The organism is Paraburkholderia sp. CI2, from assembly GCF_014201055.1.
Taxonomy (GTDB): Bacteria; Pseudomonadota; Gammaproteobacteria; order Burkholderiales; family Burkholderiaceae; genus Paraburkholderia; species Paraburkholderia tuberum.
Window position 1 is genome coordinate 1 of the sequence record NZ_JACHDL010000022.1, and the last position, 54,463, is coordinate 54,463.

General features: G+C 61.3%; 65 protein-coding genes and 2 pseudogenes (1 of these 67 cut by a window edge). 20 read left to right on the forward strand and 47 right to left on the reverse strand.

All coding sequences use genetic code 11. From position 1 onward, the window contains the following. Window positions 1-551: 551 nt before the first annotated feature. Together HDG32_RS25750 and HDG32_RS25755 are read left to right on the forward strand one after the other, a co-directional pair. Window positions 552-1,034 (forward strand): IS21 family transposase, encoded by a 483-nt coding sequence (locus HDG32_RS25750; protein ID WP_184071756.1) that lies wholly within the window; start codon window positions 552-554, stop codon window positions 1,032-1,034. A 131-nt stretch (window positions 1,035-1,165) separates the two neighbouring features. Beyond that, window positions 1,166-1,822, forward strand: a complete 657-nt coding sequence (locus HDG32_RS25755) for a hypothetical protein (RefSeq protein WP_184071758.1) — start codon at window positions 1,166-1,168, stop codon at window positions 1,820-1,822. 18 nt (window positions 1,823-1,840) lie between these two features. Here the strand turns inward: HDG32_RS25755 and HDG32_RS25760 are convergent, their stop codons facing one another. The 9 genes from HDG32_RS25760 to HDG32_RS25800 all read right to left on the reverse strand — a co-directional run bounded on the left by HDG32_RS25760 (window position 1,841) and on the right by HDG32_RS25800 (window position 11,782). After that, the gene (locus tag HDG32_RS25760) at window positions 1,841-2,920 is read right to left on the reverse strand and encodes a phage late control D family protein (RefSeq protein WP_311540358.1); all 1,080 of its coding nucleotides are present in this window, start codon (window positions 2,918-2,920) and stop codon (window positions 1,841-1,843) included. Window positions 2,921-2,922: 2 nt separating this feature from the next. Beyond that, window positions 2,923-3,426, reverse strand: a complete 504-nt coding sequence (locus tag HDG32_RS25765) for a phage tail protein (protein ID WP_184071760.1) — start codon at window positions 3,424-3,426, stop codon at window positions 2,923-2,925. Between the two features lie 6 nt (window positions 3,427-3,432). Beyond that, complete coding sequence (locus tag HDG32_RS25770) at window positions 3,433-6,333, reverse strand: hypothetical protein (protein WP_184071762.1); 2,901 nt, start codon at window positions 6,331-6,333, stop codon at window positions 3,433-3,435. Next, window positions 6,330-6,476, reverse strand: coding sequence for a GpE family phage tail protein (locus tag HDG32_RS25775; protein WP_184010705.1), 147 nt, complete (start codon window positions 6,474-6,476; stop codon window positions 6,330-6,332). Before HDG32_RS25775 ends, HDG32_RS25770 begins: the two co-directional genes overlap by 4 nt. Window positions 6,477-6,487: 11 nt before the next feature. Further along, a complete protein-coding gene (locus HDG32_RS25780) occupies window positions 6,488-7,000 on the reverse strand; it encodes a phage tail assembly protein (RefSeq protein ID WP_311540359.1) in 513 nt (170 codons plus the stop codon). Between the two features lie 63 nt (window positions 7,001-7,063). Beyond that, the gene (locus tag HDG32_RS25785) at window positions 7,064-7,573 is read right to left on the reverse strand and encodes a phage major tail tube protein (protein WP_184071764.1); all 510 of its coding nucleotides are present in this window, start codon (window positions 7,571-7,573) and stop codon (window positions 7,064-7,066) included. Window positions 7,574-7,627: 54 nt separating this feature from the next. Then, window positions 7,628-8,818, reverse strand: coding sequence for a phage tail sheath subtilisin-like domain-containing protein (locus HDG32_RS25790; protein ID WP_184071766.1), 1,191 nt, complete (start codon window positions 8,816-8,818; stop codon window positions 7,628-7,630). A gap of 63 nt (window positions 8,819-8,881) precedes the next feature. After that, on the reverse strand, window positions 8,882-9,595 hold the full coding sequence (locus HDG32_RS25795) for a tail fiber assembly protein (protein ID WP_184071768.1): 714 nt from the start codon (window positions 9,593-9,595) through the stop codon (window positions 8,882-8,884). A gap of 15 nt (window positions 9,596-9,610) precedes the next feature. Continuing rightward, complete coding sequence (locus tag HDG32_RS25800; protein WP_184071770.1) at window positions 9,611-11,782, reverse strand: phage tail protein; 2,172 nt, start codon at window positions 11,780-11,782, stop codon at window positions 9,611-9,613. 234 nt (window positions 11,783-12,016) lie between these two features. Between HDG32_RS25800 and HDG32_RS25805 the strand changes: the two genes are divergently transcribed. Next, the gene (locus HDG32_RS25805) at window positions 12,017-12,253 is read left to right on the forward strand and encodes a hypothetical protein (protein WP_184071772.1); all 237 of its coding nucleotides are present in this window, start codon (window positions 12,017-12,019) and stop codon (window positions 12,251-12,253) included. On the opposite strand, the gene HDG32_RS25810 is transcribed toward HDG32_RS25805, so the two are convergent. From HDG32_RS25810 to lysC, 7 genes are all read right to left on the reverse strand, one after another. Next, complete coding sequence (locus tag HDG32_RS25810) at window positions 12,239-12,781, reverse strand: phage tail protein I (protein ID WP_184071774.1); 543 nt, start codon at window positions 12,779-12,781, stop codon at window positions 12,239-12,241. The genes HDG32_RS25805 and HDG32_RS25810 overlap by 15 nt on opposite strands. Continuing rightward, a complete protein-coding gene (locus HDG32_RS25815) occupies window positions 12,771-13,688 on the reverse strand; it encodes a baseplate J/gp47 family protein (protein ID WP_184071776.1) in 918 nt (305 codons plus the stop codon). Before HDG32_RS25815 ends, HDG32_RS25810 begins: the two co-directional genes overlap by 11 nt. Next, window positions 13,685-14,056, reverse strand: coding sequence for a GPW/gp25 family protein (locus tag HDG32_RS25820; RefSeq protein WP_184071778.1), 372 nt, complete (start codon window positions 14,054-14,056; stop codon window positions 13,685-13,687). The genes HDG32_RS25815 and HDG32_RS25820 overlap by 4 nt, the downstream gene beginning before the upstream one ends. Next, window positions 14,053-14,787: a phage baseplate assembly protein V gene (locus HDG32_RS25825; RefSeq protein ID WP_311540365.1), complete on the reverse strand. Its 735-nt coding sequence runs from the start codon at window positions 14,785-14,787 to the stop codon at window positions 14,053-14,055. Before HDG32_RS25825 ends, HDG32_RS25820 begins: the two co-directional genes overlap by 4 nt. 132 nt (window positions 14,788-14,919) lie before the next feature. Continuing rightward, entirely contained in the window at window positions 14,920-15,396 is a 477-nt protein-coding gene (locus HDG32_RS25830; protein WP_184071973.1) for a phage virion morphogenesis protein, read from the reverse strand. Then, window positions 15,393-15,881, reverse strand: a complete 489-nt coding sequence (locus HDG32_RS25835; protein WP_184071780.1) for a phage tail protein — start codon at window positions 15,879-15,881, stop codon at window positions 15,393-15,395. Before HDG32_RS25835 ends, HDG32_RS25830 begins: the two co-directional genes overlap by 4 nt. Continuing rightward, complete coding sequence (gene lysC / locus HDG32_RS36015) at window positions 15,878-16,168, reverse strand: Rz1-like lysis system protein LysC (RefSeq protein ID WP_221305891.1); 291 nt, start codon at window positions 16,166-16,168, stop codon at window positions 15,878-15,880. Before lysC ends, HDG32_RS25835 begins: the two co-directional genes overlap by 4 nt. A 22-nt stretch (window positions 16,169-16,190) precedes the next feature. Between lysC and HDG32_RS36020 the strand changes: the two genes are divergently transcribed. After that, a complete protein-coding gene (locus HDG32_RS36020) occupies window positions 16,191-16,451 on the forward strand; it encodes a hypothetical protein (protein ID WP_221307864.1) in 261 nt (86 codons plus the stop codon). A gap of 2 nt (window positions 16,452-16,453) precedes the next feature. Here HDG32_RS36020 and HDG32_RS25845 read toward each other — a convergent pair whose 3' ends face one another. The 8 genes from HDG32_RS25845 to HDG32_RS25880 all read right to left on the reverse strand — a co-directional run bounded on the left by HDG32_RS25845 (window position 16,454) and on the right by HDG32_RS25880 (window position 21,313). After that, window positions 16,454-17,008 carry a glycoside hydrolase family 108 protein gene (locus tag HDG32_RS25845; RefSeq protein ID WP_184071785.1) on the reverse strand — a complete coding sequence of 185 codons (555 nt, stop codon included), beginning with the start codon at window positions 17,006-17,008 and terminating at the stop codon, window positions 16,454-16,456. Window positions 17,009-17,050: 42 nt separating this feature from the next. Further along, window positions 17,051-17,461, reverse strand: a complete 411-nt coding sequence (locus tag HDG32_RS25850) for a phage holin family protein (RefSeq protein WP_184071787.1) — start codon at window positions 17,459-17,461, stop codon at window positions 17,051-17,053. Next, window positions 17,449-17,889 carry a hypothetical protein gene (locus HDG32_RS25855; RefSeq protein WP_184071789.1) on the reverse strand — a complete coding sequence of 147 codons (441 nt, stop codon included), beginning with the start codon at window positions 17,887-17,889 and terminating at the stop codon, window positions 17,449-17,451. Before HDG32_RS25855 ends, HDG32_RS25850 begins: the two co-directional genes overlap by 13 nt. 7 nt (window positions 17,890-17,896) lie before the next feature. Continuing rightward, window positions 17,897-18,103 carry a tail protein X gene (locus HDG32_RS25860; protein WP_184071791.1) on the reverse strand — a complete coding sequence of 69 codons (207 nt, stop codon included), beginning with the start codon at window positions 18,101-18,103 and terminating at the stop codon, window positions 17,897-17,899. Between the two features lies 1 nt (window position 18,104). Further along, complete coding sequence (locus HDG32_RS25865) at window positions 18,105-18,602, reverse strand: head completion/stabilization protein (RefSeq protein WP_184071793.1); 498 nt, start codon at window positions 18,600-18,602, stop codon at window positions 18,105-18,107. A gap of 102 nt (window positions 18,603-18,704) precedes the next feature. After that, complete coding sequence (gene gpM / locus HDG32_RS25870) at window positions 18,705-19,370, reverse strand: phage terminase small subunit (RefSeq protein WP_184071795.1); 666 nt, start codon at window positions 19,368-19,370, stop codon at window positions 18,705-18,707. A gap of 8 nt (window positions 19,371-19,378) precedes the next feature. Beyond that, on the reverse strand, window positions 19,379-20,407 hold the full coding sequence (locus HDG32_RS25875; RefSeq protein WP_184071797.1) for a phage major capsid protein, P2 family: 1,029 nt from the start codon (window positions 20,405-20,407) through the stop codon (window positions 19,379-19,381). A 60-nt stretch (window positions 20,408-20,467) separates the two neighbouring features. Then, entirely contained in the window at window positions 20,468-21,313 is an 846-nt protein-coding gene (locus tag HDG32_RS25880) for a GPO family capsid scaffolding protein (RefSeq protein ID WP_184071799.1), read from the reverse strand. 187 nt (window positions 21,314-21,500) lie between these two features. On the opposite strand from HDG32_RS25880, the gene HDG32_RS25885 reads away from it, so the two are divergent. From HDG32_RS25885 to HDG32_RS25905, 5 genes are all read left to right on the forward strand, one after another. Next, on the forward strand, window positions 21,501-23,309 hold the full coding sequence (locus tag HDG32_RS25885) for a terminase large subunit domain-containing protein (protein WP_184071803.1): 1,809 nt from the start codon (window positions 21,501-21,503) through the stop codon (window positions 23,307-23,309). Next, entirely contained in the window at window positions 23,309-24,370 is a 1,062-nt protein-coding gene (locus HDG32_RS25890) for a phage portal protein (protein ID WP_184071805.1), read from the forward strand. Before HDG32_RS25885 ends, HDG32_RS25890 begins: the two co-directional genes overlap by 1 nt. 412 nt (window positions 24,371-24,782) lie before the next feature. Beyond that, window positions 24,783-25,043, forward strand: a complete 261-nt coding sequence (locus tag HDG32_RS25895; protein ID WP_184071807.1) for a type II toxin-antitoxin system HicA family toxin — start codon at window positions 24,783-24,785, stop codon at window positions 25,041-25,043. Next, complete coding sequence (locus HDG32_RS25900; protein WP_184071810.1) at window positions 25,036-25,395, forward strand: type II toxin-antitoxin system HicB family antitoxin; 360 nt, start codon at window positions 25,036-25,038, stop codon at window positions 25,393-25,395. The genes HDG32_RS25895 and HDG32_RS25900 overlap by 8 nt, the downstream gene beginning before the upstream one ends. 139 nt (window positions 25,396-25,534) lie before the next feature. After that, window positions 25,535-26,323 carry a hypothetical protein gene (locus HDG32_RS25905; RefSeq protein ID WP_184071812.1) on the forward strand — a complete coding sequence of 263 codons (789 nt, stop codon included), beginning with the start codon at window positions 25,535-25,537 and terminating at the stop codon, window positions 26,321-26,323. A gap of 151 nt (window positions 26,324-26,474) precedes the next feature. On the opposite strand, the gene HDG32_RS25910 is transcribed toward HDG32_RS25905, so the two are convergent. The 13 genes from HDG32_RS25910 to HDG32_RS25970 form a co-directional block, all read right to left on the reverse strand. Continuing rightward, entirely contained in the window at window positions 26,475-27,467 is a 993-nt protein-coding gene (locus HDG32_RS25910) for a hypothetical protein (protein WP_184071814.1), read from the reverse strand. Next, window positions 27,457-27,759: an ogr/Delta-like zinc finger family protein gene (locus HDG32_RS25915; RefSeq protein WP_311540367.1), complete on the reverse strand. Its 303-nt coding sequence runs from the start codon at window positions 27,757-27,759 to the stop codon at window positions 27,457-27,459. The genes HDG32_RS25910 and HDG32_RS25915 overlap by 11 nt, the downstream gene beginning before the upstream one ends. After that, window positions 27,728-27,985: an ogr/Delta-like zinc finger family protein gene (locus HDG32_RS25920; RefSeq protein WP_260336593.1), complete on the reverse strand. Its 258-nt coding sequence runs from the start codon at window positions 27,983-27,985 to the stop codon at window positions 27,728-27,730. Before HDG32_RS25920 ends, HDG32_RS25915 begins: the two co-directional genes overlap by 32 nt. Next, window positions 27,966-29,975: a replication endonuclease gene (locus HDG32_RS25925; RefSeq protein ID WP_311540368.1), complete on the reverse strand. Its 2,010-nt coding sequence runs from the start codon at window positions 29,973-29,975 to the stop codon at window positions 27,966-27,968. Before HDG32_RS25925 ends, HDG32_RS25920 begins: the two co-directional genes overlap by 20 nt. A 7-nt stretch (window positions 29,976-29,982) precedes the next feature. After that, window positions 29,983-30,699, reverse strand: a complete 717-nt coding sequence (locus HDG32_RS25930) for a hypothetical protein (RefSeq protein ID WP_184071818.1) — start codon at window positions 30,697-30,699, stop codon at window positions 29,983-29,985. Between the two features lie 26 nt (window positions 30,700-30,725). After that, window positions 30,726-31,586 (reverse strand): hypothetical protein, encoded by an 861-nt coding sequence (locus HDG32_RS25935; protein WP_184071820.1) that lies wholly within the window; start codon window positions 31,584-31,586, stop codon window positions 30,726-30,728. Next, window positions 31,576-32,349, reverse strand: coding sequence for a DNA methyltransferase (locus HDG32_RS25940; RefSeq protein ID WP_221307865.1), 774 nt, complete (start codon window positions 32,347-32,349; stop codon window positions 31,576-31,578). The genes HDG32_RS25935 and HDG32_RS25940 overlap by 11 nt, the downstream gene beginning before the upstream one ends. A 43-nt stretch (window positions 32,350-32,392) precedes the next feature. After that, on the reverse strand, window positions 32,393-32,536 hold the full coding sequence (locus tag HDG32_RS25945) for a hypothetical protein (protein WP_184071822.1): 144 nt from the start codon (window positions 32,534-32,536) through the stop codon (window positions 32,393-32,395). A 19-nt stretch (window positions 32,537-32,555) separates the two neighbouring features. Next, the gene (locus tag HDG32_RS25950) at window positions 32,556-32,765 is read right to left on the reverse strand and encodes a hypothetical protein (RefSeq protein ID WP_184071824.1); all 210 of its coding nucleotides are present in this window, start codon (window positions 32,763-32,765) and stop codon (window positions 32,556-32,558) included. A gap of 1 nt (window position 32,766) precedes the next feature. Continuing rightward, entirely contained in the window at window positions 32,767-33,690 is a 924-nt protein-coding gene (locus tag HDG32_RS25955) for a DNA adenine methylase (RefSeq protein WP_184071826.1), read from the reverse strand. A gap of 208 nt (window positions 33,691-33,898) precedes the next feature. Further along, window positions 33,899-34,042, reverse strand: coding sequence for a hypothetical protein (locus tag HDG32_RS25960; protein ID WP_184071996.1), 144 nt, complete (start codon window positions 34,040-34,042; stop codon window positions 33,899-33,901). A 138-nt stretch (window positions 34,043-34,180) separates the two neighbouring features. Beyond that, window positions 34,181-34,537, reverse strand: a complete 357-nt coding sequence (locus tag HDG32_RS25965; RefSeq protein ID WP_184071828.1) for a hypothetical protein — start codon at window positions 34,535-34,537, stop codon at window positions 34,181-34,183. Between the two features lie 2 nt (window positions 34,538-34,539). After that, the gene (locus HDG32_RS25970; RefSeq protein ID WP_184071830.1) at window positions 34,540-34,680 is read right to left on the reverse strand and encodes a hypothetical protein; all 141 of its coding nucleotides are present in this window, start codon (window positions 34,678-34,680) and stop codon (window positions 34,540-34,542) included. Between the two features lie 430 nt (window positions 34,681-35,110). Between HDG32_RS25970 and HDG32_RS25975 the strand changes: the two genes are divergently transcribed. The 5 genes from HDG32_RS25975 (at window position 35,111) to HDG32_RS25995 (ending at window position 37,702) form a co-directional block, all read left to right on the forward strand. Further along, window positions 35,111-35,425, forward strand: a complete 315-nt coding sequence (locus HDG32_RS25975; protein ID WP_184071832.1) for a helix-turn-helix domain-containing protein — start codon at window positions 35,111-35,113, stop codon at window positions 35,423-35,425. A 62-nt stretch (window positions 35,426-35,487) separates the two neighbouring features. After that, a complete protein-coding gene (locus HDG32_RS25980) occupies window positions 35,488-35,823 on the forward strand; it encodes a helix-turn-helix domain-containing protein (RefSeq protein ID WP_311540369.1) in 336 nt (111 codons plus the stop codon). A gap of 128 nt (window positions 35,824-35,951) precedes the next feature. After that, window positions 35,952-36,236 carry a type II toxin-antitoxin system Phd/YefM family antitoxin gene (locus HDG32_RS25985; RefSeq protein ID WP_184071834.1) on the forward strand — a complete coding sequence of 95 codons (285 nt, stop codon included), beginning with the start codon at window positions 35,952-35,954 and terminating at the stop codon, window positions 36,234-36,236. After that, a complete protein-coding gene (locus HDG32_RS25990; RefSeq protein ID WP_184071836.1) occupies window positions 36,236-36,574 on the forward strand; it encodes a type II toxin-antitoxin system RelE/ParE family toxin in 339 nt (112 codons plus the stop codon). The genes HDG32_RS25985 and HDG32_RS25990 overlap by 1 nt, the downstream gene beginning before the upstream one ends. A 177-nt stretch (window positions 36,575-36,751) precedes the next feature. After that, window positions 36,752-37,702, forward strand: a complete 951-nt coding sequence (locus HDG32_RS25995) for an oxidoreductase (protein ID WP_184071838.1) — start codon at window positions 36,752-36,754, stop codon at window positions 37,700-37,702. A 227-nt stretch (window positions 37,703-37,929) separates the two neighbouring features. Here HDG32_RS25995 and hydA read toward each other — a convergent pair whose 3' ends face one another. The 5 genes from hydA to HDG32_RS26020 all read right to left on the reverse strand — a co-directional run bounded on the left by hydA (window position 37,930) and on the right by HDG32_RS26020 (window position 45,093). Continuing rightward, on the reverse strand, window positions 37,930-39,387 hold the full coding sequence (hydA, locus tag HDG32_RS26000) for a dihydropyrimidinase (protein ID WP_184071840.1): 1,458 nt from the start codon (window positions 39,385-39,387) through the stop codon (window positions 37,930-37,932). A 42-nt stretch (window positions 39,388-39,429) separates the two neighbouring features. Continuing rightward, window positions 39,430-40,932 carry an NCS1 family nucleobase:cation symporter-1 gene (locus tag HDG32_RS26005; RefSeq protein ID WP_184071842.1) on the reverse strand — a complete coding sequence of 501 codons (1,503 nt, stop codon included), beginning with the start codon at window positions 40,930-40,932 and terminating at the stop codon, window positions 39,430-39,432. Window positions 40,933-40,985: 53 nt separating this feature from the next. Further along, on the reverse strand, window positions 40,986-42,266 hold the full coding sequence (preA, locus tag HDG32_RS26010) for an NAD-dependent dihydropyrimidine dehydrogenase subunit PreA (RefSeq protein ID WP_184071844.1): 1,281 nt from the start codon (window positions 42,264-42,266) through the stop codon (window positions 40,986-40,988). 48 nt (window positions 42,267-42,314) lie between these two features. After that, on the reverse strand, window positions 42,315-43,700 hold the full coding sequence (locus tag HDG32_RS26015; protein WP_184071846.1) for an NAD(P)-dependent oxidoreductase: 1,386 nt from the start codon (window positions 43,698-43,700) through the stop codon (window positions 42,315-42,317). A 127-nt stretch (window positions 43,701-43,827) separates the two neighbouring features. After that, window positions 43,828-45,093, reverse strand: coding sequence for a Zn-dependent hydrolase (locus HDG32_RS26020; RefSeq protein ID WP_184054146.1), 1,266 nt, complete (start codon window positions 45,091-45,093; stop codon window positions 43,828-43,830). Between the two features lie 344 nt (window positions 45,094-45,437). On the opposite strand from HDG32_RS26020, the gene HDG32_RS26025 reads away from it, so the two are divergent. The 4 genes and pseudogenes from HDG32_RS26025 to HDG32_RS26040 all read left to right on the forward strand — a co-directional run bounded on the left by HDG32_RS26025 (window position 45,438) and on the right by HDG32_RS26040 (window position 48,831). After that, a complete protein-coding gene (locus HDG32_RS26025) occupies window positions 45,438-46,157 on the forward strand; it encodes a TetR/AcrR family transcriptional regulator (protein ID WP_184071848.1) in 720 nt (239 codons plus the stop codon). A gap of 221 nt (window positions 46,158-46,378) precedes the next feature. After that, window positions 46,379-46,543 (forward strand): annotated as a pseudogene (locus HDG32_RS26030) (PfkB family carbohydrate kinase); the annotation flags it as partial. Between the two features lie 147 nt (window positions 46,544-46,690). Further along, a complete protein-coding gene (locus HDG32_RS26035) occupies window positions 46,691-47,650 on the forward strand; it encodes a dihydrodipicolinate synthase family protein (RefSeq protein WP_184071850.1) in 960 nt (319 codons plus the stop codon). A 65-nt stretch (window positions 47,651-47,715) separates the two neighbouring features. Beyond that, entirely contained in the window at window positions 47,716-48,831 is a 1,116-nt protein-coding gene (locus HDG32_RS26040; protein ID WP_184071852.1) for a LacI family DNA-binding transcriptional regulator, read from the forward strand. Between the two features lie 579 nt (window positions 48,832-49,410). Here the strand turns inward: HDG32_RS26040 and HDG32_RS26045 are convergent. Further along, window positions 49,411-49,605, reverse strand: a complete 195-nt coding sequence (locus tag HDG32_RS26045) for a hypothetical protein (RefSeq protein WP_184071984.1) — start codon at window positions 49,603-49,605, stop codon at window positions 49,411-49,413. Between the two features lie 538 nt (window positions 49,606-50,143). On the opposite strand from HDG32_RS26045, the gene HDG32_RS26050 reads away from it, so the two are divergent. Next, window positions 50,144-50,614: a YbhB/YbcL family Raf kinase inhibitor-like protein gene (locus tag HDG32_RS26050; RefSeq protein WP_184071854.1), complete on the forward strand. Its 471-nt coding sequence runs from the start codon at window positions 50,144-50,146 to the stop codon at window positions 50,612-50,614. Window positions 50,615-50,836: 222 nt separating this feature from the next. After that, window positions 50,837-51,226: pseudogene (locus tag HDG32_RS36685) on the forward strand (hypothetical protein); the annotation flags it as partial. Between the two features lie 30 nt (window positions 51,227-51,256). Here the strand turns inward: HDG32_RS36685 and HDG32_RS36690 are convergent. The 4 genes from HDG32_RS36690 to HDG32_RS26065 form a co-directional block, all read right to left on the reverse strand. Next, a complete protein-coding gene (locus HDG32_RS36690) occupies window positions 51,257-52,114 on the reverse strand; it encodes a helix-turn-helix transcriptional regulator (protein WP_260336595.1) in 858 nt (285 codons plus the stop codon). Between the two features lie 35 nt (window positions 52,115-52,149). Then, the gene (locus HDG32_RS36695) at window positions 52,150-52,899 is read right to left on the reverse strand and encodes a hypothetical protein (RefSeq protein ID WP_260336596.1); all 750 of its coding nucleotides are present in this window, start codon (window positions 52,897-52,899) and stop codon (window positions 52,150-52,152) included. Continuing rightward, window positions 52,859-54,043: an AAA family ATPase gene (locus HDG32_RS36700; RefSeq protein WP_260336597.1), complete on the reverse strand. Its 1,185-nt coding sequence runs from the start codon at window positions 54,041-54,043 to the stop codon at window positions 52,859-52,861. Before HDG32_RS36700 ends, HDG32_RS36695 begins: the two co-directional genes overlap by 41 nt. Before the next feature lie 55 nt (window positions 54,044-54,098). Beyond that, the gene (locus HDG32_RS26065; RefSeq protein WP_184071858.1) for an IS6 family transposase occupies window positions 54,099-54,463 on the reverse strand; it runs 354 nt beyond the window's last position. Within the gene, window positions 54,099-54,463 belong to an annotated coding region that runs on past the window's edge; the region does not span the whole gene.

Consider the following 54,463-nt stretch of genomic DNA (forward strand, 5'->3'; position numbering starts at 1 on the left):
CCGGCGCTCCTTAAGGAATGCTGGCCACCAGCCTGAACCCGCAAACACGACATTTCAATTTAGCGGAAACGCGACATCTGAACTTTGGACTAACACCACTCATGTTGATAAATTACATTATGTCAAGTCCGGGCTAGCAGCTAACCGAAGTCTCAAGCCTTAGAACCATCGATCGCACTAAGGCAAGCAAGATGCCGCAAATTCTTCAACCAGCCGATCGAGATGCGCCAGCGAGCGCGCTTTCAATATGAATTCAATATTAATACTGTTTAACAAATCGATAAATCTGCAATCAGCGGAATAAGATTGAGCGTCAATGCGTTTTAGATAAAAAAGGTGAATAAATTCAGAATTGAAATGCGCTACGCCAAGCCGTGGCGGCGTCGTCGCGCGCCTATCGATCACAAAAAAAAAGCTATTAGCGAACGAAGCGAAAAGCCAAAATAAATTTTATTTAGGCATCGCATATTTCTATAACTTCTCCTACAACAACGGCGAGCAGCAAGCAATATGCCGTGCATCGCCGAATGGACCCCGCTGGAGACGCCATAATGAGCTCTGATGCGGACAATGACAGGCGCGAACAATTCGTTAAGCTCACCGAAGGGTTGACGATTGACCGGGTTGCAGAAGTGCTGCACTGCTGCACGCGCAGTGTGCGGAACTGGCTGGCTGGTCGATCCCCCGTCCCGTGGTGGCGAATCGAATTCCTGCGGATCTGGCGCGCAAACGTCGTCGCCGAACCCGACACACCGCCCCTTCCTGAAGGTTCCGAGCTGGCCGACGTCGTGACCGAAGAACAGGAATGCCTCGCGTGGGTATGCATCGTCGCGCCCCATTTCCTTTCCAGTCGCCGGGCCTACGAGCAGTACCTGAAGGGATGGGACGTGGCCGGCAAAATCCGACACGCGAAAGCGACCGGCCAATTTCTGGACGTCCTGCGCCGATGGCGCACCCTGGCAAAAGTCGAAATCAGAAGATGGCGCCACGGCCCGCTTTTCTCTGGCGACGACGCCCCCGTTTCTCCTCGATGAAGCGCTGATCTGCCGGGAACTTACATTCCCCTTCTCTAGATTAATGAGATAAAAACGACGAGGCGCGATGTTAAAATCCCGCGCCTTCGCTTGTAAACCGTTGATTAATGCATTTTGAGTAGGGGTTATGCATGAAGAAGATTCTCAAGTGGGTCGGAATCATTTTGGGTGGAGTTTTTTCTCTGGTTATTGTGGTTGGCGTGCTGTTTCCCGTGCAAACCACCATCCGAAATGAGGCTGTCGCCGCCGCGTCTGAAGTGCCGCCGGCGCGCGCCGCACAGGACAAATCTCTTTCAAGCGATTTCGCTGCGTCCCTGTCCTCTGCATCTGAAATGCCGGAATCAGATCACCTTGACGTCACGCCCGTCGAGTATGAGCGTCGGTTCAACGACATCATGCTAAGCATGAATAAGCCGTACCGCATTAAAGTTAAAAGTACCCGTATCGATGGTGCTACAGATGCGCGCGGCTTCAACATCGCACTGAACGATCATCTGCAAGTCATGGGCGTGGTGGACTCGAAGTCGGGCAAGGTAATGTCCGTGCTGCTAATGGGTGCAACTGACGGCACGAAACGCTCCGTATCAGATATCGGCTATGCGGCTACTGCCGCGTTAGGCGCAGCAACCCCGAACGGATCGGCCAGTACCATAACCCCCGAAATTGAGGCACTTATTCATGCTCATGTCGCTGAGCCCAATGAGGTTGCGCGGCGGAAGTTTAATGGCGTCAAGCTAATGATGACCATCACAGACGCCAGCGTGATGTTTGCCGCCGAACCAGACTGACTGCCTCGAAATCCTTCGCTAACGGGCTTTTGCGAAGTGCGATCGGTGACGGTTTGTTGTTGGATCGTCGGCCATCTCCATTTCGAGATCGGTCGTAAATCCCCCGCTACTGTCCATCTTCGAGACAACGCGTTTGATCAGCCACGGGATTTCGTCAATCTCCGGTTTCCAGCCCGTCGCCGTGACCGACATTTCCGGGTAAGCATCCGGTCGACCCAGCGCGAGCGAGAGATCGAACGTCGCCTGGCCGCGCTGGGTGCGCGCATATTCGGCTTTCGCGGCCGCCGTCGCTTCCTCGCGCGACGCGTACGTTTCGGGCAGCAACTTCACGTTTTTATTGTTGTCGCCGCCGATGACGACGGATTCCTGCTTTCCCTTTTTCGCGGTATGCCAGCGCGCACGAACCGCCGTATAGCTTTCGCGCTGCGACACGTGATAACGGTGCGAGTCGCCGTCCATACGCGTGATCAGGAGTGTCGGCAACGGCTGGCCGCTCGCGCTCGCGCCGGTGCCGATCGGCATGAACAGCAACCGTCCATCCTTGACGGTCATCACGGCGTCGTAACGTTTCGCGAGCCGGGTCAGGAATGACAGATCGCTTTCGCCGGTCTGATCAATATGGGCGATGGTCGTACTTGCGAGCGTGTCATTAAGCGCCAGTTTCAGACCGTGACGCGCGGCGATCGCCTTGACGATATCGCCGATCGTTTTGCGGTGCCAGCTCGTGTCGCGCCGAACGTGCATTTCGTCGGTCATCGACGCCGAGCGCGCGCTGACCGTTATCCGGTCCGGCGAGCCGTCGTGCTCAACTTCGTCGACGGTGTATGTCCCCTTGTCGACGAGCGCCTCGCCGACCCAGCCGATCGACAGACGCACTTCGACGCCGCGTTTCGGGATCGCCAGATCGCCGCGGGAATCGTCCAACACAAGATTGAGCATGTCGGCTTCATCCTCGCGCGACTGCGTGAGCGAAAGGCTGATCAGATACCTGGCGACCGTGCGTGACAGATCGCGCCCGTCGAGCGTGAGCCGATAATCGGCCTGCGGTTGCGGGATGCCCTGAGCTGCGGCGGCCGGCAGCAAAGAAAGTGTCGACACCCTTACCCCTTCTTTTTCGGCTTCACGTACGCGGGCGCATCCGGGACCGGTGCAGCATCAAGCGAACCGGCCGGCCGTGCGCCGGTTGCCGCAACGCCGCTCGCCGCGGTGGCGCCGGTTAGCGCCAGATCGTCGACCCGATCGAGCGTCAGCGTAAAGTCGATTTTCTGCGCGATCCCGATCACGTCGTGATAGGTCTGCGTTTCGTCCAGGGAGCCGATGGTGAAAACGCCGTGGACGTTGCCTAGCATATCCACGAGCACGTAGCCCGCGCCCGTGTCGGCCATGTCAGTAAGCATGTCGAGCGATGCCGCGGTGCCGAGCTGCCCCGGCGCGATCACGCCGGCGATTGTGATCGAGTCATCGCCCGGCCCGTTGTACTGGTTCGCATCGCGTGCGCCCACGCGCGAGTTCTTCGCGTGCTTCCAGTTGCGTTTGCGCTGCAGTTCATGAAACAGCGCCGTGCTCATGCTGAACACGAACTGACCGAGACAGAGCACGACCATTGCTAGTTACCCCCTGTCCGAAAAATTCGATCCGGCGCGGCGCGCCTTGTCCCGCTCGTGCTGCTCGAGCAATTGGCGGAACCGCGTTTCGATCGTCGCGAGCGCCGACGAGTCGGGCATGCTCCCGCCCGGCGGGAAATTGAAGTTGATCGTATAGGTCGTCGCGCCGGCGGCGGCCGACATCGGCGCCACGGCCATCGGGCCGCGCCGGTCGAACATGGGTTTATCGGACGCGAACAGCGAAGCGCCCGCACTAAACGCGTTAGCGGCCGTTCCGGCGAGTCGCGCGACGGCGCCGGCTACGCGGGGTCGCTCGCCCTCGATGCCGAGCGCCGCACCCTGTCCGATAAAGCCACCGAGCATGCCGAATACACGGCTAGGGCTATGAATGCCGAGCTTTTCCTTGAACCAGGCGACCGTTGAATTAGCGACAGTCGTGATTGCGTCCTTTACCGCACCAAGTCCGGCCGTGATGCCTTCGACGAGTCCCGATATCAGGTTTCTTCCCATTTCGATAAACCGTGGCCCCGCGCTGCTGAACCATTCGCCGATACTGCCAAGCTTTGTCTTGAACCATTCGACGGTGGCGTGCCATTTCTCTTTGATCCAGTCTCCAGCGGCGCTGAACGCTCCGCTGATTGACGCCCACAGCGCCTTGAATTTCGGTCCGAGTGTGTCCCAATGCTCCCAGATGTAGAACGCCGCCATCGCAACGAGTCCGGTCACGGCCAAGATCGGATTAGCCATCGCCGCCCGACCAAGCGTCATCAGTGCCTTGCCAGCAATCTGGAGTGCCCCGACCAGCCCGCCCCTGAACAGGGACGCCAGGCCGCTGAAAACGGTGCGCAGGATACCGCCCTGCATGCCTAACATGGACAGCCCATATTGCGTCAGCGCAAGCGGACCGATCATCGACGCGAGACCGAGCGTTATCGTGCCGCCGGCGCCGATCAGCAGGCCGAGCCCAGCGAGCCCTACCACCAGCGCCTTTGTCACCGTCTGGTGCCGTTCGGTAAAGCCAGTCACGCGGTCGATCAACGACGCGGTCAAACCGAGCGCGCGGTTGTACACCGGCAGAATCTTTTCACCGAGCTCTTTTTCGAGCGTCGCCTTTTTCGCGAACGCATCCATTTCGCCGCCGTACGCGGTGCCCATTCCTTCGCTATACAACGCGTCGACGCCGAACGCTTTTGGCGCACTCTCGCGATGCTTCAGAATGTTCGCCCGCTCGAGATACAGCGACGAAAACAGATCGCCGCCCTTGCGCGACGAAAATAGCTGGCTAATCTTCCCGATGACCTGCTGATCGTTCAGCTTGCCAGTTGGATTGATTTTCGGAATAACGACTTTCATCAGGTATTCAAACGGGTCCGTCTTGTACAGATCGACCTGTTTGAGCGCGTCGCCCATGATCTTCGTCACGTGTCCGGTTTTCCCGTACTTGACCGACTTCTTATCGATCAGCCCCAGCTTTACCAAATCCTCGCCGGATTGCTGCGTTGTGCGTCCCTGCGCCCAATTCGTGTACGCGCTCATGAGCCCCGTACCCGCGCGAAAGCCGCCCATTTCCTGCATGGTGTGCAGCAACCCGAAATAAAACGCATTGTCGCCGAGTTGCTTTGCCGCTACGCCGCCGGTTTTGATTGCATTCAGGAAGTCCTCTGGCTTCACCGTGCCGCCCGAAGCCACATAGGCTTTCGTCGCGTTGTCGACGGCCTGTTTGAACGCGGCCGGGCTTTTCAATGATCCGCGCAGTTCGGTCGTTTTAACCAGGTCCATCAACATCTGTTCGGCCTGCTCGCCGTGGCCTTCGCCGTGGCCGCGACCGGCCATCACGGTTTCGATACCGACCTTCATCCGCGCGAGGATCGGCGCCATTTCCTCGGCGTGGTGCATGTCGCGGGTAATCGTAAAGGTTTCCTTCAATAATTTGACCTTGTCGAGCTTACTCAAGCCCTTGACGTCCATCTTATCGGCGAACGAAATCGCATCATGGAGTTTCGAAGCACCGATGCCGAGCGCACGGAACTGAGCCACCTGTTGCTCGTATTGCTTCGCCGCATCCAAAGCACCCTCGATACCGCCCACCATCCGCCCGCCCGTAGAGCGGGCCGCATACCCGGCGACGGCCATATTCGACGCTAACGCCTGGCTTTTGCCGAGATGTTCACGGGCGGCCGCCATGCTCCGCAGTCGCTTATCCTGCCTCTCGAGCGACGCACTGGTCTTTTCGATGCTTGTGCGCAAGGAGGTTTCGTGCTGCGCTAATTTGCGGGTATCAATGCCGGATTGCTGAAGCGCACCACTCGTGCGCCGCAATACTTGCAGCCTTTCTCGGTAGGACACGCGCAATTTTTCCGAGGCGCCTTGTGCGTCGGTGTACTGGCGCCTCAGATCGCGCAATTGACGCAAATTGATGGGCGTTTGTCCGGCAAGATTTTTTTGCGCCTCCTGTATCCGCAAAATTTCCTTACGCGCCGCGAGCTGCGCGTCGGTCAACTTGCGATACTCTGCGGCATATGCCGACGTTTTTGATTTGTTCCCCGTCAGTTGATTAATAGCCTGCAACGACTTGAAATTCTGATCGAATGCGGCTTTGGCTGATTTAAGTTGTTTTGCCAGTTCCAGCTTCTTGACGGCCGGACCTTCCAGTGCGTCAAGTTGCTGGCGTAATGCCCGCGCCTTGTCGCTGGCCGCGCGCATTTCGAGTCCGCTTTCCTTAATGCTCCGCTTCAGGTTGCGAAAGGCAGTCAACTGTTTTTGTTGGCGACCAAGTTCGCCGAGCTGTTTTTTTGTTTCTGCGATCTCGCGCGATAGCCCCTTGGTCCCCGACATGACACTTTTGAGCGGCCGCGCGGCGCGATCCACCATGTCAAACACGACGCGAAGTTTCAGATCGTGACTCACTTTTTCTCCGCCCAAGGGTTGCGGGCTATCACATCATTTTCGTAACGGGCGCGCGCCCGTTCCCGCCAGTCTGAGAGCTCGTCGACAGACATTGCGCCCATCACGTCCGGCGTCCAGCCGAACACGGTTGCGATGTCTGCCATAGCGTCTTCGACTACGACCGGGATGCCAATTTCTCGCGCTGCGCCTTCGGCAGAAAAAAACCGATGATGACCTCGCCGAACTTGGCGAGATCGGCCGGGTCGAGTCCGTCGACCTCGTGCTTGACCAGAGTCGGCATGGAAATGCGCGGCAGCACGAGCAGCAGCGCATTAACGTCGCCGCTCAAAAGATCATCGAGCCGCACGCCGCGCAATTCGCCTGAACTCGGCTTGCGCAACACCACTTGCAGGATGTCGGTATTGCCGCGACGGATCGGCTCGTCGAGCGTAACTGCGTTGTCCGGCTTCTGCGCCGGCGTGGCGTTGCCGTAAACTGCGGCTTCCGGTGGAAGGTGACCGGGGTTTGCGCCATGACTGTGAGGCAAATCGTCGACCCCTTGAAAATTGGCGCCTGGAAGTACGTAAGACTGACCAGGGTCCATCATCGGATGCGAAAGGCCGGGGTCCGACAGCGTGTGCGAATGGCTGGTGGTTGCTGCGATGTTCGTCGGATTCAATGTATCCACGTTGCTTGCTCCAGTTGCTCAAAAAATAGTTTGCGAAAATGCACGGCCCGCGGCCGCGCGCGATCAGATACCGAGAATGCGCCGCACTTCGGCGAGCACGTCTTTACCGCCCATCACGGCGATAAAGTTGATCAGGTCAATCTCGATCACGTCGTCGCCGTCGATTGTCAGCTTGTAGTACGTGAGCGGCATCGTCGCCTTGACGGTCGTTTTGTCGCCCGGCTTGAACGAACCGAAATCGAGTTCCTTCTGGCGGCCGTGTACGACGATTTCAACGGCCGACCAGTCGCCGGTGTCGTCGTTCTGCACGGCGCCGGCAAAGCGCAACATGATGGCATCGGCGGTGATCGCGCCGAACTGCGTGAGCATGTCCTTATCGATGCCGCCGACCGACCACTCGAATTCCATGCCCTCCATACCCATGTCGAGCTGTACGGGTCCGAGCATCCCGGCGCCCCGCCATTCCTCCATTTTCCGCGTCAGTTTTGGCGGAGTAACTTCCTCCGCCTTGCCCCGATACGACACGCCGTTTTGAAACACATTGAAGTGCTTCAGGACCGCTGGCATTCCCATGATTCGTGCTCCTTCCTGTAACGATGACCCGGCACAAACGCGCCGACGAGTCGGTTAGCCTGCGGCGACCTGTTGGGCAAAATCCATCAGGTATTCGTCCGTCTGCACCTGAATGAGTGTCAGGTTTTCGAGTGGCGGCGTCGGCGTGTAGCGATATCGCACGGCGAGCTTGCCGTCGATCAGCTCAGCGACGCCGTTGCGGTCAACCGGGAAATCGGCACTCGCGCCGATCAGCTGGCCCCGTGCAACCATCGATCGGAATTTGGCGCGGATCGACGCAATGATGTCGCGGGGCAGTATCGGAACGATCACGCCGTCGATAACCGGCATTTGCGCTTCTGCGATCGTGTCCGCGAGCACTTGCGCGGTGCGCGTGTAGCTTTCGAACTCGAAGCGCGGATCGTCGGCCGTCGTGCGCGAACCCCAGAAGCGGAAACCATCGCGATTGATCAGCGTTGTGACCTGATTTTCGTTCAGGAAACCCGCATCGGTCGCCGGGTTTTGCAAATCCCACGAAACGGATTTGCTGATGCCGGTCACCCCATTGACGCCGATATTGGAAATCGTCCGGTTCCAGCCGATCAGCTGATCGATTTTCGCGCGCAGACCGACAGCGTAGGCGACGGCCGGAACCTCGACCGACTCCGACTGCTGATCGTCCCATGCGATGAAATCCGGCCAGATGATCATGATTTCACGCTGGCCGAACTGTTTGCGGTACAGCGCGGCCGCCTCTTTCGTCTGAACGAGTTCGCCGTCGTCGTCTCGCGCGGCGACATAGGCCATCGCGCGCGTCGCCTGTCCGAGCGCCGCCAGCACGTTTGCAACCGGTTGCGTATCGAGCCACGGCGCGGCAAGAATGCGCGGCTTGACACCCACAATGCCGGGCGCCGCCTCGAGCGCCTTACTCCCGGTCCGCTTGCCTTCTGGCGTTACCGTGCCGATCACGTTTGACGTTGTTTCGGCGGCGTCTTCGCCTTCGGCGACGCGCACGACAACGGTTTGCGGCCGCGCCTGCAGCGAAATCGCATTGAGCACCGTGTACAGCGTGCCCGAACGGCCAGCCTTGCCGAGCGCGCCTTCAACGTCCGTCAGAAGCACGGGCGTGTCGAGCGGAAATGCGTCTTCGTCGGCATCGTCGGCCGTGCAGATGATGCCGATAACAGCAGTCGAAATCGTCGTTATCGGCCGTACGCTATCGGGCGATTCTTCGACGGTTACGCCGTGGTGAAAGTCCTGCGCCATGATGTCGAACTCCTGTCGTCATTGCGGGCAACCGGCCCGCCGGTGTTGCGGCGTTACGCCGGTTCATTCCTGTTTCGTTTCGCTTTTCGCTGGCGCGTCGTCCTGAGACGCGGCTGGCTCCGTTGAATCCGCTTCTGGCTCCGGTTCGAAATGCGGCTCCGGTGGAATCTGCTGTTCCGGTTCAGGCTCCGCTTCCGGCGGTGGCGGCGTCCACGGGGCCGGCGTATCGGGCCATTGCACGTCGTCCGGCGACGCCGCGGTTTTGAGCGCACGTACTAGCGCCATCTGGTACGCCGACCACGCCTTGAAGTAGTACGTCTGTTCGTCATCGAGCAGCCCCGCCGCGAGCGCGTCGGCCTTGCCGGCGTTTTCGTTTCGCGCCCTTGCCATGAGCCGCTCGAAATCCGCGATCATCGCGTCGTGCTTTTCCTGCGCGATCAATTCGGGCGATACGGCCCATTCGCCGTCGATCCACGTATGACGCAGCGACGGTCGCGGGTTATCGGTCAAATTGAGATCGGCTGGCGTAATGCCGGGCGCAACGATTTCTGTCGGCTCGCCGTTGTCCGTGCGGTACAGCATCCGACCACGATGATCGGGCAGCAAAACCCACGCGCCGTCGCGATAGAACGGCCACGTGCGCGGCGCGCGGTCGGGTAGCGAATCTATGGTGCTGAACGCGGGCAGCAGCCACCTGTCCTCGTTTCGCGGATCGACGTCGGCCAGACCGCTCGAAACGTAGGCGCCCGTCGCCGCGTCGTACTGGTGAATGAGCATGGTTTCTCCCTGAAGTCAGTAAGCGCGGATCATTGCGAGTAGCGCGACCGAGCGCACGCGCGTTTCCGCTCCACCGTCCGCGTTCACGGTGATCGCATGGTCGTGGCCGCCCGCGCTATACATGCCGACGCTGTGCGCGTGATTGCCATCGCCATTGATTGCAAGGTTTGATTGACTGAGGGTGGTTTTCCAATGGTCGGTCTGATTGACGCCGCCGCCAGAAGGACCGAAGTAGCCTTTGTTCTGGCCGGCATTGGCCCCTCTTGCGTCGATCCACGTCTCATGATCATGTCCATAGTCCGACACGACGTGGCCGTGAAAGCCTTGGACATCGGTCCATGCGGTGTGCCCGTGATCGCCTCGCACGTCCGTATATGCGCCGTGCGCGTGCGAACGGTTCTGGCTGTCTTGCCACGAACCGATCGAGCGCGATGCATCGATGCCGCGGCCGTCATCCCAGCACCGTATGCTCTCGCCGCGCAGCTCAGGAATCCGGAACGTGGTCGCCCCGTCGCCGGCTGAAAAACACCCCCAATTGCCCCCGCTCCATTTGTTTTCATCGACAAGTGCGCCGCTCGCCTGCGCATACGCCCACAGGGCCGGATAGTCGGCGCGCCTGAGCTCGGCGCCGTTTGCCTTCAGGTAGCCCGCGCGTGCAGACGTGCGCGGCTCCATGACGATCTGACCGACCGCGGCCGCGGCGATCGAAGACACCACCCATTCGGTCGTCGCGAACTGGTTTGACGCGTCGCCGGCCGGCGGCGTTGGTCCTTTTGCCGGGCGGTCGAACACGGTCGCATCCGACAGAAAGCGCGCAGTCTGAGAGCCGCCGCACGCGACGCCCAATGCGCCGTCTGTCGTGCGAAACAGCCCGGTATCGGCCGCGCCATCGCCGAGCATCGCGATCGCCGGTCGTGCGGCGGTGCCCGCGCTATTGAGAACAGCCTGGCCAGCCTGATTGACTAGCACCTTGGTAACGCCGAGGATCTGGATTCCTACCCCCACCGCACCGGCTGTTGGCGCGGTATTGGCCTTATCCGTGGTCGAGTTCAGATAAAGACACTTTGCAGCGGTGACGCGCGAGTAGGAGCCAATAAAGTTATCAATGTCGGTGCTGGCAAACTTCGGCGCCGCCGCAATTCCGAGCCATTGCTGTGTATCGCCGTAGCGAAAAGCCGCAACCGAATGGCCCACATTCGGATTCATTACCTGCACCGGGCTCGAACCGTCATCGCTCAGGATGCTGAATAAAAACCGGCCAGCGTGGTAACTATTCGCCGAACCGACTGAATACATATTCCATCGACCCGCGCCAGCTGAGATTCGACTGAACAAGCCATAGACATTGCCGGGCCCGACGACGTCCTGGATATAGAAGGCGGTGTAATTCGCAAGCGTCGCGCCTGCGCCAACCGCAGCCCCCGCCGCATAGAAGCCGATCAGATTCGTCATCGTGAAACCGGCGTCTTTGACCTTTGGATATGCAATGAACGCATAACCGCTTGCCGTGGCGTTTTCGTTAAACTCGGTAGCCGAGTAGACGCCATATTGCACGGTCGACGTGCCAACTGATTTTCCGTTGGCATAGAGCGTCACCTGCGGCGAGAGCGCGGCATCCGAACCGGCGGCCATATAACCGTCCGGGTGTATCAAAACACCGGGCGCATTGAATGCGCCGTCGCCAGCCGTGTCGTTCGAAAACGTAATCTGGCCGGCTTTCTGCACGATGCGCGCGCCTCTCCCGCCGCTGGCACGGTCGACAAGCTGGATTGTTGGTTGGTCCGACTCGACGGACAATCCGCGATAGGTCAAACGCAATACGCGCGACTGGTTCGCATCACTCTGTGCGTCGTTGGGAACTCTGTTCAGCCAGAAGTCCAGATATTCGGTGCCCCATGTGCCTGCGTCGAATCCACTGCGCACGGATGCAACGTAGCGGGTGTTCGTATCGCCCCCGGTGCCGAACGTACCGTAAAGGCGCAATTTGGCCTGCTGACCAGGCGCACCGCTTGCGCCGCGTAGCTCGAGCTGCGCATCGGTCTCCGTTGGCGCCGTAATAATCCGTACGGGGCCGCTGAAATCGTCCCCAGCGCGACTGGCATATCGAGCGGCGGCCGTTTTCGGTGTGAGAACGCTCCGGTCGTCTGCGCCGGCATTTACTTCGTCCTGCGTGGCGAGCCGGACCACGCCCAATTCATCGGTCGATGCCGGCGGGTTCAGAAATGTCGTGTCGCCGAGTATGAGCTGCGACGCGTCAAATGACGCGAATTTGACGTCGGCCGACAGCAGCATCTTTGCCTGCGGCGACTTCTCTGTTATCGGGGTGTCCTGCACATACAGGCCGAACAACTCGCCAGAATCAAGATACAACGCGAACGCGTACATCGTGTACTGATCGCGATCAGTATCGAGCATCGTCACGTGGATCTGATCGGGCGCGACGGTCTGGCCGCCAAACGTGGAAAGACGCTTGTACTCGCCCGGCATGGCTGTCATGTCTGGCGAGAATTCGAACGGTTGCACGCCGATGCCGATTTCGACGACTTCCCTTTTGTTCGTGCCAGTGTTGCCCGGCGACACAAACGCGGCGCGGCCGGCATCGGTGATGCGAAACGGAATTCCTGTTACGTCCATGATTTGCTGTCAGTCCGTCAGTGATAGCCGCCGATATGTCGCGACCTGAGCGCCCGCGATAACCGGTTGCGTTGCGTCTACCGAAAACCCTTGCGTGAACGTGTAATGCGAGCGCAAAGACTTCGCGCGATCGACCTCACGGAGAATGTCCGCAATGTAAGCGGCGGATGCCGGATTGCCATCCTGCGCCGCGATGGTCAGATAGAGCTCAAACGTGTAAGGCTCGCCCGGCGGCTCCATTTCGAACCACTCCCGCATGGCGATATTTGCGCCGAAACTCTGCACCGCCGCGCGCACCGCCGCGACCGTGCCCGCGCGCATGGCGATCGGAATAGCAGCCTTCACGCGCGCACGCCTGATCCATTCCGGCCAGTCGTTGCTCCAGGTCATTACCCCGACTTCCCATGCGAGCCACGGCAGCAGATCGAGCGGGATCGTGTCGGGGTTCTTCAGATCGGCGATCGGAACCGGCAATTCGCCAATGCGCGCGTTGATGGCAGCAATCGCGCGCATCAACGGTGTTGCATTCGGCGGTAATACACTATTCGTCATCGGGGCTTTCCATCGCTACGTCGACGTCCGCCGGGTCACACCAGGGCGCCTGTGTCTTCGTTACCGTCACGTCCGCCGCCGGTTCGATGAGCGTTACACGCTCGACGCCTTCGACGTGCAACGCCGCATAGATGCCCGATAACGTCACCTCGCGCCCGATCCGGTGTGACCGTTCCCGATAGTCGGCCAGGCGATCGAGAGCTTCCTGCAGGACTACGCTCGAATCCGGTCCTGAAAACGGTCTGATCCTCGCGACGACGCTATATCGCACAACTTCAGCGGCCTGCACCTTCACGTGGTCCGTAATCGGCCGCACGTCGTCATCACTCAACGCCGCGTTCACCGCATCAATGACGCCTTGATCCGGCGTGCCGTCGCCACGCCGTGACAGGATCGTCACGAGCACATCGCCGGGTTCTGGCGACGTTGCTGAGGCGTCGAGCACGTCGCCGTGCGCGTTGCGTGCGTGCGACTGATAGGCAAGTTCCGGCCCGGCGACAGAGAACCCTTGCGGCGCGAGCTGCGTTCGATATCGCAAATCGCCGTCTTTTTCCATCACGGCGGCCGCGCCGGTTTCAGGGTCGGCCGGCTCGATCTCCAGCCGCTCGACGTCAAAGAACGCGGCCAGATGCTCAAGCGTCGTTCCTTCAGCGAACGCCAGCAAGACGCTTCGCGCGGCATCGTTAATTTTCTGGATCAGATAAATCTCGCGATAGACACTTTCCTGCAAAACAATCGCGATCGGCTCGGACTCCAGTTCGAGCGCCGCCGCTACTTCGGCCTGTCGATCTTCCGGCATGAGCGCGATCACGCCGGCCTTGCGTTCCGCCAGAGCAGCCTCGAAATCGATCTGCTCGACAACATCAGGAGCCGGCAGACGCGACAGATCGATCGGCGCCGTGCTCATTGATTCCCCTTGACGGCGACCGTTGTGCGGATCGGCACACGGGTTCCGTTCGTCACTTCGTAACCCTTGATCAGCACAGGAAGTCGGCCATCACGGAATTCGCCGGACGCCATCGCCGTACTGTCAAAAGTGACCGACTCCAGCACGAGACGCGGCTCCCACGTCATCAGCGCCGTTGCGACCGCCGCATAAATGCGCGCCATGCTTTCGCGGTTGCCGATAGCGTCGACGAGATCAGGCAATTCCGATCCGAACGTGCGACGCTTGACGCGGAGTGCGAGCGGCGTCGTCAGGATGATTCCGACCGATTGGGAAAGATGGGCGGCACCGCTGATCGAGCGGCCGGTGTTGGCGTTCATGCCGATCATGAGCCGCCGCCTGTCGGGATCGCTTTGCTGGTTCGCGCGAATTCGCCCTGAGCGTCGTGCGGGTGATTGACGAGACTGACGCCGCCGGCGTCGAAATCGGGCGCGGACACGGTGCCCGTATATTCAGCGCTGCCTTTGATCCTGATGACCGATGCGCCGCCCTCGCCGCCCTCGCCCGTTGCGCCAGACAGAAAGGAAAGCGGACCCTCGACAGTAAGCGCGCCCTTGCAGGTGGTCTGCGGCGCGTCGAACGTGATGGATTGCGACGCCTGCACCGTGGCGGTTTTCGTGTTGATCTCGACGGTCGCCGGCGCCGCCATTCTGATAACGCCGCCTTCCGGCAATGCGACCGTCAGCGCGTGGCCTTCTTCGTCGTACGCGATACGCGCGCCGTCGCCAAACTGAAACACGTGCTCGCTGATGCTCGCGGACGGCGCCGGGTTTTCTTCGGAATACAGCGCACCTGTTACGGTCGCTTGTGACAGATCGCCATTCGGGCATGCCACGCGCACCTGTTCACCGATCGTCGGCGCGCTCCATGAACGCATGCCGCCGGCGCGCGCAGCTTCAAACGGAATCCAGTCGGACTCCTGTCCCTGATCGTCGATCGACGGATCGCCGATCGCCACGCGACAGCGCGGCGCCGCCGGATCGGAAACGTCGACGTCGATCACGCGCCCTGTCTGGATCGTGTTCCGCGCCCTGCGCTGCGCTTCGTTTGCCTTGTCCACCGTGATCCCGTGCGTATGTCATGAATACGCCCATCGTGCCGCGCGCGCACACGCCGGGCGAGTGATCGCGCCGGGACTCGGACTGGGTACAGAATCAGGGGGAATGCGCGCGCCAGTGGAGCGGCGCGACGATTACGAGTTTATGTGCTCGACCAGCATGTCGCGGATAAATGAGTGATCGGCGTCAGTGAAACCGAGCAGCACGCGACGAGGATACCGGTAGGTCGGACCGTGCGGATCGACGGGCGCGCGCTGCCCCTCCTGATGGACCGCCGCGATCTGCGCCACGCGACCCTCGAACCCGACGGCAAGGCCGCCGTCTGTCACTTCGACTTTCAGCCATTTCGCCGTGCGGAGTTTGGCGAACATCGCCTGTCGCTTAATGCGGCCGACGCTCGCACGCGCGCCCGCTTTCCTGCGCCCGCGCTTTCGCTTGCGCGGATCGTAGGCGGACCCGTCCGGGTTCTTTTGTGCGGCGATGCGCGCGCTCTGACGCTTGCGCAGCTCGCGCGCGATTTTGAGCAGCAACGCGCGCCGATTGGGCGCGGCGAGCTTCGACAGCAGTTCGCCCGCCCACGCCTCGATCGGCGCCGTCAGATCGTCATTCATGGGCCGGTGTCGCCGATCGGTTTGGCGCCGGTCGCGGCGTCGCGCGGCCGCAGCCATCCGGCCGAGTCCAGGTTGATATTGGCCGGCAAACTGTCATCGACGCGTTTGAATGAGCGCGTGCCGTCTTCGTGTTGGACCTCGACGGCACGCTCCACCAGCCGCACTCGAATCGACAGATCGACGCATGCGTTGTTCAGGATGTCCGCCTCGAACGTGATACCGGTCGTGGCATTGTCGGGGTTATCGAGCAGGTCCGGTTGATTGGCCTTTGCCCATTCGAGAATGGCGGCCATCAATACGTCATTGTCTCCGGTGAAATCCGTCAGCAGCAGCCAGGCAACATACGTCCACTGAAATGATGCTGATTTGGTGCCGGTGCCCGTCACCGAGCCATTGTCGATAAACACGAGCAGCCTGTCGGGGTTCTCCGCGAGCTGCGGGAAAGCCGCCGTAATGGCCGCGCGCAGCGAATCGATTTTTTTCATGGTGCGGGCGCCGAAGTTGGCGCGGGCATTGCGGCCCGCTTTTGCTGGCATTCATAAATCATGTCGACCACCGCCGCGCAGTTTGCCCACGCCCCCTTAGCGGCCGTCAGCGCCTTGTTCAGATCGCCGTTCGTCGTCGGCGCCGTTGCAGGCAGTTTGCAGCGCGTCACCGTCTGGCACTCGTTGATAGAAACCACAGGCGCCGGTGATAGCGGGGCCTGTTTGCAGGCGGGCAATATCATCAGGCAGGCGAGTATCAGCCCACGCGCGGGCTTCTGGCGATTCATTCAGGATTCTCCGGTAGTCTTCGTGCAGGCGCGCGAGCTCGTTTTCGACTTTCGAGCGCGACGCCTCGAGCTGCTTTTGCTGTGCGTCGCGTTCCGCGGCGTTGCGCTTCAAATCTTCGATCACCTGATCGCGATTTGTTACCTGCTGTCGCGCGTCGTCGCGCGACTGTTTCGCATCGCGTTCGGCCTGTTGGGCTATTTGCACGTCGGCCTGCAGGCCGCGCACGTAATGGACGCCGCCGAGCAGAGCGAGCACGGCCGCCAGAATGACCCCGATCTTTAGCGTCATTGCGCAACCCCGAAAGCGCGGTTCAACTGCCAGCCGTATTCGAACGTTTCTTGACTGGCATCTTTTTCCGCGATTTCGAGATAGCGCACGGACTGTTGCGCCGCGACCATGTTGAACAGCACGCGCTTTCCGTCCTGGCCGCGCTGCGCATAGAACGCCTTCAGCGCGGCGAGCGTCATCGGTCCGATACCGCCGTCGACCGAAATGTCGGGATAGCTTCGCCCCTGCTGATTCAGCACGTTCAACGCGCGTTGCACAAATCGCACGCCCGTCGCCGGCCCCATGTTCACGCCAAGATCAAACAGCTTTTCGGCGAGCGCCGCGTCGATCGCGTCGACCTGATCGAACCGCGGTTGAATCCAGTATCGTTGGCGGTAAATGTTGATCGCGACAGCGCGCGGCATTTGCGACATGGCGCCGCTGTACCCATACGCGCGGGCAGTCGCGACCGTGATCCCCCAAATCGTTTCGCCGCCACGGTCCGCGCTATTGTTGACGTATCCGCCTTCGCGCGGAATCAACGCTTCGATATGCGTGTCAGGTGCCACCATTGTCGTTTCCCGTAAGTGTCTGTTTCCGGTCGTTCGGCCGTCTTACTTCGGCGTGTTTGCGCTGCGGTCGACGGCCTGCATGAACCGGTCGAGATAGCGACTCAGCACACGCGAACCGCCATAGCCTGCGATCAGGATCGCGCCCGCTTCGAGAATCGCGTCCGACTTGAAGTACTCGAGCGCCAGAAACGTAGCGATGCCCGCAACAAGCGACGTCACCATGTCGCGTAAGATTTCGAGCCACACACTGCGATGTTGTGCCGTGCCTTCTGCGAGTTTCTGCAGCGTGCTAGCCAAGCCGCCAATCAGCGCGAGAAAGGCGCATATCAGTGCGGCCGACATGGACAGGCTCGATACTTCGTCAGCTAGCGCTGAGCCGAGCGCCCATGCGGAAAACGGCCACACCAGCGCGATCCATAGCCACGTCCACTGATAGCGCCTCAGATTTCGCACTTTGCCCCCCGGTGTCGCTTTTCGTGTTGATCAATGAAGGCCATGAGCAACGCGGCAACCGCCACACCGAGCCAGGGCGCACACGAGCCGAGCGAGTCGCCCGTTAGCCGCGCCAGCACGAAAGGCGGGATCACGTAGCAGGCGGCCGCAGCCACGTACACATGACGTCTGTGCACGTCGAGCCATCGCCACCTGTAGCGGCGCGGAACCATGTTCATCAGCACGTCGAGAACCAGCACCGCCGCGAGCCCCATCATGACGAACGCGATCAGCGCGCCGACGACGTTGTCGACGTACAGCATCATTTCAATTGCCGAATACGGCATCATAAAGCCGCCGACAACCACCCACACCGCAAGCGCCGCGATCGCGGCGCGCAACACAACATCAGTCATCAGCCTCCTCCAGAATTCGGGGTCGCCGCGCATATGAACCTCAGTCAAATAACTGCACGAGTTGCGCCGTTCCCGTAACGCCTGTCGGGTCCGGCATGCTCACGGGGAATCCGGCCGGCAGAAAAACCCCGTGCGCCGCCAGACCCGGATTCGCTTCCAGTACAGCCTCGACTACGCCATCCGTGCGGCCGTAGATACGCCAGCACATTGCGTCGATCGTTTCGCCCTGCAGCGCCCTTACATTCATCTCAGATCAGCTCCGCAGTCAGCCGCGGCCGGCGCATGATGTCACTGACCGCCCAATAGGCGTCGCGTCGTGCGGCATCGGGTGAGATCGCGAGCGCATCGACGCGCCGCTCGCCATCCTTCGACGTGTCGTAACCGCGATACCGCTCGACCAGCAGCGCGAGCGCCCAGCCGTAGACCGCACGCCGGTAACGGGCGATCTGAACGTTTTCGCCGCCAATGGTCGTCGCGCGCGTGGCGGCCAGATTGGCCGCGCCCTGCGCTTCCTGTTTCTCGCGCCAGTCGGTCAGCACTTCGACCGTATGAAACACGCCCTCGAGCACCGCCTCGCGTAGCCGTGCGTCGGTCACCGTGCCGTCGAGACGAAGCACGGCGCGCGCGTCGCGCAGCTCGATATCGGGATACCATTCATCGCCGTCGACGACCGGGTTGACCGGTGGATCGTCTGGCGCTGGCGCAGTCGCCGCCGGTATGGGCGCGGTCGAAACAAATCCGCTCACAGGTTCTCCATATGACCACAGAGTGGGCGGTGGACGCGCACCAACAGGCCGGACACAATGCCGGCGCGTGGTGCGCGTGCCGCCCTGTCGCGGGGGACACGGTTAGGCGTCGGCGGCCTTTTCAGACCCGCCAGACGCGGAAATAGACGCTTCGAGACGCGCGATATCGCGCTTGACGCCGATCTTGTCGTTTAGTGCGAGTGCCCGGCGCAGCGCTTCGGCCGCGACGACCGGATGATCGACGCCGACCGCGAGCCCGTACGCCTTGTACAGTTTCGCCCTCACCTGATCGACCATGTCGTGATCGTCCGTTAGCGCGATCACGCGCTCGAGCAGTGTCGCGGGCACGTCCGGCGTTTCCGCGATACTTTCGGCGATCACCTCCGCGAGCGATCGCTCGAACGGGGCGGGCATCGTTAGGCCGTGCCGGATCGCGTATTCCGCGATGTTGAGCGCGTCATAAATAGCCCCGACGTCGACGAGCCACACCATCAGCGTAAGCAGTACGTCGTCCTGTCCGCCCGCGTCGCGTGCGACAACTTCGGTCACGTATGGCCCATAATCCGGCAGCACTTCGCGTTTGATCTCGATCTTTCTGGCAATCGATTTCGTCGCCTTCAAACGCTGCTGATCGGTCGCGAGCTTCGCGCGCATCAGATCCTGCGCGCGCGCCTGAAGGCGCGGCGCACTCCCCGCGGGTTGCCCGGCATCGCCGCGCGCGGCCGCGATCTTCTTCAGATGCCGGGAAATTGGCGTGTCCCGAGTCATGTCGGTCCTTATTCTTCGGCCGGCGCTTCCGCCAGCGCAGCAGCAGCGCCCGCGAATTCGACGTTATCGATCAGACAGCCTGCCTCATAGTCCTCGACCACGTATGCGTCGTTACTGGAGTTGAAAAACTCGTAACGGTCGCGCTTGGGGTTGTCGATGAGGGTCGACCGGCGGCCGCCGATCTGCCAGTAGAGCGACAGGTTTTTGAGCAGCGTGATAAAGAGCTTGCCGCGCGGCATGAACGGCACACGCATTGCCTTGATACCGCCCATGCGCTGCTGACTGACGATCGTCGCGGCCGCGAGCTGGTCGACCGGTCGGTTGTCGTCATTGAGCACGACGAAATAGCGATCGAGCAGCGTTTCCCGGCCGCACAGGACGACGAGTTCGGGATTGTCCGCGTGCCACGGCGCGATCAGCGAATTGACCGCTTCATGCACGAGCGCATCCGGGTTTTTGTAGTCGCCGCCCGGTCCGATGACGATAGCGTCACTCATGACCTGCGCGGGCGCCTGAGTGCGGAACTTCTCGAGCCAGCCGACGTTCACGTCCTCGAGATTCGGGTTTTGCTCCCGGTCTGATGTCGCCGCGCGCGACGTACCGTTCAACCCGATGCGGATGCGGTCGAGACCAGTCTGAACAACCTGCATCTGACGCACCATCGTCTGGAAATTCGGCATATGCGCCCATGCGTCGAGCTTCGAGTAGTTCAGCGCCGTGTCGAAGTTCGTTTGCGTGCACATGTACGCATTCGGGTCCATGTCCGTCGGGTCGAACGGTTCGCGCTCTTTCGCGCTTGTGTCGGTCGTGCTCGCAATGGTCGATCCCACGAGGAGCCCGAGCTTTTCACCCTGCTGGGCCGTTACGCCGATCACGTTGATCGCCCCCAGAAACGCAGTTGATTCCTGGATGCGCTTCTCCAACGTCTGCTGCACGCTGGGCGCGACGTTGAATTGCTGGCTTGCGGTCGGCACGCCGTTAAGCTGCGCGATACGGCTCGAATATGCCTCGATCGCGGCGCGGGTTTGCGGTGTCATCTGATTGTTCCTTTCGACTGTTCGTGTTGCGCGTTGTGTGGTTCCGTGGTGCCTCGCCGATCAGCAATCCGTAAGATCGCCGCCGTTGCCGCCGGTCGAAAGTGGCCGCGACTGGCTGAACTGTGTGTTTTCGAGCCGCGTCATCAGGTCGGAGAATTTCTGATTAAGCCCGGCCACTTCGGTGCGCAACGAGCTGTTCTGCTGTTCGGCCTGCATGGCGAGCGCCGCCATGAACATCTGCGCACCGGCTGCATCCGGTGCAGACGTCTGCTGACCGGTGGCGCCGCCGTTGCCTGGTAGCGCGGCCTGTGCCGCCGGCGTTGCCGGCGGCATCTCCTGTCGCGCACTGGCGCCGAGGTTTTTCGTGAAAAATTCCAGAAGCCGCGAAAAGCCGTCCTTTTCCGCGGGCGCGTCACGCTCGCCGAAATCGGTGTCGATTTCAGCTGCGGCCGCGAACACGTTTTCCGGCCGCACCTTGCGCGAGCGGAACATATCGGGGTGCTGCTGCGCGAATGTGAGCACTTCCGTTCCAAGACTCGCCGGGCTATCGGTTACGCCAAGACCCACCAGATACGCCTTTCCACTGTTCGCGAAATTCGGATCAATCTCGATACTCGAGTAGATTTTCTGGCGGCTTTTGGTTATCGCCTTCAGATCGTCGGTCGGGTCGATCTGCGCGAACAGCGCGAGCTTTCCGCCTTCGACGGTTTCGGCTTTCAAGCCGCGGACGTCGCCATAGGCTCGAAACGGGCCATCCGGGACCATGCCGCGCATGTGTTCGCAAAACACACGCGCGCCGTACTTCGCCGGATCGTAGCCGTCGGCCATTTCCTGAATCTGCGCGCGCGAGATTTCGCGGCCGTCCGTCGTCGCGCCTTCCGTCGCGACCCGTTTGAACTTCAACATGATTTGCGTTTCTCCCTGTCCTGTTCGTTGCGTCTGGCGAGTGTCTTGAGTGTTCACGACGTTTCATTTCGTTGCCTGTTGCATCGTGCGCGAGCACTTCTGCGGCTTCAATGTGCGGCGATTCTCGTGCGACTGTGTACAGATTCCCGCAGCGCGCCCGCGCTCACGCGCGCGATACGCTCGACGTATGAGCACCTTTAACCCCTTTGCCGATTTCCCGGCGACCGATGACCCCGCTGTTTCCAACGTCGTCAATCTGGCCGTGCGCCGCGTCGCGCGCGATCTGTTCTGGTCCGGCTGGAAAATCACCGCCATCGCCGATTACATCGGCGAAAAGCGCTCGACCGTCGAAACATGGAAGCAGCGCGAGCGCTGGGGCGAGGCAGACGCAACCGACCGGATCGACGCCGCGCTCGAACAGCGCATGCGCGTTCTGATCGCGAAGGAGAACAAGGACGGCAAGGATTTCAAGGAAATCGATTTGCTTGGCCGTGAGGTTGAACGGTTTCACCGCATCCGCGCGCGAGCGGCGCGGGCCAATGGCGAGAGCGCCGGCGAATCGGCGGGCAGCGCCGGCCGTGACACGACGCGCGCGGCCGGGCGCAAATCGCGGCGCAACGCGATATCCGAAGAACAGTCGCAAAAACTGATTTCCGCCGTCAGGGACTCCCTGATCGGTCATCAGCACGTGTGGTATGCGAACCGTGCTATGCGTCGCCGCAACATTCTGAAATCGCGGCAGATCGGAGCGACGTTCTATTTCGCGCACGAAGCGCTCGCGCGTGCATTGGAGACCGGCTACAACCAGATTTTCCTGTCCGCGAGCCGCGCGCAAGCGCACGTGTTTCGCGCGTATATCCAGAAATTCGCATGGCAAGCGGCCGAGGTTGAACTGACCGGCGATCCGATCATTCTTCCGAATGGCGCGTCGCTCATTTTCCTGGGCACGAGTTCGCGCACCGCGCAGAGCTACAACGGCGACCTTTATTTCGACGAGTATTTCTGGGTCAGCAATTTCGCAACGCTGAACAAGGTCGCCCAGGGCATGGCGACGCACAAGCATTTGCGAATGACGCACTTTTCAACGGGGTCGACGACGACGCATGAGGCGTATTCGTTCTGGACCGGCGCGCACTACAACAAAGGCCGCGCCGAAAAGGATCGCGTTGAAATCGACGTCTCGCACACGTCGCTCGCGCGCGGCCTGATCTGCCCCGATGGTCAGTGGCGCCACATGGTGACTGTAGAAGATGCCGTCGCCGCGGGCTTCGACAAACTCGACGTCGACGAGCTGCGCCAGCACAACAGCCCCGCCGACTTCGCCAACCTGTATATGTGCGATTTCGTCGACGACACGGCATCGGTTTTCCCGTTCGACGCGATGAAAGCGTGCTTCGCCGACTCCTGGGTCGAGTGGGACGACGTGAAGCCGCTGGAAGCCCGCCCTTACGGTCTGCGGCCGGTATGGGTCGGATACGATCCGGCACTAACCGGTGACGCAGCGGGTTGCGTCGTCATCGCACCACCGTCGAAACCCAACGGGGAATTCCGGGTGTTGGAGCGCCACCGCTGGCACGGCATGGATTTCGAAGCGCAAGCCGAGAGCATTCGCACGATCACGCAGCAATACAACGTGACGGACATTACGATCGACGCAACCGGCATCGGTCACGGGGTCTATCAGCTCGTGCGACAGTTCTTTCCGCGCACGCGCGCGCTCCAGTATTCGCCCGAAGTCAAAACGCGCCTGATCCTCAAAGGCCTGTCCGTGATCGGGAAAGGCCGCCTCAAGTTCGACGCCAGCATGACGGATCTGGTCCAGTCGTTCATGTCGATTCGCCGCTCGATGACGGCGAGCGGCACGCGCCTCACCTATACCGCCCCGCGCAGCGAAGACACGGGCCACGCGGACCTCGCGTGGGCCTGTCTCCATGCGCTCGACAATGAACCGCTCGAAGGCGCACAGCGCGCCCGTAGCACCGTGGAGTTCTTCTAATGTCCCATTCGCTCACCACCATCAGCGCCGCCAGCGAAATCGTTGCACGCGATCCGCTATCGTCGCTTACGTCGTTCACGTTTGGCGACGCCGTAACCGCGCTCGAAAGCGCGGACATTTTCAATTACCGCGAGTTGTGGACGATCAACGACTATTTCGAGCCGCCCATTAGCCGCGTCGGACTCGCGAAATCCCTTCGCGCCGGCACGCACCATGCATCCGCGCTGTATTTCAAACGCAACGTATTGGCGTCGACGTTCGTCGAGCACAGGAAATTTTCGCGCGACGCGTTCCGGCGCCTTGCGCTCGACTTTCTGGTTTTTGGCGATTGCTACCTCGAGCGGGAAACGAACGCATTTGGCGGCGCCGTCAACTATCGCCCCACGCTCGCAAAGGACACGCGCCGTAAAACAGACTTCGAAACGTTTGTGCAGCTCGACGGCTGGCAGATCGCGCACGAGTTCCCGGCCGGTTCCGTTTTTCAGCTTATGGAACCGGACGTCAATCAGGAAGTGTATGGAATGCCCGAATACATCGCTTCCCTGCAGGCGGCCTGGCTGAACGAGTCGGCGACGCTGTTCCGCCGCCGCTACTATGCAAACGGGTCGCATGCCGGGTTCATCCTGTACCTGAACGATCCTTCCGTCGACCCCAACGACGTCGACGAAATTCGCAAGCAACTGCGCGAATCGAAGAACCTGGGGAATTTCCGAAATCTGTTTATCCATTCGACCGGCCGCGATGGCCGCGGCGAGAAAGGCGCCCTCGAGCTGATTCCGATTTCCGAAGTCGCCGCGCGCGACGAATTTTTCAACATCAAGAATGTGACGCGCGACGACAGCCTCGCCGCGCACCGCGTGCCGCCGCAGCTTATCGGCATCGTGCCGAGCAATACGGGCGGCTTCGGCGCCGCGGACACCGCCGCGCGCGTCTTCGGCCGCAATGAAATCGTGCCGCTTCAACAGCAGTTTGAGCGGATCAACGATTGGGCCGGCGAAAAAATCGTCCAGTTTGGAGATTATGTCGTCCCACCCGAGACCAGCGCCGCGGCGGCCCGGTAGGCTGAAAACCGTCGATTTTCGACCCCGCGTCTAGCCCTGCCCTTGCTGCGTCTAGGCGCGTCTAGCAGCAGGCATCCAAAATCGGCGCCCTTGCCGGCTGGGCGGGTTCGACAGACCGAGTGAGGGTGCGTCTAGAAACGCCAGATTTTTTGATCGCAGGCGCGGAGGGTGACTGCGATTTCGCGGGCGGGATCGACGCCGGCCCCGGAATACCTACCGGCCTGCAATACCCGTCCCGCCGCGCAGACGGACCGCAAAGCGGCTCACGAGGATGCGCACGCACCGGGGGGACTGCTGAACCGGTAGCCGCTCCCTGACCCGCCAGACACGTCCGGTCTGCCGTCGCTTCAAATGGCAATGTGGTATCACTTTTTGATAGCATAGTGATACCATTTTGTGATACCATCTAGAAATGAAAACGAAACACGGCCGCACATTGACCGCGATCTTTACGAAGCCGACGTTGGGCGGGATCGTGTTTGCTGATATCGAGTCGCTTGTCGTCGCTCTGGGCGGCAGCATTCACGAAGGCGCGGGGTCGCGCATCGCCTTCGAGCTGAACGGGAAACGCCGCTACCTTCACCGCCCGCATCCAGGCAAGGAAGCAAAGCGGTATCAGGTGGAAGAATTGCGCGACTGGTTTATCGAAATGAGGATCAAGAGCCATGACTAACGCCATGACCTATAAGGGATATTTCGCCCGCGTTGAATTCGACGGGCGCGACAGTATTTTCGTCGGCCACGTGCTCGGCGTGGACGACAGAATCAGCTTTCACGGCGAGACCGTCGACGAACTGACGCGGGACTTTCATGCGGCCGTCGATCACTATCTCGACGACTGCGCTCGAGCTGGCCGCGCGCCGCAAAAGCCGGCGTCAGGAAAATTCATGCTGCGCATCGACCCGGAGACGCACGCCCGCATCGCTATCGCGGCCGCGATGGCCGACGAAAGCGTTAATCAATGGTCAGAGCACGTATTAGAGCGCGCGGCGCGCGAAGCGCTTGACAACGGCGCGCACGCATGACATGAAAAAAGCCCGCAGAATGCGGGCTTTTTAGCGTACACGCCCGCCGCTCCCCCGATTGTCGGCCAATCGACTTGTATGCATTAACGACCACGCGCAGAATTGCCTGAGACATTCTTCGCCACGCCGGGGCTGCCAGATGAAAACGTACACACCCGTCGGAAGGTGCATTTACTGCGGGTCCAAAGAAAGGCTGAGCAAAGAACACATCATTCCGGCGGGGCTGCGCGGCGATATGATCTTGCCACGGTCAAGCTGCGAGAAATGCGCCGGGATTACAAGTAGCTATGAAGGACACATTCAGCGTGGAATCTGGGCGCTCTTTCGTCGGAACAAAGGTATCGGCTCCGGACGGCACAAAGAGACCGACTTTTCGGCGCTGTCTATCCAAGCGGTTCGCGCGGGTGTTAGCAGCAAATTGACGGGTGTGGAAGCCGGGTTGCCGAGTTCATTCATATCGCTTTCGCTTCCATTGCCGACGTTGATCTCTGCAGTGCCGGTTGGTGATACTTGGCCTGCGATGGCTTGCAATCTGCATCACTTCGAGGACGAGCGCGAAATGCCGAAACCTTCGTTCGAACAAGTTACGATCAGATACGGCTTATCTCCCAAGTATTTTTGCGCCTTATTCGCGAAAATTGCTTATAGTTTCGCTGTCGCCGAATGCGGCGTCGATGGCTTCATTCCGCTCGTACAGCCTTTGTGTTTGCTTAAAGAGCGAGAAGCTTGGCAATATGTCGGTCGAGAGTGGACGACCTTAATGTGGCCGTCTGAGTTGGACGGCGCCATGCACAAACTTCAAATCAGGAACGAGTCCGGATTTGTGATTGTCACCGTGCAGCTCTTTGCGCCATTCAACTTTCCTCCCTATGCGGTAGTCGTTGGCCGATCATTAGTGTACGGGTCTCGCAATTGGCCTGAAACATGAGCAAGAACTACCAAGCCGACGGGTGTTACCGCATCGGGACAGTTCATCAGAAGCGCTTCGTTATGGTGGGCAATCTGCTGCTTTGTCTATGTATCGAAATGCGTCCGCCGAGCGACCCACGGTTAGGTCCATGCCGATAATCTCCGCGCACCTAAGCCGGAATCGAACCAACGAGTTCCCGGCGCAACGCGATCGCACGCGCTTGCGAACAGCGCAGATGCCGTCTGATCTCGGCGACAGTCGGCCGCACGTGCCCGACTTTGACGTCGTGTGCGAGTCGCGCGGCTTCGTCCACGTCGCGCGCCGGTGGCCGCGGTGTTACCGGCTCACGCGCCGCGGTTCGAATAGCGAGTGGCGCCGCTTCGCCCGACTTGCGACGGGCGGCCACCTTCGCGCGACTGACTGCGACTTGCGATACTGCCGGTCGCGTCGCCGGCCGCGATGCGACCGTCCACAACAGACACGCGACCCCCTCCAGCATGGCGGCAAGCATGAGCCCGATCAACAGATCGACCCGCGCAACAGGCGCGGCGAAAAGGCCCGACAGTCGCGACGTGACAGGATCAGCGCGCAACGCGACGCGTTGCACGGCGGCCGCGTCCGCGTCGGCTCGATCCCGCCGCAGTTCGTCAGCCTCGGCGTCAAGCGCATCGCGTTGAGCTGCGAGCGTCGCGCGCCGCGCCTCGAGCGCTGGGCATGCCCGAGCGCAGCGTTGCACCAGCGCTTCGCCGAGCTGGCGAACCACGGCTACACGATCCAGCATCACGGCCGGCAGTGTGCGAGCGGTGGCCGGCGAGTCGACAGCCGTCGACCGCGCGCGCAGCTCGCCGGCGTGCTGCTGCGCTAGCAGAAAGAAACTGGCGTGTCCGTAGCCAGCGCTCGCGAGGCATGCGATCCACAGCACGAAGGCAACGGCGCGAACAGGTCGGCTCGCGCCGCGCACTAGCGCCGGCAACAGGTGTGCGCTGATCACCAGCACAGCGCCGAGCGCAATCCAGATTCCGCGCTCCGCACTCGTGCCGCCGCGTTGCCAGCCACTGAGCACCGACAGCGCAAGCGCGGTTCCGGTTGCGGCGGCCGCCAGCCCCATGCACGCCCATCGCGCAACATCGCCCGCCGCGCCTTCTTCGATTTCAACCGTCATTGTCCCCATTCCCCCGCGGCGAGTCGCCGACCTGCACTGATTCGGCGAGCGGCAGATCATCAAAGAGTTGCAGCGTGTCGCGCCGCGCCACCTTCTGAACCGGCGCCGCCGGCTGCATCGTTAATTCGGTGCGGTATGTGTGGCCGCACGTCACGCGGTCGCACTGAAAATCCACCGTCCAGCACAAAGCGGACGTTTGCAGCATCGCGCGGGCAATACCGCGCGCGCCGCAACATGGACAAGGCATCGTCCACCGCATTTCAGCCCCGAGCCTGTTTGGCGGTGCGCGCATTGATCGATCCGCCAAGCGGCCGGGCGGGCAGCAACGCCAGATCGTCGCGCATATAGCGCGGTGCCGGCGGCGAAAGCGAGTGCAACACCTCGAGCGTTGCCGGCGCGCGAAAACCGCACGACGGACACCAGAAGTACAGGCGACGCAACGTGTCCGACATTCTTTCGGAATGGCGGGCCTCGAGCGCGTCGTCGCACGCCGGGCACTTAATCGACATATCGTTCATGCGATTTCCTTCGGTTGTGTTGCGGTTCGACCGTCCGCGCCGCTCGATCGGCGCGATCGTAGTCGTCGAGCCACTCTGTTATGTCGGGATCTGGCTCTCGATCGCGATCAGCGCCGGCCGCGAAAGGAGGTGCATGCGTACAGTTATTGACACGAGTCCAAGGGCGCACTGCGTGCGCCAAACCCACCCCTAGATTCAGGCGCTGCGCGGTCGAGTGGCGCGCGAGATCGAGTGCGAGATCAGTCGGCTTCCGGCGTTCAATCGTCCACGTATGGCGCGACGTAAAAACAACCATGCTTCGCAGCTTTGGCAACTCGACAATGCCGTCGCGTTCAAGACGGATTTCGCGAGCTTCCAACCCCTTCACCACGTCGCCGACCGGCTCGCCATAGCGACCGATCCGCGAGTCGAATTCGCGATACACGCGCACGGGGCGATCGTCTCGCGCGCAATGGATGCCACCATTCGCACGGACGTAGTCGGCCCACGATGCGGGCGAAACCTCCGATTCATCGTCGCCGCGCTGAATCCGGTTCACCGCTTCATACATTTCGTCGAGTACCTTTGGCGCGCCTTCAGGAACCTTGTCCAGGCGTCGCGCCTCGCGCCACGTCGTGACAGGCGGTCCGCCTACCTGCTGAAACTGACGAATGCGCCACGTCGACGCCCACGCTTCGACGCGCAACGCTGTTTCGATGCCCGGATTGCCCGCCAAATCTGCCTCGATGCCATGACCGTCGATGTTCTTCGCGACGTACTTCGAGATATAGCCGGCCGCCGTGCCGCGCTGCCAGTCGATCGGCTTGAAGTCGACGCGATGATTTTTCGCGCCGCGCTCGTCGGGTGAGTCATTGAGCGCGTAGCGGCGCACCCACGCGCACAAACGCGGCAACAGCGCGCAACGTTCGTCAGTCGCGAACACGTCCTTTACGCGGCCGCGTTGGCCCGGCTTACGCTCGCCGGGACGACGCCTTGAAAGATATGGCGGGAAAAAAACGAGCAGATGCCAATGCGGCGTGCCGTCGTGGTTCGGCTCCGCGATTCGGAACCCGTACCACTGCACGTTGTGACGCTTCAGGAACGAGCGCAGCCGTGCGAACGTTTTCACCAGATACCGTTGCGCGTCACGCGGTAACGTGCCGTCGTATCGCGAATTTTGGCGCACCTGATTGCGGGTCTGCACGATCCGCCCTTTGGAAATGCGAATTCTTTTGCCTTTCGTGAATCGGTGCATGCGCGACGGGCACGTGAGCGTCAGAAACAGCCCGACATGACCGTTTTCCCGAGCGATATCCTCGAAGCCCTTGATGCGGGTCATGAGTTCGCCGCGCTTGATCGGCGGACAGGAGACGGACTTGTCGTGCAGCTCAGACAGTGGAAAGCTGTCGCCGTCCTCGTTCGTTGCGATCGTGTTTTCGAGCATCCGGCGATTGCGTTTCTTCTGCTGACCGCGTCGGGCCAGCGATTCGTTTGATACGTAGATATCACCTTGTGCGTTCACGTAGTCGAGCTGGATGGCAGCGGCTTCGACGAACTGTGCGTGCATCTTGCGCAACTGTTCGCGCCACCACTTTGCATCCGTCATGCGAAGAATCGCCGGCTGATCTCTTATGCCAATAATTTCGCCCGTTCGCCTCGATACACGTTCTGGCGCTGGCGGCTCGCAATGGAATCGGCGCACAACGCGTTCGAGCGCTGCGCGACGTTCCTTGATTTCCCCGTAGACCGATGCGAGTACGAGACATTCTGCTGCGCGATCTTCTGCGCACGCGCAGATATGCTCATCGCGCGCTTTCAATGGAAGTCGAATCGCCTTAAGGTTTTCAGTGATGTTGAGCAAAAACAGATTTGCAACGCGTCGCGCATCGATGTTGCGCTCCGCGTACCGCTCGCGCCATTGCCTCTCGATACGTGTGCGCCAGCGCGGCGGCAATCCCTGTAGTCGCTCTTTCGCCCACTGGTCATCTGGCGACATACGACGGTATGGCATATCGCGGTTACTCTCTGAACGAATAGACGGCGAACAGCGCGTCGATTTCGTCGCCAAGATCGACGTCAGGAGAGCAGCAACGCAATACCTCCGCCGGCACGCTGGCGCGGATGCGTTGAAGCGTCTGCCAGACGTCGCGAGGCATCATCGCTGCGACCGTCAATACCTCTTCTTCCGGCATGAACATCGATTGCTTTGCATTCAATGCGCCGCTGCTCATCGCCTCGGCGAACGCTTCGCGCTGCTTATCCGGCATGGCTAGCACTAACTCGAAAGCCCCCCAACCTGAGGCGCCTGCGGCCGCGGCAAGCGCCTCTTTAACTTGCAACGAACGCGCGTAACGAGTTGCCCTGCGCCACGCAGCCAACGCGACGCCGCGCCATCCATGGCCGCCGCCGGCACGATGAATATCCGGCCATGCTTCTTCGAATCCGGGTTCTGTCGCCGCCAGGCTGTACGCTTTGCGGTCGTCAGGTTGATCGTCACCATTCAGATAGAACGCGATTTCTAGCCGGCCATCTTCGCGCGCGCGGGCGAGTGCTACGCTAGTCCTGTCGACTCCCGAACTCCAATCCATGCCGAATAGATGCGGGAGCGATTCGCTGCCCGAACAGGCCGCGAGAGCTGCGCGGATCAGTCGCTCACATTCCGAACGACGAAGCGGCGGGAAAATGCCCTTCATTTCCACCATCGCGGCGTCAACGGCATCAGTTAGCGTTTTCATTTCTATCCTCGTGCTCGGTTAGGCCGTTAATCACCACACATGCAATCGATCAGCGCCTCGTCCGATTGCGATTCAGTGAAGTCGAAGGGGATTTGTTTGGCGTAAAATTGCGCCTCGCGCAGCAGCTCTGAGTAGCACGGGCGATCGTTGCGGAAGGTCGCTCCAGCCGGGCGCGATTCTTCATTGATCCACCAGACAGCGCGTTGCGGCTCTGTGACAAACGCACGCACGATCTTGTGCCGCGCCTTAAGAAAGCAGCCGTCGCAGTTTCCTAAATCGCCCTCTGAGTCGAGCGCGAGATTAAACGGTTGAGCACGCCAGAACGCGAGCACGTCAGCTTTTCTGACATTCGTCCGCGCGAGCGGCAGATCCGGAACACCACCATTGTTGTCCCGGCCCGGTGCGCCAAGTCGCGCTACGCGGCGCGGCTCGTCCGCGCGAATTCCCATCACGTTGTCCCATTCGTCGTAACCCTGCGCCAACATGAACTCGCGACCAGCCTTTACCTTAAGGTTCGCCGTGCAGGTACGCATGACTGGGTTCGGCAGAATGCCGAGCGCGTCATTCAGGCGCGAGAACGGCTCGCCATCGCGGCTAGCCGTCTCAAAGTCGACGATCCGAACATCGCACCGCGATCGGCTTCCGGCTTTGAAGCCGTCCCACTCAATCCAGCTGATCGGCACGTGCCAACGGATCGAGCATTCCTGGATGAATTCAAGCGTTTCCTCGCGCTCTTTGCCCGTGTTCTGAAATGCCACGATGCAGTCATCAGGTAGGCCACCGTTGGCTTCCAATATCTGGTGCAGCATGTAGCCCGAAGTGCGGCCGCCACTGAAACAGATTTGCGCCGGACCTTCGATCAGGTAGGGATTGCGGCTATCGCTCATTTAGATCGTCCGCGGAATCGTCCACGAGCCGGACCCGCTCGTCGAACAGACTGTTTTGCGCGTCGTCGATTCGCCGGCATGCAACGTCGAACGCATGCGCGTCGAGCTCAATGCCGAAAAACTCGCGCTTCGATTGAACAACGGCGACCCCGGTTGTTCCGCTTCCCATAAATGCGTCAAGCACGCGACCACCGGGCGGCGCAATGTTCAGTAGATCAGCCATCAAGCCGAGCGGCTTTTGCGTCACGTGTTCACGCTGCATCGGGCTCGCGTACTCATAGAATCCCGATAGCGCACGGACACCACGATCCAGCCGCATCGGGCCGGCACTCCCCCATACGACGTACTCGCATTGAGCACCGAAGCGACCGAGCTGCGGCCTGTACGACGTTTTTACCCACGGGACGATGCCGCGCCAAATCCAGCCGCCGGCCTGCAGGTAGTCGGTCGAAACCGGCAACTGCCGCCAGTCCGAAAACACACAGACAACCGCGCCAACCTTGCACGCGCGCAGCGCAGCGCTAGACCATAGGGCGGACCAGAAATGGAAGGCTCTTTGATCCCGGTTGTCGCCGCTGAAACTCGGCAACGTCCTAGTGCTAAGGTATTTTGTTTGCGCGTCGCCCATGCGATCGCCACGAAACGCACCGCCCGAGCTGTAGGGCGGATCTGTCAAAACGGCATCCATTCCTGAAAGTTCCGGCAGCACTTCGAGCGCATCGCCGCAATACAGGGTTGCCCTCCCGATCTGTACACGCATCATGATTCGCGCTCCCCGTTGACTTTGATTCCGCCTGCGTTATGCGTTAGGTGCGATGGTCAATTTGCCCAGCCTTCGGTTGCGCCTGATCATCGCCAGAGTTGACGCTGCACCACGCAATGACAGCGATAACGGTAATCAGCCAAATAGCCCACAGCGGCATTACCTTTTTGTCCTTCTTCCGTCTCATGCTGCTTTCTCCCGATTGCTCAAAAGAGGTAACGGCGCGCCGATATTTCGCGCAGCAACGGGCGAAGCACCTGCATCGCGTCGGCTTCTGCGCGATCCGATTCCGCGGTTCGCGGTGGGATAGACAGGTCGGGCAACGCTCGCAGCGCGCCGGCGCCTACGCCCAACTCGCCTAAATCCTCGATCAGCATTTCCCGCGGCGTCGGTGTGATGTAGGCAGGCGTGCTCATGTCACGTCCGCCCGGCCGCTTCCACAAAGAGCGGCAATTCGACGTCATCGATTGATGATTCGACGTGGCCCGGTTCGATTCCCGCAGCAGCGCATGCGGCCGGCGAAATCCAGATCGTTTCGTCTCGAGAAACCGTGCCCCGCTGACCGTTGGCACGCGCTTTGCAAGAAACTCGAGCCCAACCGATCAACGCACGGTCGTACAACGTCGATGCATAGCCGCTCACGATTGCCATGCCGCGCAGATTCGCGAGCATCGCAAGCAGGTCCGCGTGCTGTAGCGGCGTCATTTCTTGCCGGTAGTCGCGGCACATTCCGCGCACGCGGTAAGATCGAGTGTCGGGTAGGTATGGCGGATCGAGATAGAACAGCGTGCCTGGCGCGTCGTGTTGCGCGATCAATTCGACTGCTGGCCTGTTTTCGATCATGACACCTTGAAGGCGATCGCCGATTGCTGTAATCCGGCGCGGATAGCGCGACCACTGCCCCGCGCCGTCCGCCTTCATGTCGGCCGCGAAGCCGGTCGAATCGCGCAACAGCCGCGCCGCGCCCGTTGCCCCGAAACCCATTTGCGCGCGCACGCAAAGACGGCGAGCGCGCTCGATAGGATCGTCTGTGGCGGCCCACGCCGCGTCGAATTCGGCACGCGCGTACGGGGTCAACGCGAGCGCTTCCACGAGCTGCGCGCGCTGCACGCGATCGCGAACGACGCGAAACAGATTGACGATTTCGCCGTCCATATCGTTGTAAATCTCGCCCTTGCTGCGCGGCTTCTGCAGCAGCACGCTAGCGGCGCCGCCGAACGGCTCGACATAAACTTCGTGCGGCGGCATGTGCGAAAGCACCCACGCGGCGAGGCGGAACTTTCCGCCAAAGTACGATATGAGCGGCGCAGTAATCGCGGCCGCTGGCGTGGCCTTGTTCATGTTTTCGTTGTCCGGCTTCTTCGACAGCAGTCTCGCGCGACCATCAGCGCTTCTGCGCGCGACAATCCGAGTTCGACATAGCGGCCGCGCTTCAAATGCTCGTACCAGTGAAGCTCGCGGCCGCTGAATTCGAAATAGCCGCCGCGCGCTTCTGGCGAGTTCTGAAACGGGCCGCATTCAACGATGCCCGGCTCGATTTCACGACTGGTCACAACGTCCCCCTTATAAAAGGCAGCACGTCGACGCGGCGCAGCACGGCGCCTAGCGTTTCGAACTCGTCGCGCGCGCGGCGTCGCAGCATTTGCTCGGCGTTGCTCGCGCGCACCATGCGTTGAATTGCACGCGTCTCCATTTCTTGGAAATCAGCAGTCCTATTGATATTCATTGTTCAACCCCTTGATTCAATGCATTTCACGTTTGGTTTACGATGCGCGTCGACTAGCTATATCGACGGTTGACGATTTGTGAGAGAAAACCCGCTGAGTTCGGGCTATGGCGCGCGGATAGACGGCCGATCCGTGGTCGGCGCCATGCAGGCAGCTTTTGCGAGCGCCACGGCCCGCTGGCACATCGCCCGCTCAATGGCCGACTTCAGGTAACCGCCGGCGATAGCGATGCGGACCCGCTCCGATGCGCAGAGCACGGCGCCGGCGCGCGTCGCGCCCCAGCCCGTCATCAGTCCCGACGCAGTGTGCGTCACGATCCACCTATGATTGTGTTCGCGAGGAAGCCAACCGTTACAGTGGACGCCGAATGTAAGCCCTAGATCGTTCTCGATTTCGACGGCTTCGCCCAGGATCATGACCGGCCCACCTTCGTACATGATTTCGTAGCGAATCGGTTTCATGATCACCACTCCCCGGCCATGCCGTTCAGAAGGTGCAGCGCTCTACGGGCGCGATCGCAAAGCAACCCTTTTGCAGCGGTGAGAAATACCCCGTCGCGCCGCTCGAACTCGCGGATCACGTCGATTTCATAGCAGGAGTCCACGACTGCCCACCTGAAAATGTCACGCGATGAATCTGTCGGCCGGGCGCTCATACCGCCACCCCCACGCGTTGAACGATGACCACGCAAGTCCACTTCTGGACTAAACCGATCATGTGATCCATCCACGCACGAAAGTGTGGCTCGATGAGCTGGCGCGCGAGCGCCGAAGGTGTAAGTGTTTGTTGCTGAGAAAACGACATGTGCATCCCCTTATTCATCCCCTACCTTGACTTGGAAAAAACGTCGCCCGACGAGCGGATAGCAAGTCCGAACCGGCGGGGATGAGAACCGGGGTCGGGCGACGATTCGAAGGATAGACAAGGGGCATGACATAGTCAAGGACCATGACGCATCAAGGGGCATGTCTATTTCAATAGACATGACTATTGCACTATCATCAAGACCGGTTGAACTGCTGCGGGAGATGTGTATGAAAACTACAGTCGAGTGGGTCGACGACGTGAAGGCGCGGTTAGACCTTCCGTCCGACTACGCAGCCGCAAAGGCTTTGGGTGTGACGCGTTCTACCGTGAGCAAATATCGGACAGGCCAATCAGTCTTCCAAGATGCCACGGCCATTCGGGCGGCTGAGATTCTCGGGATTCATCCCTTCGAAATCATTGCCGCGACGCGTGCAGAGCGCTCGCAGGATGAACGCGCGAAAGCGATCTGGCGCAATGCACTCAGACTGTTTTCATGCGGCAATTCCGCAGATCTTTCAGCAGTTGCCGAGCACATTAGATAGCGATAGGCAGCTTGATCCCGTACCCGGCAAGCAACCGGGAGCGACTTTAAACAAGGGGATTCATGATGAATTACACCTGCGATCATTACCTCGACGCAGCTAAAACGGCACAGCGGTTACCGTCTGACTATGCCTTGGCGAAGATGTTGGGGATTCGCCCCTCCGCGATCAGCAATTACCGCATGGGTCGGTCCAATTTCGACGAGGAAACAGCTATCAAGGTGGCAAGGTTGATTGGAATTTCGCCCGCGGAAATCTTTGCCGCAATGCAAATTCAGCGGGCGAAAAGTGAGGAAGTACGGAAGGTTTGGGAGGACGTACTGGAAAAAATTTCCAAGGGTTTTCGGTGGCTGGCGCTACCCGCTAACGCTTGTGGGGTCTTCTCCCCACAGGTTTAGTGCCAGCTAAAGTTAGCCCGGACTCATTACATTATGTCAAATGTAGTTGCACATGGACGCACCGCAGATCGCCGCCGGACCGTTAATGGTTTAAATTTGGTCCTGTGTGAACCTCACCGGAGCGCTTGATGCATCTCGCCGATCATGTGAAGCCAATCAGCTACCTCAAAAGCGAAGCGGCGCAAATCGTCAAGGACCTGACTGATTCGGGAGAGCCGCTCATCATCACGCAGAACGGTGAAGCGAAGCTCGTCGTCCAGGATGTGCGAAGCTACGAATCGACGCAGCAGACCCTCGCGCTCCTGAAAATCCTGGCTATCGGCCAGAAGCACATCGAGCGCGGGGATCACGTCGATGGCGACGAGTTCTTTGCGGGGCTCAACGAGCTCGATCGTCAGGAAAAGCTCCGCTGATGGCGGCACCGCTGCTGAAATACCGCATCTTCCCGACGGCGCGGATCGGCATTGACGAACGCAGAAGCTATGGTGTCCGCACATTCGGATGGGAAATGTGGCGTCAGACATCGACGCAACTGCAGGAGACGATCACGCACATTCGCCAGTTCCCCGCTAGCGGTCATGCGCCTGCCGAGCTTGAGGGCTTTTTCGAGGACGGTTTCCGGCAAGACCTTTCCGGCAAGAACCGGATCATTTATCAGGTCCGCGACGAGACCGTTTTCGTTCATCTCGTGGTCGACGCTCGACGCGACCTGCCCTCCCTCCTTCAGAGAATCGTGCTTCGGCTGATGTAACGGCTCAGGACGGCCGCCTTGCGTTTCACACGCATTGCATGCGCGCGCTGCGCGCCCGACTCAGGAAGCCGCCGGATCCGTGCGAAACCCGAAAATGTCCAGCACATGCGGCGCGCGTGCAACGGGTATGCTAATCAGCATTCTCTCCGGCTAACGGCCTTCCCTCGACAATCGCCAATGAACCAGAACAAACAATGGAGCATCGACGACATCACGCCTCAGCACGGCAGACGCGTCATCATCACGGGGGCCAACAGCGGCATCGGCTATCACGTCGCTGCAATACTGGCTCGCACAGGCGCGGAAGTCGTACTCGCCTGCCGTGACGAACAGCGCGGCGCCGATGCCCTGTCCCGTCTGCAGAGGGAACTGCCCGCCGCCCGATTGCGGCTTGAACGACTGGATCTCGCAAGCCTTGCTTCGGTGCGCGCCTTTTGCGATCGCGAACTCGCGCAATGCCGGCCGCTCGACATCCTCATCAACAATGCGGGCGTCATGGCGCCCCGCCGACGCCTCGAAACGGTCGACGGCTTCGAATTGCAGTTCGGCACCAATGTACTCGGGCATTTCGCCCTGACGCGCCTGCTGTTGCCTGCGCTCGAGATGGCGGCAGGAGCGTCTGCCGAGCGGCCGCGCGTGGTCACGGTTGCCTCTATCGCACACAAGACCGGGCGGCTCGACTTCGACGACCTTCAGGCAACCCGTCGTTACCGTCCGATGACCGCCTATCGACAGTCGAAGCTCGCCAACCTCATGTTCGCGTTCGAACTCGATCGCCGGTTGCGCGCCGCACGATCGCGCGTGATGTCCGTTGCCGCGCATCCCGGCGTTGCCAATACGAATCTGTTCCGTGCCGACCATTTTGCCGCAAGCCCGATCGTCCGCTCTGCGCTCGGCGGACTGATCGATATCTTGTTCAACAGTGACCAGACCGGCGCGCTTTCCACGCTCTATGCCGCAACCGCAGCCGATGTCGTCGACGGCGGCTACTATGGTCCGCTCGGATTGTTCGAAACACGGGGTCGAGACGTGGGACCAGCGAACGTCGCCAGTCAGGCAAGAAACGGAACCGATGCAAGACGCCTCTGGCAGGCCTGTGAATCGCTGACTGGAACAGCGACCGGATAGCGCATGGATCGCGGAACGCGGGAAACGCTAACCGCGAGATACGGATTACTCATTCAACGATGACCGCACCCCGGCTCGCGCTTTTCTCATATCTGATCGCTCAATGGCGAACTCCGACGCAGATAAAAAACGCCGACCGGTTTGCACTCGAACTACCGGGGCGCAACGCGAATCCTGTCGCGTCGAGCCCCCGATTTCCCCTGCAGTGCCTCCACGCGTTGCCGTGTTTATTGTGGCGCGTCACCTTCGCGATGCACCGGCTGCGTCTGCTTCAGGCTCTTCGCGAGGCGCGACGCCTGCAGATAGCCGGGATTCGCGGGCCGCTTCAGATAACGCCCGGCTCCGCGCCGCGCGCGCAGGTCGCCGTCCGCCCACACGAGTTCGCCTTGTGAGACGGTGTGTGTCGGCACGCCGCGAACCGTCATCCCTTCGAACACGTTGAAGTCCACGTTCTGATGATGCGTCTTGACCGATATCGCGCGCGTGGCCTCGGGATCCCAGACGACGAGATCGGCGTCGGCACCCACGGCCACCGTGCCCTTGCGCGGGTACAGGTTGAAGATTTGCGCCGCATTGGTGGAGGTGACGCGCACAAATTCGTTCGGCGTGAGCCGGCCGGTGTTCACACCTTGATCCCACAACACCGCCATGCGATCTTCCACGCCGCCGCAACCATTCGGAATTCTCGTGAAATCATGGCGGCCCATGGCTTTCTGCGAAGCGCAGAACACGCAGTGGTCGGTTGCGGTCGTGTGCAGCAGGCCGCCCTGAAGCCCGCGCCAGAGTGCGTCGCGATGCTCCTGGGTACGGAACGGCGGACTCATCACGTGGGCGGCGGCGCGCGTCCAGTCCGGGTCGCGATAGACCGACTCATCGATCACGAGATGCCCCGCGAGCACTTCGCCGAATACGCGCTGCCCTTCGCCGCGTGCGCGCGCGATCGCCTCGAGCGCGTCTTTCGCCGAGACATGCACGATGTACACCGGCACTCCGAGCACCTGCGCGATGCGGATGGCGCGATTCGCTGCCTCGCCTTCGACTTCGGGTGGCCGTGAAAGCGGATGCGCCTCGGGCCCCGTGAAACCGCTCGCAAGCAACTGGCGTTGCAACTGGAATACGAGCTCGCCGTTTTCCGCATGCACGGTAGGCAGCGCGCCCAGTTCGAGTGAGCGCGCAAAGCTGTTCACGAGAATCTCGTCGTCGGCCATGATGGCGTTCTTGTAGGCCATGAAGTGCTTGAAGCTCGAGACGCCATGCTCGTTCACGAGGAGCCCCATGTCCCGATACACGCTTTCATCCCACCACGTCACCGCCACGTGAAAGCCATAGTCGGAAGCGGCTTTCTCTGCCCAGCCGCGCCACTCGCGAAAGGCGTCCATCAGCGGTTGCTTCGGGTTGGGGATGACGAAGTCGATGATCGATGTCGTGCCGCCCGCAAGCCCCGCCGCCGTGCCCGTGTAGAAGTCGTCGCTGGCGGTCGTGCCCATGAAGGGCAGCTCCATATGCGTGTGCGGATCGATGCCGCCAGGCATCACATATTGGCCACCGGCGTCGACCACGGTCGCGCCCGCAGGCGCGTCGAGGTTCTCGCCAACGCTCTGGATCACGCCGTTTTCGCAGAGCACGTCCGCACGCCAGCTCTTGTCTGCATTGACGACGGTGCCGCCTCGAATCAGGATCGCCATGATGCCAAGTCTCCTTCAGTTGAACATTCACGCTTGAAACGCTCACGCGCTCGCAACACGTGGGCGCCGGCTCTTGGCGAGCTTCATCATCACGCCATAGACGAGCGCCGCAATGGCGAGCCCCACGAACCACGCATAGGTGTAAATGCTTTTGAACGCATCGGGCACGGTGGCAAACGCATTCGGGAACGCGACATTGAGAAAGCCCGGCAGGTTCGGCAGCACACCTGCGATCAGCGCGATCACGGCAGCCGGATTCCAGCCGTTCGAGTAGGCGTATTCGCCGTTTTCCTCGAACAGCTGGGCCGTGTCGAGGCGTGTGCTGCGAACGAGAAAGTAGTCGACCATCAGGATGCCGGCCACAGGCCCAAGCAGCGCCGAATAACCGACGAGCCACGTGAAGATGTAGCCCTGGGTGGTGGCAAGGATCTTCCACGGCATCATCACGATGGCGATACCCGCGGTGATGAGACCGCCCGTCTTGTACGAGATGCCCTTGGGCCAGAGGCTCGAGAAGTCGTAAGCTGGTCCGACGAGATTCGCGGCGAGATTGCAGCACATCGTGTCCAGTGTGAGGATGATGAGCGCGATGCCCACACCGACGCCCTCCATGCGACTCGTGAGGTCGATCGGGTCCCAGATCGCCCTTCCGTAAATCACAACCGTTGCCGAGGTCACGACCACGGAGACTACCGAGAGCAACGCCATCGGAATGGGCAGGCCGATGGCCTGGCCCACGAACTGGTCTTTTTGCGTTTTTGCGAAACGCGTGAAGTCGGGAATGTTGAGCGCGAGCGTGGCCCAGAAGCCCACCATGGCCGTGAGGCTCGGCCAGAACGTCGCCCAGAAGAGGCCCGCCTTCTTGCCGCCGGCGGCGAACTGTGACGGTTGCGACAGCATCGAGCCCACGCCGCCTGCCTTCGAACATGCCCACCACACGAGCACTGCGCACATCACCACCTTGATGGGCGCGGACCAGCTTTCGAGCCAGCGGATCGAATCGGTGCCGTGCAGAATGAAGTACAGCTGGAACACCCAGAAGACGAGGAAGCAGCTAGCCTGTCCGATCGAAATGCCGAGCCACGGCAGTGCGTCGCCCACCAGCGCGTTGTGCGTGAGGATGTTGACGAGCGTATAGATGGCGCTGCCGCCAAGCCATGATTGAATCCCGTACCAGCCGCACGCCACGACGGCGCGCAGCATGGCTGGCAGCTTCGCGCCCTGGGTGCCGAACGACGCTCGCACGAGCACCGCATAAGGAATGCCGTACTTCGTACCCGCATGACCGATCAGCAGCATCGGCATGAGCACGATCAGATTGCCGAGCAGCACGGTTAGCACGGCCTGCCATGGCGCCATGCCCTGCTCGGTGAGGCCGGCGGCGAGCATGTAGGAGGCGATGTTCATCACCATGCCTACCCATAGTGCCGCGAAGTGATACCAGCGCCATGTGCGCTGCGCAACGCCGGTGGGCGCGAGGTCATCGTTGTATAGCTCGCTTTCGGCGCGGCGCGCATTGGCGTCGACTGCAAAGGGCTGGCTCATGACGTGGGTTCTCCGTGCTTGTCGTGGGTCCGGCTCGATCCGGCTTCGAAATGTCAGGAGGCTTTCGGGTCGGCGACACGCGCCGGGTTGTTCGGGTGCGTGGTCCAGTTCTCGTAGCGCTCGCCCGAATCGACACGCTCCATCGTGATGCATTGATCGACCGGGCAAACATGCATGCATAGATTGCACCCGACGCAGTTCGCATCGGCCACCTCGAAGTGGCGCTTGCCGTCGCGCGTGGCGGTGATCGCCTGATGCGAGGTGTCTTCGCAGGCGATATGGCAGAGCCCGCACAGGATGCAGCGGTCCTGATCGATACGCGCCTTGATGTCGAAGTTGAGGTTCAGGTATTGCCAGTCGGTGACGTTCGGCACGGCGCGGCCGCGAATCGCGTCGAGGCTGGCGTACCCTTTGTCGTCCATCCAGTTGGAAAGGCCGTCGATCATGTCGCTGACGATCCGGAAACCGTAGTGCATCGCCGCGGTGCATACTTGCACGCTGCCCGCTCCCAGCACGATGAATTCCGCGGCGTCGCGCCAGTCGGAAATGCCCCCGATGCCAGAGATGGGCAAGCCTTGCGTTTGCGGGTCGCGCGCGATCTCCGCGACCATGTGCAGTGCAACGGGCTTCGCGGCAGGACCGCAATAGCCGCCATGCGTGCCCTTGCCGTCCACGGTGGGCAGCGGCGCCATGACGTCGAGATCGACACCGACGATCGAGTTGATGGTATTGATGAGCGAGACGCCGTCCGCACCACCCTTCATCGCCGCGCGCGCGCCGTGACGAATGTCGGTGACGTTCGGCGTGAGTTTCACGAGGCAAGGCAGGCGCGTGCCGTCCTTCACCCAGCGGGTGACCATTTCGATGTACTCGGGCACCTGACCCACCGCCGCGCCCATGCCGCGCTCGCTCATGCCGTGCGGACAACCGAAGTTCAGCTCCACAGCGTCCGCGCCAGTGTCTTCCACCTGAGGCAGAATCCACTTCCAGTCGTGCTCGTTGCAAGGGACCATCAGCGAGACGATGAGCGCCCGGTCGGGCCAGTCCCGCTTCACCTGCGCGATTTCCTTCAGGTTCACGTCGAGCGGCCGGTCGGTGATGAGCTCGATATTGTTCAGACCCGCCATGCGCTGGCCGCGCCAGGTGGTGGCGCCATAGCGCGAGCTTACGTTCACCACGTGCGGGTCGAGCCCGAGCGTCTTCCAGACCACGCCGCCCCAACCCGCCTCGAAGGCGCGATTGACGTTGTAGGCCTTGTCGGTGGGCGGCGCGGAAGCGAGCCAGAACGGGTTGGGCGATTGAATGCCGGCAATCGTGCAGCGCAAGTCGGCCATGATGCGACTCCTTCGTTTTATCTGGATTCGGTGTAGCTATCACGCGGCTCAGGCGGCCCTGGCGGACTGACTCGCAAGGAAGCGGTCGATCGCGTGCGCGGCAAGCTTGCCGTCCTGCACGGCCTGGACGGTCAGATCGGTGGCGCCGTGGCCGGCACAGTCGCCGCCTGCGAAAACGCCCGCAAGGGACGTGGCGCCGTTCGCATCCACCGCGACGCGCCCGCCTTCCTCGCTGAGTTGCAACCCGTCGAGGCCTTCGGGTAACAGCGTTTGGCCAATTGCCTTCAGCACCATATCGGCCTCCACGCGCACGATCTCCCCAGTGCCACGCAATGCGCCGCTCATATCGAGCCCGGTGCGCTCGAATTCCACGGCCCGCACCTGCGTGTCGCCGACGATTCGCAGCGGCTTCATCCACTCGGCCAACGTCACACCCTGGCGACGCGCGAATTCCAGTTCGGCCCAGGTGGCGCTCATCTGCGCCGCGCCGCGACGATAGGCGAGCGTCACTTGCTCCGCGCCCAGCTTGCGGCTTTGCACGGCGGCGTCGATTGCCGTATTGCCGCCTCCGAGCACCACCACCTTGCGACCGACGGGCACGCTGGCCAGATCGTCGGCCTCGCGCACGCGCGCGATGAAATCCACGGCATCGAGCACGCCGTCGAGCAATTCGCCTTCGATGGAGAGCGTATGCGTGCCGCCAAGGCCCACGCCGATGAACACCGCGTCATACGCCGCGCGTAACTCCGCAAGCGTCACGTCATGCCCCAGTCGCTGGCCCTGGCGCATTTCTATCCCGCCAACGGAAAGAAGCCACTGCACTTCGCGCTGCGCGTAGTCGTCGACGGTCTTGTACGCCGCTATGCCGTACTCGTTCAGGCCGCCCGGATGTTCGCGCGCGTCGAAGACGCTCACGCGATGCCCGGCAAGCGCGAGCGTGTGCGCGCAGGCGAGACCCGCGGGACCCGCGCCGACCACGGCAACATGACGGCCTGTCTCGCTGGCGCGCTCGAAGAGCGCAGGGGCACCCGCGGCTTCGCGGGCCATCTGGAAGTCGGTGGCATGACGTTGCAGCGCGCCGATCTGAACGGGCTCGCCATCCTGATGATTTCTCACGCAGGCGCCTTCGCAGAGAATCTCGGTCGGGCACACGCGTGCGCACATGCCGCCCAGCGGGTTCGCGCTGAGGATATCGCGCGCCGCGCCCTTGAGATTGCCGTTGCCGATCTTGCGGATGAAACCGGGAATGTCGATGCCCGTGGGGCATGCGTTCACGCAAGGCGCGTCGTAACAGTAATGACAGCGGTCGGCGGCGATCATGGCCGCATTCGCGGAAAGCGGCGGCGCGACGTCGGCGAAATTGCAGCCCAGTTGCTCGGCACTGAGACGGCCTGGCGCGATGCCGTTGGCGGCATTCGAGGTGGTCTGGGACATCCGGATGCTCCTTGCGCGGCGAAACACGGGTCCGCCGGCCGTGTGCGTGACGTGCGCGGCCGGTACGTGGGGAATCGTTGGAAAGACAGCGCGGCGCTGAGACCGCTTGCGTTCGATCGAAATTGCGTCAGCCGGGCTCGCTCGCGCGTTCGAGCATGGCGTGCAGCAACACGTTCGCGCCGGCTTCGATCCATTCGATCGTCGCGTCCTCGACTTCGTTGTGGCTGATGCCGTCGATGCACGGTACGAACACCATCGAGGTCGGCGCGACCGTCGCGAGATAGCACGCGTCGTGACCTGCGCCCGAAACGATGTCGCGATTCGAATAGCCGAAGCGCTCGGCCGCCGCGCGCACGGACTTCACGCACGCCTCGTCGAACGGCACGGGCGCGTAGTAGAAAATCTGCTCGACGTCGGCTTCGAGCTTGCCCTGTTCCGCGATCTTCGCGATGCCTTCGCGCAGCTCTGCGTTCATCTGCGCCAGCACCTCGTCCTGCGGATGGCGAAAATCGATGGTGAAGAACACGCGGCCCGGAATCACGTTGCGCGAATTCGGATGCACCTGCATCATGCCGACCGTCGCGCACGCGAGCGGCGCATGACGCAGGCCGATTTCGTTGACGAGCTGCACGACGCGCGAGGCGCCCAGCAGCGCGTCGCGGCGGCGCGGCATGGGCGTAGGCCCCGCATGGGCCTCCTGGCCCGTGAGCACGACTTCGTACCAGCGCTGACCTTGCGCGTCGGTGACCACGCCGATCGTCCTGTTTTCGGCCTCGAGTATCGGCCCCTGTTCGATGTGCAGTTCGAACGCCGCGTGAATCTTGCGGCCGCCGCACGGCAACGCGCCCGCGTAGCCGATGCGCTGCAATTCCTCGCCGATGGTCTTGCCGTCGACGTCCTTGCGCGACAGTCCGTACTCGAGCGCAAACACACCCGCAAATACGCCCGAGGCGACCATCGCCGGCGCGAAGCGCGAGCCTTCTTCGTTGGTCCAGATCACCGTTTCAACAGGGCGCTCGGTTTCGATGCCGTAATCGTTGAGCGAGCGAATCACTTCGAGGCCGCCGAGCACCCCATAGATACCGTCGAAGCGCCCACCGGTTGGCTGCGAGTCCGCGTGCGAGCCGGTCATCACGGGCGGCAGGTCGTTGTTGCGCCCCGCGCGGCGCATAAACACGTTGCCCATCTGATCGACACTGATCGTGCAGCGCGCCTCTTTCGCCCATTGCACGATGAGATCGCGGCCCTGCTTGTCGAGGTCGGTCAGCGCCAGACGGCACACGCCGCCTTTGGGCGTGGCGCCAATCCTGGCCATCTCCATCAGGCTGTCCCACAATCGCTGACCGTTCACGTGGATCGCGGTCGTCAGCGCGGCTTCGCTTACTGCGTTCATGCGTGTTCTCCTGTCCGTGCTTGTCAAACGTGCATGCATGCCACCGTGTTGGGGCGCGAAGGATCACAACGGTGCACGTCTCGATGGCACTGCGCTGCCCCTGAAACCCAGCCCTTCGAATCCTGTCCGATTGGACAGGTTCTAGACGAGAAACTTCGCGAATTCAATGCGGAGTTACGAGCGAGAAGCGTGCCATTGATGCTGCAGTGCGTGAAAAAACCAGCCGTCCGTGCTGCGCGTTTCTCCTGATGTCGGTGAATTCGCGGCGCACTTGCATCGTGGCTACAATGATTCCCGCATGCGCGCGGCCGCCGCGCTCCTTTTCTCTTCCGAATGGACCGAACATGCGCGACGACGAACCCACCACGCGAGCCGCGCCCCTCGCGACGCGCGGCACCGTGCAGGCGCAACGAGCCGCCGACACATCGCACAAGCCACATCGGCGCAAAGCCTCCATTCGTGCGTCGAATGAATCCCATCTGCTCGCCTGTGCCGAAGCCGTGTTCGCCGAACGCGGCTTCGAAGGCGCGAGCACGGCGCTGATCGCCGAGCGCGCGGGTTTACCGAAGGCGAATCTGCACTATTACTTCCCGACCAAGCTGGCGCTGTACTGGCGCGTACTCGACGATGTGTTCGAGGAATGGAACGCCGCCGCCAACCTGTTCGATGCAAGCGACGATCCGGTCGAGGCGATTGGCGGCTACGTGCGCGCCAAGATGGCCCTGTCACGGCGCCGCCCACTTGGATCGAAGGTGTGGGCCAACGAAATAATCAGCGGGGCGCTGCACATGCAAGAGATCCTCCTCGAACGCGTGAAGCCGTGGATGGACACACGCGTGAAGCTGATCGAGCGATGGATAGCCAAAGGGTTGCTCGCGCCCGTCGACCCTCGGACGCTCCTCTTCATGATCTGGGCGACCACGCAGCACTACGCCGATTTCGAGGCTCAAATATGCGCGCTCTCGGGCAAACGCGCGCTCTCGACGAAGCGCTTCGAGGCTACGACGGAAGAAGTGGTGAGCATGATCCTGCGGGCGAGCGGAGCGCGATCGCCGGTCCGATGAATTGTTTTGGGGAGTTTCCCTGATGACGTCATTGTCTCGTTGCCGCGGTCGCTGTTTTGCGCGTTAACGTAAGCGCTAACATTCGATCTACGGACCGGCATTCCTGGGACCGGATCGTCGTGGTCGGCATGGCGAACATGGATCTCGTTGTCCACGCAGAGCGACTTCCGGCGCGCGGCGAAACCTTGCTCGGTGGCGCGTTCGCTACATTCGCCGGCGGGGGCGGCTTCGCAGCCGAGCGCGTGCGCGGCGCGAGCATCCGCGGCGCGATCGACTTCGCTCAGCGAGCCGCGGCGCTCAGCGTCACGCGTGAAGGCGCGCAGGCATCCATCCCGACACAGTTCGAAGTGCGGGCGCAACCCACGTTCGCGGCGGCGGTTTCATAGACCCGGCTGCGCGACGTCCAGCAGCCTGCGCGGGCCGATGCGGTCGACGAGGCCGGCGCCGATCGAAAGCGAACCGGAACCGGCCAGTCCGGCACGGGCACCCGCTTGATGAACTGCCCGTTCAACCCTGCCAAGGACAACACCGACATGACTCTCCCCACTTCTTCGACGCGCTCGTCGCAAACGATCGAAGGCATCGTGCCCGTGATGCTGACGCCGTTCGACGACGACGGCGCCATCGACTATGCCGGGCTCGAACGGCTGATCGAGTGGTATTTCGCGCACGGCTCGGACGCGCTGTTCGCCGTGGCGCAGTCGAGCGAGATGCAATTTCTCAGCCTCGCGGAGCGCGCGGCGCTTGGCCGCTTCGTGGTCGAGCGCGTGGGCGGCCGCGTGCCGGTGGTGGTCTCGGGCCATATCAGCGATGATCCCGACGCGCAGGCCGAAGAGCTGAACGCCGCCGCGGCGACCGGCGCGGACGGGATCGTGCTGGTGACGAACCGGCTCGATCCGGCCCGCGACGGCACGCAAGCGTTCTCAACGAACTTGCGCCGCCTGATGAGCCGCTTGCCTTCCGACATACCGCTCGGGCTATACGAATGCCCGGCTCCCTACCGGCGCCTGCTATCCGACGACGAGCTCAAGATGTGCATCGACACCGGCCGCTTCGTGATGTTGAAGGACGTGAGCTGCGATCTCGACACGGTGAAGCGCCGCGTTGCCCTGGCGAAGGGTTCGCCCATGAAGATCCTTAACGCGAATGCCGCGATTGCCTGGGATGCGATGAAAGCCGGATCCGCGGGATTCAACGGCGTGTTCACGAACTTCCATCCGGACCTGTACAACTGGCTGCGCAATCGCGCCGACGAGAACCCGGCGCTCGCCCGCGAGCTCTCGATCTTTCTCGTGGTCGCGGCGGTATCCGAGGCACTCGGCTATCCGGCGCTCGCGAAGATGTACCACCAGCGCATCGGCACGTTCCAGTCCATTCTCTGCCGCGCGATCGACTACGACGTGCGCGAACGCTTCTGGGCGCTCGACGCGGTGCTCGACAAGATCGTCGAAGGTACCGAGCATTTCCGCTCGCGCATCGCAGCGGGGGCCTGACGGATGCGCCGTTGTGTCGCGCCGCGAGTAAGACGACGGGCTCCCTGTACGAAACCTGAACGTCGATGCCTCGCTCTTGCGCCTCTGACTCTGCTCTCGAAGAAAAACCGTCACCTGCCGGGCGGGCGGCCGGGGCGCGCTCCCGCCGCAGCACGGGGCGCACGGTGCTGTCCGACGTGGCGAAGCTCGCGGGCGTGTCCACGGCGACGGTATCGCGCGTCTACAACGAGCCCAGCAAAGTGTCGGACAGCGTGCACGAGCGCGTCGAGCGGGCTGCGCTGGAGCTGAACTGGTTTCCGAATGCAGCCGGACGTGCGCTCGCATCCACACGCAGCCACATTGCGGGCATCGTCATTCCGACGCTCGATGATCAGGTGTTTGCCTCGCAGGTGAGCGGCATGCAGGCTGCGTTCGCCGCGCGCGGCATCACGCTTTTTCTCGGCTGCTCGAACTACGATCCTAAAGAGGCTCTCTCCCAGGTTCAAGCGATGCTCGCGCGCGGCGTGGAGGCGATCGCGGTGGTGGGCGAAGCGCATCCGCCGGAGCTCTTTGATGCGCTGCGAGTCTGGCGCGTGCCCTACGTCGTGCTTTATGCGTGGCGCAAAGGCAGTCCGCACGTTTGCATCGGCGTTGACAACCGCGCCGCGTATGAAGCGATCACCGAGCATCTCGTCGCGCTCGGTCATCGGTCGTTTGCGGTCTGCATCCAACCGACGCGCGACAACGACCGTGCGCAGGCGCGGCTCGCAGGCATTCGCATCGCGCTGGAGCGTCATGGCCTCGCGGTGCGGCCGGAGCACCTCGTCGAAGGTGAATCCACGCTCGATTTTGGCCGGCGCGCGTTGCGCGCGCTCTGGCAACAGCCGGGGCCGCGTCCGACAGCGATCATCTGCGGCAACGATCATATTGCGCTCGGCATTGTGCGGGAGGCGGAAGAGTTGGGCATCGCCATTCCTGGGCAACTTTCCGTCACCGGCTTCGACGATCTCGCGATCGCACGCGAAGCGCGCCCGCCCCTCACGACGATGTACGTGGACACACGCGAGATCGGCACGGTCGCCGCGAGGCATCTGCTCGACGCGCTGGACGGCCGGGCAACGCGACAAGGATATGCGCTGCCTGCGGTGCTAAAAGTACGCGGGTCAACAGGGCCGTATCTCGATGCGGCTGGCAAAAGATGATGTCCTCGTGTGCGCTTGCGGAAGCAGACGTGCATTTATCGAAGAATTGCTTATCGCTATTAGGTCAGCCGGCTTTGCAGTAAGGTTGTCGCTTTCATGTACCGAACGGCATGAACGGCTGAAAGCTCAATGACGGCGTTGAGTCCAGAGGCGGCGCGAGTACTCAAACGTCTGAATCATCCGCTCGCGTTCCGTGCAAAAAGCGGGTCTCGCCGACTTGGATATCCCGCCAGGCGCCCTATACTTGAAGAGAGCCGCGCGGAAGCCGGCCCCTGATACAGAAGCGGACGAGAAATCGTTCATTGGGGCGCGGTAGCGGGGCCACGGAAACGCCCGTGTGAATAACGCGGGCGTTTTCTTTTTTGTGCCCCGATCGTGCAGCCGCCCTGCCCTATGGCATGGTGCCGAAGGAATGGTGGTCCGATGTCCGCGGGGTGCGCCAACGCAAGCGTGTGCGCATTCCACCCCGGCGACTACGAGGAAGTCGAAGATCCGAGGGCTCGTCGGTACTTCGCGGTTCGTCGGTTGAGGCTAGCTGCTTGCTCGAGTCCCAGCCGACACGCGGCAGGTTTCGACTTCTCAGTGTATGCGCGCGAGGTTACGAAGGAGCGAATCGCCGTCCTGCGTCGCGCGAGGTCGCACTGCCCCGCAGGCAAGCCTCTCCATGGTGACGAGCTGACGTTCAAGCAGCGTATCGAGTTCTTCCCGCTCGGCAATGTGGTCAGCCGAATTCCTGACCAGCATCAATGTCGCAAATTCATGGGCGCTGAGCATGCTTGCCTCCTGATAGCTTGAGTAGGTGCTGTATGGATTGTGTTTGGCTGCGGCACTCGCTTTTGACATCGCCTGCCGATGGCGCACTCGCTGCAATGGCGCGGGGAGTTGATGGTAGGGGAGCGCAGCGGCGCGGCAATCCAGGGTCGTCCCGCATATTGGGTCGATTGGGGAGTGCCGCACTGCAACAGATGCGGTGGCGATCACGCAAAAACGGGTTTCGGCACGCTGGAGATCGGGAGAATCGTCGACGTAGCCGTTCGGACTGTACGCCGCCTTCTCGAGTTGAGCCAGTTCGGCCGCCAATGACTACAATTTAGGGACGGTCGCATTCCCCAAGGAGGCTGCCATGACTCAATCAATGATCAGTTTTTGGGTTGGCCTTGTGGTTCTCGTTGTCGTTGCATCGGCCTTGTCCAGGCGCTACAGGCGCGATCACCCGGGAGAGAGCCTGAGTCAGTGGCTCGACACACATCATATGAGCTGGATGCATCGCAAGCACTAGCTGGCGGCGCGGGCTGACGCCGAGGAGCGCACCATGGCCTTCACCCTCACCTCACACGCTTTCCACGAAGGAAGCGAGATTCCTCGGCGCTACACCTGCACGGGCGCGGACGTCTCCCCACCGCTCTCGTGGTCCGGGGTGCCCGCCAACGCGAAAAGCCTCGTGCTGATCGTCGACGACCCCGACGCGCCCGACCCGGCCGCGCCACGGATGACATGGGTCCACTGGGTGCTTTACAACATCCCGACGACGGCTCCTGGTGTTCAGGAGGACGTCACTTCGGGCGCGCTTCCGGCAGGCACACTTGAAGGCACCAACGACTTCCATCGCACCACGTATGGCGGCCCATGCCCGCCCACTGGCCGTCATCGGTATTTCCATAAGCTCTACGCGCTCGACACCGTGCTGCCCGATCTTCACAAGCCCACAAAGGCGGCGTTGGAAAAGGCGATGGAAGGCCATGTCGTGGCGCACACCGAACTGCTCGGCACATTCAAGAAGTAACACGCAGACCCCTGGACGCTACTTGTCCGGGATTGTCGATTCCGCGTCGATGCTGCGCAAGCTCGTTCACGTCGCATTCGGTGTTATCAGGTCAGGCAAGTGCTTCGATCCCGAACTACAAAATGCTTGACGGGGAGGGGGTGCGACATGAACAGCGTTGCTGTCGCAAAAGGATGAAAGAAAGCCTACTCAGCAGAAAGAAAAGAAGCGTTAGTGCGCCGCATGATGCCGCCAGAAAATGCGCTGGTTTCGGCGCTGGACAAGGAGTCGCAGTGCCGGGCGATGGGAAGAATCCCGAAGGATGGTCTTCGGAAGACAAGTTTGCGGTAGTGCTGGAAACCGCGCCGCTCAACGCAGCGGAGTTGGCCGAGTATTGCCGCCGCAAAGGTCTTTATCCCGAACAGATTGCGGCGTGGCGGGCTGCTTGCCAGGCGGCCAACGCGAATGCTGCCGCGCAGGCGCGCGAGCAGCGTCATCAGTCGAAAGATGACAAGAAGCGCATCCAGCAGCTTGCGAAGGAATTGCAGCGCAAGGAGAAGGCGCTGGCGGAAGCGGCTGCGCTTGTGATTCTGAGAAAAAAGTCCAGGCGATCTGGGGATGTCCGCGCCGGATCTGGTGAGGGCTATTGCATATGGCTCGCCACTACATGGCCGCGCGGCGCTCTCCTACCCCATGTCCAAAAACTCTCTGTACGGCGACGGCGTCAATTCGCGAATTTACGTCGAGCTTTTCGAAGATATTTTTCAAATGCCACTTGACCGTCTCGGGTGCCAGTTTCAACGACCGGCCGATTTCCTTGTTCGAAAGACCGCGGGCAACGCACTCGAGCACCTCAAACTCCCTCGCACTAAGAACATCCGGTGACAGCGGCACGGCCTCAACATGCGTGGGCGACGCAGCCGGTGAATTGCCGAAGGCATCAAAAGCTGTAAGCAGCCTGTCGACATACGCCGTTTCTGCCGTAGGAACATTCGCTGAAGCGAAGCGAAATTGCTGTAGCAACGCGCGCACGGGTGGCCCCTCATCCACGAAGCTGTTAATCATGCCGCTCTGCCTTCCGAGCCGTAGCGCTCGTTCGAGCGCACCAAGCGCCTTTTCGGACGCTCCACATTGCGCGAGCGCGCATGAGAACAGCAGGGAAACCACAGCCTCCGAATAGCGCCTGCCCGTAGCAGCCAGAGTATCGAGCAAAGGTGTGAAAAGCGTGACGGCTTCATCTGCACGATCCCCGGCGATCAGTACGCGAGCCTGCAGGAGACAATAGCTTGTCCAGGTGTCTACCGCGCACCCAGTCCGCCCTTCGCACATCATTGGCGCGCTCTTGCTCAGCTCGTCGGCGATCTGCCTCGCTTGAGCAACGTTGCCTTCTACAAGGAGCAATCTTACCGTTTCGGCATCCAGCGCCAACTTCAGACGTAGCCAGTGTCGGGTTACGGCGGCCTGTCGACCGTCTTCGAGAATAGCCGGCGCCGAACCCATCTCCCCGTCGCGCCACAGCAAGCGTGCTGCAGACAGTATATGGCGCATCAAACCAGTTAGCGGCGAGTTTCCAGTGCAGCGGTCGTGCGGCCCGCGATCATCCTCCGCGCTTCAGGCAGTTCGTTGCACTCATAGTAGATCGCAGCAAGGCAACTGGCCGCCCAGGTCGCGCAGGATGACGAGTGGCCCCATGCTTTTTCGATGCGGTGGAACATCGCCTCAAAAATTCGCCTTGATTCAGACGGCTCGCCATGCACAAATGCAGCAACACCGAACGACGAGCGTCGAAACATATCCGAGTAGTCGGGCTCCTGACCCTGTTCAACTCGCTCGCCGACGGCGTCGCGTATTTCACGTATCTGGTCGAACCTGCCCCGGTGCATCAAGCCGAAGAGCTGCGCGTATTGCGCGCAGCGCTGCACCCAAGGCGCCGTAGGCGCCACTGAGGTTTGAGCAACATGGCCCAGTTCGAGTGCCCGCTCGCTGTCCTCTACCATAGTGGCGATCAGTGCGCTGACCGCGTTGATCTCCGCCAATGCCGCTTCCTCTACCATGCGGGTATCCTTGCGACGCCCCCGAAAGAATTCGTTGGTAACAGCAGCAACCTCCCTCGAGGCGGCGTCCGGCTGAATCGAGAACACGAGCGCCCATGCTTTCGTAAGGCGCAAACGAAGCCGTCTCTGGATGACATCCGGTGGCAGTTTTCCGATCCATCCTGGCAACGTGTTCAACTCACCGCGCTCGAGCATCTCCGTCGCACAGTTTTCAACCCACTGTGCCGCCTGCTCGAGTTCGCCTGCAGCCAAGGCATGTCTGACTGCCTTCGGGCCACAGACGTGCTCCTGCAAACCATTGGGACGCACGACGGTGCAGCAACGGGACGTGTTGCGGCATCTGGCGAAGAAGGCGCCGACGAAGTGCGTCGGACAGGAGCGCATGATAGCGGTACCAGTGCCGTGTTTCATCCAGCGGCCGGATGAACACGCTGTGCCGCTCGAGCCAGTCGAGCTCGCCCCCGCTTCCACTTCCCTTACCCATGATGGCATCGCACAACTCAGGGGCGAGTCGTTCAAGAATCGACGTGTACAGCAGAAACTTCAGCATATGGAGCGGCAGATGTGCGAGCACGGTATCGTTCAGGTACGAATCGATTCCGGAGCTGACTCCGACCAGCGCACCGGCGACCTTGGCCGCATCGCCCACATCGCGTAGCGCTAGAGCAGCAAGTTGCAAGCCAGCGACCCACCCCTCCGTTGCCTCGTTCAGCAACTCAACACTGGTCCGGTCAAGCGGCACGGTGCCTGTCCGGTCAAAAAATGCCTGCGCATCGGCGATCGAAAAACGGAGATCGTCGACATCAATACGTACTAGTTCCTCCGGAGCTCGAAACTGACCAACTATCAAGGCCGGTTCACCTCGCACCCCGAGCAGGATATGCATGTTCTCGGGGGCATAGCGAAGCAGACGGGAAGTAATCGCAAGAACTGGTTTCGCATTCAGACGGTCGGCGTCATCGAGCACGAGGAAAACGCGCCTGCCGGATGCAGCGATCCCGTTCAGGAGTAGTGAAATGACCGTTCTGATAGGAGTCAGCGGATCGTTATTAAGGATCTGTTGCGCTTGCGAGGCAATTTCCGCCGAGGCCCTGGCGAATGCGGCCACCAGGTAAGCGCAGAATTGCTGGGGATCATCGTCTTCTGCGTCGAGGCTGAGCCATGCAACAACATGCTTTCGCTGCGACAGCGCTTCACACCAACCAGCAAGCAATGTTGTCTTGCCGAACCCCGCCGGGGCGGTCACGACGGTGATGCTGCGAACCGGCTGCTTACGCAACCACTTAAGCAACACGGATCGTTGCACGCAGCCAGACGGAAGACGGGGCGGGAGCATCTTGGTCTGAATCAGCGACACGCTCCATGGGCGATCGGTACTGTCTGAAGACGCATCCATGTTTGTCCTCTACTGGCCCCCAATCCAGAAATAATAGCGCGAAATTTTGCCAGCGCTATTGCTGCGACCCATTGCACACCGCTCCGTCCAGGTCACTCAGCAGACTGACATCAGACCCGCGACCCCGCCGCACCGTCTGCCCCTTGGCGATCATAGGCATGAGTTCAATGCCACTCAACAAGATGCGGGCACAACTGAAATCCTTGAATCCCAACATGGGTCGGGTACGTCGCTTGATCGCCCGATGGTCTTGTTCCACGATGTTGTTGAGATACTTGACCTGGCGGATCTTGATGGGCGTCTCACGCTCGGCGTTCACGGCGTGCAGCCCGGCCAGATTGGCACCGCTTTTGTCGATGGTAACGGTTTCGGGCGCGCCATTCTGATCGATGGCCTTCTCGAAGTACCGTCGGGCCGCTT

Bases quoted from the DNA above. Each gene is read 5' to 3' on its own strand.
- HDG32_RS25750 (WP_184071756.1), top strand. From the start codon at position 552: ATGAGCTCTGATGCGGACAATGACAGGCGCGAACAATTCGTTAAGCTC.
- HDG32_RS25755 (WP_184071758.1), top strand. From the start codon at position 1,166: ATGAAGAAGATTCTCAAGTGGGTCGGAATCATTTTGGGTGGAGTTTTT.
- HDG32_RS25765 (WP_184071760.1), bottom strand. From the start codon at position 3,426: ATGGTCGTGCTCTGTCTCGGTCAGTTCGTGTTCAGCATGAGCACGGCG.
- HDG32_RS25775 (WP_184010705.1), bottom strand. From the start codon at position 6,476: ATGGCAGACATCGCAACCGTGTTCGGCTGGACGCCGGACGTGATGGGC.
- HDG32_RS25785 (WP_184071764.1), bottom strand. From the start codon at position 7,573: ATGGGAATGCCAGCGGTCCTGAAGCACTTCAATGTGTTTCAAAACGGC.
- HDG32_RS25790 (WP_184071766.1), bottom strand. From the start codon at position 8,818: ATGGCGCAGGACTTTCACCACGGCGTAACCGTCGAAGAATCGCCCGAT.
- HDG32_RS25795 (WP_184071768.1), bottom strand. From the start codon at position 9,595: ATGCTCATTCACCAGTACGACGCGGCGACGGGCGCCTACGTTTCGAGC.
- HDG32_RS25810 (WP_184071774.1), bottom strand. From the start codon at position 12,781: ATGACGAATAGTGTATTACCGCCGAATGCAACACCGTTGATGCGCGCG.
- HDG32_RS25815 (WP_184071776.1), bottom strand. From the start codon at position 13,688: ATGAGCACGGCGCCGATCGATCTGTCGCGTCTGCCGGCTCCTGATGTT.
- HDG32_RS25820 (WP_184071778.1), bottom strand. From the start codon at position 14,056: ATGATCGGCATGAACGCCAACACCGGCCGCTCGATCAGCGGTGCCGCC.
- HDG32_RS25830 (WP_184071973.1), bottom strand. From the start codon at position 15,396: ATGAATGACGATCTGACGGCGCCGATCGAGGCGTGGGCGGGCGAACTG.
- HDG32_RS25835 (WP_184071780.1), bottom strand. From the start codon at position 15,881: ATGAAAAAAATCGATTCGCTGCGCGCGGCCATTACGGCGGCTTTCCCG.
- lysC (WP_221305891.1), bottom strand. From the start codon at position 16,168: ATGAATCGCCAGAAGCCCGCGCGTGGGCTGATACTCGCCTGCCTGATG.
- HDG32_RS25845 (WP_184071785.1), bottom strand. From the start codon at position 17,008: ATGGTGGCACCTGACACGCATATCGAAGCGTTGATTCCGCGCGAAGGC.
- HDG32_RS25855 (WP_184071789.1), bottom strand. From the start codon at position 17,889: ATGCGCGGCGACCCCGAATTCTGGAGGAGGCTGATGACTGATGTTGTG.
- HDG32_RS25860 (WP_184071791.1), bottom strand. From the start codon at position 18,103: ATGAATGTAAGGGCGCTGCAGGGCGAAACGATCGACGCAATGTGCTGG.
- gpM (WP_184071795.1), bottom strand. From the start codon at position 19,370: ATGACTCGGGACACGCCAATTTCCCGGCATCTGAAGAAGATCGCGGCC.
- HDG32_RS25875 (WP_184071797.1), bottom strand. From the start codon at position 20,407: ATGACACCGCAAACCCGCGCCGCGATCGAGGCATATTCGAGCCGTATC.
- HDG32_RS25880 (WP_184071799.1), bottom strand. From the start codon at position 21,313: ATGTTGAAGTTCAAACGGGTCGCGACGGAAGGCGCGACGACGGACGGC.
- HDG32_RS25885 (WP_184071803.1), top strand. From the start codon at position 21,501: ATGAGCACCTTTAACCCCTTTGCCGATTTCCCGGCGACCGATGACCCC.
- HDG32_RS25890 (WP_184071805.1), top strand. From the start codon at position 23,309: ATGTCCCATTCGCTCACCACCATCAGCGCCGCCAGCGAAATCGTTGCA.
- HDG32_RS25895 (WP_184071807.1), top strand. From the start codon at position 24,783: ATGAAAACGAAACACGGCCGCACATTGACCGCGATCTTTACGAAGCCG.
- HDG32_RS25900 (WP_184071810.1), top strand. From the start codon at position 25,036: ATGACTAACGCCATGACCTATAAGGGATATTTCGCCCGCGTTGAATTC.
- HDG32_RS25905 (WP_184071812.1), top strand. From the start codon at position 25,535: ATGAAAACGTACACACCCGTCGGAAGGTGCATTTACTGCGGGTCCAAA.
- HDG32_RS25910 (WP_184071814.1), bottom strand. From the start codon at position 27,467: ATGACGGTTGAAATCGAAGAAGGCGCGGCGGGCGATGTTGCGCGATGG.
- HDG32_RS25915 (WP_311540367.1), bottom strand. From the start codon at position 27,759: ATGCGCGCACCGCCAAACAGGCTCGGGGCTGAAATGCGGTGGACGATG.
- HDG32_RS25920 (WP_260336593.1), bottom strand. From the start codon at position 27,985: ATGAACGATATGTCGATTAAGTGCCCGGCGTGCGACGACGCGCTCGAG.
- HDG32_RS25925 (WP_311540368.1), bottom strand. From the start codon at position 29,975: ATGCCATACCGTCGTATGTCGCCAGATGACCAGTGGGCGAAAGAGCGA.
- HDG32_RS25930 (WP_184071818.1), bottom strand. From the start codon at position 30,699: ATGAAAACGCTAACTGATGCCGTTGACGCCGCGATGGTGGAAATGAAG.
- HDG32_RS25935 (WP_184071820.1), bottom strand. From the start codon at position 31,586: ATGAGCGATAGCCGCAATCCCTACCTGATCGAAGGTCCGGCGCAAATC.
- HDG32_RS25940 (WP_221307865.1), bottom strand. From the start codon at position 32,349: ATGATGCGTGTACAGATCGGGAGGGCAACCCTGTATTGCGGCGATGCG.
- HDG32_RS25945 (WP_184071822.1), bottom strand. From the start codon at position 32,536: ATGAGACGGAAGAAGGACAAAAAGGTAATGCCGCTGTGGGCTATTTGG.
- HDG32_RS25950 (WP_184071824.1), bottom strand. From the start codon at position 32,765: ATGAGCACGCCTGCCTACATCACACCGACGCCGCGGGAAATGCTGATC.
- HDG32_RS25955 (WP_184071826.1), bottom strand. From the start codon at position 33,690: ATGAACAAGGCCACGCCAGCGGCCGCGATTACTGCGCCGCTCATATCG.
- HDG32_RS25960 (WP_184071996.1), bottom strand. From the start codon at position 34,042: ATGGAGACGCGTGCAATTCAACGCATGGTGCGCGCGAGCAACGCCGAG.
- HDG32_RS25965 (WP_184071828.1), bottom strand. From the start codon at position 34,537: ATGAAACCGATTCGCTACGAAATCATGTACGAAGGTGGGCCGGTCATG.
- HDG32_RS25975 (WP_184071832.1), top strand. From the start codon at position 35,111: ATGAAAACTACAGTCGAGTGGGTCGACGACGTGAAGGCGCGGTTAGAC.
- HDG32_RS25980 (WP_311540369.1), top strand. From the start codon at position 35,488: ATGATGAATTACACCTGCGATCATTACCTCGACGCAGCTAAAACGGCA.
- HDG32_RS25985 (WP_184071834.1), top strand. From the start codon at position 35,952: ATGCATCTCGCCGATCATGTGAAGCCAATCAGCTACCTCAAAAGCGAA.
- HDG32_RS25990 (WP_184071836.1), top strand. From the start codon at position 36,236: ATGGCGGCACCGCTGCTGAAATACCGCATCTTCCCGACGGCGCGGATC.
- HDG32_RS25995 (WP_184071838.1), top strand. From the start codon at position 36,752: ATGAACCAGAACAAACAATGGAGCATCGACGACATCACGCCTCAGCAC.
- hydA (WP_184071840.1), bottom strand. From the start codon at position 39,387: ATGGCGATCCTGATTCGAGGCGGCACCGTCGTCAATGCAGACAAGAGC.
- HDG32_RS26005 (WP_184071842.1), bottom strand. From the start codon at position 40,932: ATGAGCCAGCCCTTTGCAGTCGACGCCAATGCGCGCCGCGCCGAAAGC.
- preA (WP_184071844.1), bottom strand. From the start codon at position 42,266: ATGGCCGACTTGCGCTGCACGATTGCCGGCATTCAATCGCCCAACCCG.
- HDG32_RS26015 (WP_184071846.1), bottom strand. From the start codon at position 43,700: ATGTCCCAGACCACCTCGAATGCCGCCAACGGCATCGCGCCAGGCCGT.
- HDG32_RS26020 (WP_184054146.1), bottom strand. From the start codon at position 45,093: ATGAACGCAGTAAGCGAAGCCGCGCTGACGACCGCGATCCACGTGAAC.
- HDG32_RS26025 (WP_184071848.1), top strand. From the start codon at position 45,438: ATGCGCGACGACGAACCCACCACGCGAGCCGCGCCCCTCGCGACGCGC.
- HDG32_RS26035 (WP_184071850.1), top strand. From the start codon at position 46,691: ATGACTCTCCCCACTTCTTCGACGCGCTCGTCGCAAACGATCGAAGGC.
- HDG32_RS26040 (WP_184071852.1), top strand. From the start codon at position 47,716: ATGCCTCGCTCTTGCGCCTCTGACTCTGCTCTCGAAGAAAAACCGTCA.
- HDG32_RS26045 (WP_184071984.1), bottom strand. From the start codon at position 49,605: ATGCTCAGCGCCCATGAATTTGCGACATTGATGCTGGTCAGGAATTCG.
- HDG32_RS26050 (WP_184071854.1), top strand. From the start codon at position 50,144: ATGGCCTTCACCCTCACCTCACACGCTTTCCACGAAGGAAGCGAGATT.
- HDG32_RS36700 (WP_260336597.1), bottom strand. From the start codon at position 54,043: ATGGATGCGTCTTCAGACAGTACCGATCGCCCATGGAGCGTGTCGCTG.